Consider the following 56,845-nt stretch of genomic DNA (forward strand, 5'->3'; position numbering starts at 1 on the left):
GGCACCGCGCCTCCCGTCCGTCGTGTGGTCGGTGTGGGTCACCGCTCCGGTGGGACCTCGTCGGGGCGGATCCCGGAGGTCTGGATCGGACCGGTGAAGAGCGCCGCCCGGTCCGACTGGTCCGGGCTGAACAACGCCGAGGACGACGCCGTCGACGCGGTCCGGCGCTTCGGACCGGCCACCTCGTCGACCATGAGCACGCGCTGCACGGGCTGGGCGTCCGGGTGGGTGCGCTGGATCCAGGCGACGAGTTCCTCGCGGACGTAGCAGCGCAGGTCGAAGAGCGCCGGAGCGTCGTGCGCGGTGACGAGCACACGGACGTGGACGAACCCCTGCACGGCGTCGGTGACCTGCAGGACCTGCACGCGGCGGTCCCAGAGTTCGGTGCGCTCGAGGATCCGCTCCAGTTCGGCGCGCATCTCCCCCGGGCGGACCCGCCAGTCGAGGTCGAACTCGACCGCGCCGAGCAGCTCGCTGTTCGTGCGGGTCCAGTTCTCGAACGGGGTCGAGGTGAAGTACGTCGACGGGAGCACGAAGCGCCGGTCGTCCCAGAGGTGCACGACGACGTAGGTGAGGGTGATCTCCTCGATGCGCCCCCACTGCTGCTCCACCACCACGACGTCGTCCACCCGGATCGACCCCGAGAACGCCAGCTGCATGCCGGCGAACACGTTGCCGAGCGTGGACTGCGCCGCGAGGCCGGCGATCACGGAGATGAGCCCGGCCGAGGCGAGCACGCTCGCGCCCGCGGCCTCGACGCCGGGGAAGGTGAGGAGGATCGCGCCGAGACCGATGATGACGAGGACGGCGACGGTGAGCCGACGGAGCACGAGAACCTGGGTCCGGATCCGTCGGGCGACGCGGTTGTCGGGGACGTCGACCCGGTAGCGGTGCAGGCCGAGGCTCTCGAGGAAGATCGCGATCTCGCACGCGAGCCACGTGCCGACCCCGATCGTGACGACGAGGAATGCGTGGGAGACCTCGGCTCGCCACGGGTACAGGTGCGGCTGGTCGGGGACGCTCGACGCGAACGCGCCCCAGAGCAGCGCGACGAGCAGCACCGTGCGCGTCGGGTGCTTGGTGCGGCGCGAGAGCACCGCCGCCCACCGTTCCCGCCGCGCGAGCGTCCGGAACACGAGGTGCAGGACGAGTGCGGCGGCGGCGGTGATGAGCAGGGCGAACCCGATCGCGACGAGGAGTCGGAGGAGCATGTCCATCCCTCCATCGAAGCAACGGACGACGGACGTCGTTCAGGAGCGATGCGGAGCACGACGGCGTGTCGCCCGTCAGCACTGGGATCGAGCCACTCAGCGAACCGCTTCCACCGTCCGGGGGCAGCGGATTGTGTGTCGCCCTGGTTCCACGCGCCTGTAGCGTGTCGCGCATGACAGCGCAGAACGACACCGGGGTGGACCGCGCGCCCGCGAACGACTTCTCGCACGAGCAGGAGGGCTACCAGCACGGACTGAAGCCCCGGCAACTGCAGATGATCGCCATCGGCGGCGCGATCGGCACCGGACTCTTCCTCGGTGCCGGTGGCCGCCTGCACACGGCAGGACCGGCCCTCGCGGTCGTGTACCTCGTCGCGGGGATCTTCGCCTTCTTCATCCTCCGCGCGCTCGGCGAGCTCGTGCTCCACCGTCCGTCGTCCGGCTCGTTCATCTCCTACGCGCGGGAGTTCTACGGCGAGAAGTTCGCCTACGCCGCCGGGTGGATGTACTTCCTCAACTGGGCGATGACCTCGATCGTGGACACCACCGCGGTGGCGCTCTACCTGCACTACTGGGCCGGCCCACGCGCCGTGCCGCAGTGGGCGCTCGCGCTCGCGGCCCTGCTCGTCGTGCTCGCGGCGAACCTCGTCGCGGTGAAGGTCTTCGGTGAGCTCGAGTTCTGGTTCGCGATCATCAAGGTCGCGGCGCTCGTCGCCTTCCTCGTCGTCGCCCTCGTCTGGCTGGTGTTCGCGTTCCCCGTCGAGACCGGTGGCGAAGCGGTCCGGACCGGGTTCAGCATCTGGGCGGACCACGGTGGGCTCTTCCCGACCGGCCTGCTGCCCGCGGTGCTGGTCGTCCAGGGCGTGGTGTTCGCGTACGCCGCGATCGAGCTCGTCGGCACCGCGTCCGGCGAGACCCAGAACACCGAGAAGGTCATCCCGCGCGCGATCAACTCGGTGGTCCTCCGCATCGCGGTCTTCTACGTCGGGTCGGTCGTCCTGCTGTCCCTGCTGCTGCCGTACACGTCGTACAAGGACGGCGTCAGCCCCTTCGTGACGTTCTTCTCGTCCATCGGCAACCCGCAGGTCGGGCAGGTCGTCGGTTCGATCATGAACTTCGTCGTGCTCACCGCCGCGCTGTCGTCGCTCAACGCCGGCCTGTACTCCACCGGCCGCGCGCTGCACTCGATGGGCATGAACGGGTCGGCGCCGAAGTGGACCACGAAGATGTCCAAGGGCGGCGTGCCGTTCGCCGGCATCCTGCTCACCTCGGCCTTCACGCTCGTCGGCGTCATCCTCAACCTGTTCGTCCCCACCCAGGCGTTCGAGATCGCCCTGAACATCGCGAGTCTCGGGATCATCACCGCGTGGGGCACGATCATCCTCTGCCAGATGAAGCTGCGGTCGTGGGCGAAGCAGGGGCTCGCGAAGGAGCCGTCCTTCAAGCTGCCCGGGGCGCCGGTCACGTCGTGGCTCACCCTCGCGTTCCTCGCGACGGTGATCGTCCTGATGGCGATCGACTACCCGATCGGCACCTACACGATCGCGTCGCTCGTCATCGTCATCCCGCTGCTCATCGTCGGCTGGTTCGTGCAGCGCGACCGGATCCTGCGCATCGCCTCGCTCCGGTCCGGTGTGACCGGCCCGTACCCGATCACCGGGCGGGACCCGGCGAACCAGGTGCGTCGGGCCCCCGAGACGGACGGCGACGCGCGGGAGTGACCCCGCATCGGCGCGATCGTGCGCGGTCGCGCCGCCGCCTTCCCGGAGTGGGCGCTGTCGCTGCGCCGTGGTCGTTCCTCGGTGTTCCTGGCGTCTCGCCGCTCACACCCACCGTGGTGAGCACTCAGCGAGCAACGGGGTACCCCGCCGCCTCGAATGCTGCGATCAGCCGGTCCCGACGGAACGACCCGATCGCTGCGTGGCTCCGTCGCCGCTGACCGCCATCCCACCGGACACGAAGGAGGAACGGCACACGGCTCCGCCGCACTTCGATGACCTCGCGCCGTTCGATCACCGCGGAGGTGCCCAGGGCGCTGAGCCCGACGCCGCCGTCGAAGAAGTCGACCGCGCGAGGAAACGGCCAACTCGCACCGACTCCCGGAAGGGACACGGACCAGGGGCGGATGCGCCGGATTCGTTGTCCGAGCGTGTTCTGCATCACAGCACCGAACGGGCGAGCCAGAGCAGCGGTGCGACAGCACTGCAGACCGGCCCGAACACGAGGAACGCCGTGACGCTGCGCCGCGCTCTCGAGAGTCGTCGATCGTCCGGCGGGATGACCTGGCCGCGTCGGTCGCGTACCTCGAAGTGCGTGACCGTGGACCGATCGGTGGTGTAGCCCTGGGCGAGTTCGCGACGCGCCGTCCGGAACATCGCCCAGGCGGCACCGAAACCGGCAGCGAGGATCGGGAAGAACGTGACGAGGAAGACGATGCCCCAGGTGTTCGCCTCGGCCTTCGGTTCGCTCGGGTGGAACGCCGGCGCGGTGAACGGCACGGATGCCAGCACGCTGAGGAACGCGCCGAAGAGGGCGATCACCACGCGCTGCCAGAACCACACCGTCGGCCCGGGCACGAGTTGCCCCACCGGCAACCGAGCTGCGCGCGGCGCGGTCACCGGAGCTGTCCCGACCCGTCAGCCGCCGCCGACAGTGCCGGCAGCGGAGGGAGCGTGCCGTCGTACCAGTGCTGCCGATGGACGGCGGTCCAGTGGTCGAAGTCGTCCAGCTGCGAGAGCGCATCCCCGACGATCACGTACCGGCGCCGCTCACGCGCGCCGAACGCGGCGTTCACGATGCGAGCCACGCTGCGTCGACTGCGCTGTTCGGCGAGCGTGAGTACGACCTCTCCAGCGAGGACCACGAGCATGCTCGTGAACAGCAGCACGTTCGGCAGCATCGCTTCCCCGGTCGTCGGGAACCCCTGCACTCCGAACACGACGAGGAGGGCGCTCATGTACACGACGAGGAGCCATCTCGCCGAACGTCCGCACCGCACCGCTCGCACCCGAGCTGCATCCGCTTCCGGTCCGATCCGACGGGACCACGCGTCCGGGTCTCCGTAGGCGTACTCACCCCAGCCCACGAGCCGATCGGAGAGCCGGAGCAGCGGGGACGGCTGCGGATACCCCTCGGTCACATCGGCAATCATCTGCGAGTCGTCCCCCGCCCGCCATGAGGAACCGTTCACGATCGCCCTCCGGGCGACGGTGCGCTGTCCGCATAACGAGCCGGCGCCGTGAGCACGGACGTGCCGGTCCGGCGCCCGTCGGTACGATCGGCGAGTGCCGGACCCTTCTGTCGCCCCCATACTCGACCTGCAGCTGACCTGGCGCGGCACCTTCGGGCGCGTGCGGGTCTTCGGCGACCGGGTGGACGCGGAGACCAGCTTCGAGCGGGACGGGCTCACGTCGGTGCCGATGGAGCACGTGCAGGGCTGGCGCATCGAGCCGTGTGACTTCGACGCGGTGTGCGTCGAGTTCGTCACGCCGGACGACACCTACCGCGTGCTGCTGGACACCTCTGACGAGAAGCTCGCCGCGCTCGCGCTCCGCCGGGCCCTCGGGTCACCCCTGCCGTCCCGCTCCTGACGTCCCGACCGCGTCGAGCTCGGCGCGCTGCTCGGCCGTCAGGTGCACTCCCCCGACGGCGACGTTCTCGGCCAGGTGGCGAACGTCCGACGTGCCGGGGATGAGCAGGACCTCCGGGGCGTGCGCGAGCAACCAGGCGAGCCCGACCTGCGCGCCGGTGACGCCGAGGTCGGCCGCGATCCGCACCACCGTCGGTTCGTCGACGGCCTTCGGCATCCCGGGGAAGGCGCCGCCGAGCGGGAAGAACGGGACCCACGCGATGCCGTTCCGGACGCAGAGGTCGAGGAGCGCCTCGTGCTGACGGTCGACGAGGGAGTAGGCGTTCTGGACACAGACGATGCCGGCACCGAGGGCGCGCTCGAGCACCGGCCCGGACACGCCGCTCAGGCCGACGCCGCCGATGAGTCCCTCGTCGCGCATCGCCGTCATCTCGGCCAGCTGGTCGTCGAGGTCGACGAGATCGTCACCGGAGGCCAGCAGCCCGGGGCCGACGTCGGCGCGCCGGAGGTTGACGACGTCGATCCGCTCGCGGCCGAGGCCCCGCAGGTTCGCGTGGACCTGTTCGCGGAGCTGCGCGGGCCGCTGTGCGAGGACGAGGGGCACCGGCGCGTCGACCCGGACGGCACCGACCTTGCTGACGACCACGACGTCCTCCGACGCGCCGAACGCCCGCCGGATGACGTCGTTCGCGACGCCGTCGCCGTAGAACGCCGCGGTGTCGACGTGGTCCACACCGAGGTCGCGTGCGCGGCGCAGCAGCGCGACCCCGGCGTCGCGGTCGTCCGCGAAGTGCTCGAGGGCCATCGCGCCGTAGCCGATGCGGGCGACGGTCCTGCCGCCGAGGTCGTGTGCGCCACCCGGGCGCGCGGTGCTGTTCTCGTCCATGACGTCTCCGGTAGGGTCGATCTGAAGCGGAGGAACCTCCGCTTTCCCGATCATAACCGGAGGGCCCTCCGCTTTGTCCAGTGAGTCCGCAGCCACCGACGTCCATGCGCCGGTCCGACGGCCCCGCGCCGACGCCGCGCGCAACCGGGAACGCCTGGTCGCCGCCGCCCTGGACGCCTTCACGGCGACCGGCGTCGACACCTCCCTCGAGGGCATCGCCCGCGCAGCCGGGGTCGGCATCGGCACGCTCTACCGCAACTTCCCCACCCGGGAGGACCTGGTCGCGGCCGTCTACCGCGCTGAACTCGACGCGGCGCTCGACACCGTCGACGACCTGCTCACGTCGACCGGCGGCCGGTCCTCTGCAGCCGCGGCCCTCCGCGTGTTCGTCGGCCGCTACGCGGAGTTCGTCGCCACGAAGCGCGGCCTCGCCGAGACCGTCCGTGCCGGAGCACTCCAGGGCGCAGCCGAGGCTGCCGGTACGCGCCGCCGGGTGAACGACGCCGTCCAGCGCTTCCTGGACGCCGGCGCGGCCGACGGGTCACTGCGCAGCGACGTCCTCGCCGACGACGTCACGGCAGCCCTGGTCGGGATCCTGCTCTCCACCAGGGACACCGCGGACGCCGAGCAGACCGAACGCCTCCTCGACATCCTGGTGGCCGGCGTCGCCCGGCACCCGTAGCGACGGCGCGGTCGCTCAGCCCACCGGGTCGAGGGCGGCGACCACCGCGACGGCCGTCCGGACCAGCACGGCCGAGAGCTCGTCCGCCGCCCGGTCGTCGCCGGGCTGCACCTCGTCGAGCATCTCCTCGACGAACGCGACCCAGGACCGCAGGGCACTCCGCAGCAACGGACCGTCCTCGTGCCCCAGTTCGAGGAACACCGCGATCGCCCGGCGCGCGTTCTCGTCGCGGGCCTCGTCGATGAGCGCACGGACGTCCGCGTCGCCCGCCGAGGCGCCCCGGACGAGCGCGTGGAACGTCCCCCGGTGGTCCGCGACGAAGACGACGAACCGCCGGAGGGTGTCCTCGAGCCGGGCCAGCGGTGCGAGTTCCGGTCGGGGCTCGGTCGCGCGCAGCATCGCGTCCCGCGCCGTCCGCACGATGGCCTCGTGGAGGCCCTGCTTCGTCCCGAAGTAGTGGAAGAGCAGTCCGCGGGACACCCCGGCGTCCGCGGCCAGCCGGTCGATGGTGATGTCCTCGAGGGGTTCGTCGACCAGGGCCGCGACACCGAGCGCGACGAGTTGCGCGCGGCGTTCCTCCGAGCTCAGACGGGAGCGCTGGCGGTCATCGGGCACACCCGGAGCCTACCGAGGCGCGCTGCTCGACCCCCGAACGAGGCACTTTCCTGTTGACCAACAGTCAACAGCGGGGCTAGCGTGGTCCGCGGTCGGGACAGAGCGGTCCCGACACGAGGAGGAACGATGCAGTTCACCAAGCTCACCCGGTCGCACGCCGGCCGGATCACACTCGTCGCCGTGCCCGTCGGCATCGTCACGGCGATCGCGTTCGGCGGGGTCGCGCAGGGAGCGGTCCCGGTCTCGTTCTCGGTCTCCGGGCAGCAGTTCCAGATCAGCGCGGACAAGCTCGACGGGCAGCAGTTCTCGCAGTACGCCGGTGTCGCGAAGGACACGGCCGGCAACGACCGCCAGGTCGCGATCGCGAACATCGGCTCGGCCACGCTGGCGAACCTGTGCCAGTCCGTCACGACCGAGACGCCCATGGGCAAGGTGGGCGTCATGATCACCGCCGGTGGTGGCGGGACCCCCGCGTCGGCGAAGGACCTGCAGATCGGCATGACCGACCTCCGGGGCGACGCGGAGTTCCACGACATCCGGATCGGGGTGGACGCATCGACCGTGAAGGGCGATCAGAAGGGCAGCGCCGGTGACTTCGCGCAGGACGCCGACTCGCTGACGATCAACGGGGTCCAGCAGACGGCGTGGTCGACGACCGCGGGCACCTTCACCCTGACGGGCATGCACCTGCAGCTCACGGACGGCTCGAAGAGCTGCTTCTGATGAGCGCGCACGCCGTGGTCTCGACGTCGCCCTGGGCACGGTTCCGGGCGTGGGCACGCGTGCGCCCCTTCACCGGAGGGTTGCTCGTCGTGCTCGGCGGCATCGAGCTCTTCTTCTCGGGGCAGCTCGACGTCGGGAACATCCGCATCCAGTTCGGGATCGAGGGGCTGCAGGCGACGGTCATCCCCGTCGCCCTCGTCGCCCTGGGCGTGCTGGCGGTGTGCTCCCCCGCGCAGCGCCTGTTCTACGGCATCGTCGCGCTCGCGCTCGCCGTCTACTCGCTCATCGGCGTCAACCTCGGCGGCTTCGTGCTCGGGATGCTGCTCGCGTCGGTGGGCGGCATCCTCGTCGTCGCGTGGATGCCCCGGGCAGCGTCGGCCGAGCAATCGGGCGACGCCACCGCCGACGCCGAGGACGTCGCGTGAGGGTGCGCCACCGACGAGCGGCGTCCGTGGGCGCCGTCCTCGTCCTCGCCGGAGCCCTGACGCTCACGGGCGCGACGAGCGCATCGGCATCGGGCTTCTGCATCCCGATCCTCATGGACTGCTCGCAGCCGTCGTCGTCTCCGACACCGTCCGCGACGCCGACAGCGACACCCACACCGAACGCGTCCGCCCCGTCCGGGACGGACGCCACGACCCCGTCGTCGCCGGGCGTCGGCACGGGTTCGGGTCCCGACCCGACACCCGGCGACGGCGGTACCACCGACGGCCAGGAGCCCACGTCGGGCACCACGGCGGCGCCGGACCCGGCCTGGGGACCGGCGACGGCGGACGACACCACGGTGTTCACGCAGCCGTCCGCGCAGCTCAGCAGCTCGTCGATCGAGATCGGCGGGCTGTCCGGGCTCGCGCTCGTCCGCGTCCCGCTCGCCGACGGGTCGGAGATCACCGTCATCCGCCTCAGCGCCGACCGGGTCGCCATGGACGACTTCACGCTGGACGTGCGCGGGGAGTCGAACGGGACGTCGGCGGTGACGCGGGACTCGCGCATGGAGCTCCGCGGCCACGTCGAGGTCTACCTCGACTCGGTGACGGCGGAGCTGCCGGGCGGGAAGCACCTCACGCTCGGCGCCGACACCCCGCCTCCGGGCAGCGAGCTGCCGTCGACGTGGGCGCGCGTCGACCTGGGACTGGTCGGGGCCACCGCGGACGGGATCACGCACACCGGTTCGGACCTGCGGATCCGACCGGGCGCCGGCTGACGCAGCGCGGCCACGAGCGGGCCTGGAGGCGCGTGACCGGCCCGATCCGCGCCTCCAGGGACACGCGCCCGGGCCGGGAGGCGCGTCGTCGAGCCGACCCGTCCCTCCCGGCCGGCGGGTGGCGGGGTCGAGCCCGTCAGACCAGCAGGAGGATCCCCGCGACGACCGCGGCGAGCGCGATCGCGAAGGCGATGAGCAGCAGCACGAGGTGCACCGTGTAGAACGTCGTCGGCCTGCCCGACGCGTCCCGAGCTCGGGAGTCCTTCGCGACGCGCTGGAAGAAGCGCGGCCAGGTGACGACGTTGAAGACGGCACCGATGAACAGGACGACAGCTGCGAAGACGGTCACCCGTCGATCCTAGGCAACGCCGATCGGGGCGGATGGTGCTCGGCCGCCCCCAACGCGGCCGAGTCCCACCCCGATGGCCACATCATCTGTAGCACGTGCTACAGACCCTACACGGCGGACGCGGCGGCGTCGACCCGTCCGGCGCCCCGGCCGTCACGCAGCGTCGAGCGCAGCCTCGGCGTCCGCGAGCACCTGGCGCTCCTCGTCGCTCAGGACGCGGCGTGAGCGCCTCGCACCGTCGTTGATCTCCACGATGAGCCGACTGAGCTGCGTCGCCGGGTCGCCGGAGTCCGGGTAGGCGTTGTCGATGCCCACACGCTCGTGCAGGGGCGCCAGGCGACGGAGGGCGAGTTCGACGCGACGGCTCCGACGGCGCAGGGAGACCTGGTGGCCGATCACGAGCAGGAGCATCCCCGAGGAGACGCAGATCACCGCGCCGGGGGTCGTCACGTCGTACGGGAGCGCGAGCGCGTGCGTGACGTCGAGGTCACCGAGCACGTGCGCGAGGTCCATCACGACGACGACCACCATGCGCACCACCCCGAGGACCCCGCCGAGCACGAGGACCCAGAGCCCGACGAGGTCGGTGGTGGTCCGTGCCTCGCGCAGGCGGAGGACGCAGATGAGCCCCGTGGCGCCGAGCGTCACACCGAGGTACACCGTCTGGGCGATCGAGTACACGGTCGCGGCGGGGTGCCGGCCGGCGTCGAGCATGAACGTCGTCGTGGTCGAGGGCTTGTCGAGCACGACGAACGCCACGACCACCACCACGACGACGACCGCGCAGGTCACCACGATGGCGGTGCGGAGCCACGGCCGATCGGCTCCCACCGCCTTCGCGACGCCCCAGAGCAACGTGCTCGTCCCCGCGACCATGAGGCAGTCGCTCACCACCGTCACGAGGTTGAAGCCGCCGAACAGCGGGTCGAGCCAGAGGTACAGCGGGTCCACGTTCGTGACGATCGTCGCCGCGAAGAGCAGGAACGTGACCGCGAGGGTGCGGTCCTGGCCGCGCTGGAGCACGAACAGGGTCACCGTCCCTGCGATGAGCAGGAGCGCCTGGACGACGGAGACGGTCACCCGAAGACCCCGCGGAACGCGCTCGGCCGGTCGCGGTGCCCGCGGATCAGCCCGGCGAGACGGTCCGCGAAGACCTCGGCCTCGTGCTCGTACTCGTTCGAGAAGAGGCCGCGGGCCAGGGCGCGCTCGACCTTGTACTCCGGCAGGTCCGGGATGACGTCGCGGATGTACGCGGCCTGCGGGGCGTGGTCCTGGTGCTGGTGCAGGATGTGGCCCAGCTCGTGGCCGATGACGAAGGAACGGAAGGTGCGCGAGGGCGTCGGCGAGATCATGACGAGGTGCTGCCGTTCGAGCGTCGCGACGAAGCCGCACACGGGCTCAGCAGCGAGGAAGTCCTCTTCTCGGACCACGATGGGCTTGCCGACCACCGACGCCGCAGCTGCCACCGCCTGGTCGACGTCCGACCACCCCTCGGCGGCGCCGCGGGCCCAGAACTCCGCGACGAAGGGACCCGTCCGGCCGAGGCCGCCCGTCACGCGACGCTCCCCCGCTCGGATTCCTCCTCGAGTACCTCCGCGATGCGGCGCAGCGCCTCGGGCGACAGCTCACCGGGGAAGGTGCGGGCAGCGAACCCGCTCACCCGTGCCGAACGGAGCGACCGGACCAGTGCCAACTGCGCGTTGATGCGCTCCGGCACGTCGCTGTCCTCGAGCAGGAACCGGTCGTCGACCTCGAAGAAGCCCGCGAGCGTACGGAGGAGCTCGGTGTCCCGGTTGCGGCGTCCGTCGCCGGAGAGCATGTAGGTCCACTTGGCGCGCGAGAGCGAACCGCCCCGGGCGGCCACGTACTCCTCGATCGCGGCGAACGGGACCGGCGCACCACGCTGCGCTTCCTCGAAGTCGAGGAGCAGGTTGAGTCGGCGCGCCAGCTCGGCCGCGTCGAGGACGCCGCCCTTCGGACCCGCTGTCGCCATGTCGATCGGACTCCTCCCCAGCCGCACGTCGGTGCACGACATGCTAGCGCGGACGGGGTCGTCGTTACCCTCGGAGGATGTCCTCGCGCTTCCCGTCCACGATCGCCGCGACCGTGGAGCACGAGATCGTCGTCACGAAGTCGCGCTTCATCACCACCGTCGCGCCCGTGACGGGCGTCGAGGACGCCGAACGGGTCGTCGCCGAGGTCCGCCGACGTCGCTGGGACGCCCGGCACAACTGCACCGCCATGGTCACCGGAGTGCTCGGCGACCAGGCACGCTCCTCGGACGACGGCGAACCGTCGGGCACCGCCGGCGTCCCGATGCTCGAGGTCCTGCGCCGCCGCGGACTCACCGACGTCGTCGCCGTGGTCACGCGGTACTTCGGCGGGGTGAAGCTCGGTGCGGGCGGACTCGTCCGGGCGTACTCGACCTCGGTGTCCGAGGCGCTCGACCGCACGGCCCTCGTGCACCGGCGGGCACTGACCCGCGTGACCGTCGACGTCCCGCACGCCGACGCCGGTCGGATCGACAACGTCCTGCGCGATCGGGCTCGGCACCACGACGTGAGCCTCGGGGACACGTCGTACGGGACCGAGGTGACGTTCGAGCTCTGGGTCCCCGCCGACGGCATCGGGCCACTCCGCGCCGATCTCGCGGCGGTTTCCGCCGGAGCCCTCGAGCCGACGGTGGGCGAGGAACGCATCGTGGACGTGCCGTCGACCTGACGTGCCGGATCCGACGCTCGGACGCGGTCCGGGCGTGTCTCGCGTGCGAACGGCCGCCCGAGCGGGATCGACGAAGGCCCCGGCTGGATCAGCCGGGGCCTTGCTGGTGCGCCCCCTCGGACTTGAACCGAGAACCCACTGATTAAGAGTCAGTTGCTCTGCCAATTGAGCTAGAGGCGCATGGTGTGGAGTTGTCCGTTGCTCTCGCACTTCCGTGCTGCAACGGGAAACAACAATAGCATGGGTTTCGCGTGCTCTTGACCACTCGGAGCACCGGACTCGAACAGGAGCACCATGACCGACCGTCTCGCAGCCGGCGACACCGCCCCCGACTTCACCCTCCCCGACCAGGACGGCGTCGAGCACGCGCTCGCCGACCTCCGCGGGAAGAAGGTCATCGTGTACTTCTACCCGGCGGCGTCGACCCCGGGGTGCACGACCGAGGCGTGCGACTTCCGGGACAACATGTCCTCGCTGCAGGCCGCGGGCTACGAGGTGCTCGGCGTCTCGAAGGACGACCTGCCCGCACTCAAGGAGTTCCAGCACGAGCAGGCCCTCACCTTCCCGCTGCTGAGCGACCCGGACCTCGTGGTGCACAAGGCCTACGGCGCCTGGGGCGAGAAGAACAACTACGGCAAGATCGTCACCGGCACGATCCGCTCCACGATCGTCGTGGACGAGGACGGCACCGTGCAGCTCCCGCTGTACAACGTGAAGGCGACGGGGCACGTGGCGAGCCTGCGGAAGAAGCTCGGCCTGGTCTGATCCCCTCGTGACGGGAGGCGCGGTGCCAGCCGGCACCGCGCCTCCCGTCCGTCGGTCCGGCGGGTCGTCCGTCCGTCCGTCGGTCCGTCGGGTCTACTCGACCGGACGGGCGAGCGCCTCCGTCACCGGGCGGGACAGCGCCAGCGTGATGCCGACCAGGGCCGGGATGAGGAGCGCCCACCCGATGGCCGGCACCCGGAAGACCCCCTGGAACGCGCCGATCGCGAGCGCGCCCTGCAGGACCTGCCACACGATGATCCCCGAGCGCACCCACGGACGACGGTTGCGCAGCCCGACGAACAGTGCGCCGAGCCACAGCGCGGCGATGGCGGTGAGGACGGTCAGCGCGACGCCGGACGCGACGCTCGTGGCGGGAGCGACGATGAGTTCGACGATCAGGACCACCGTCAGGACGACGAGTGCGGCGAACTCGACGCCGACCACCACGAGGAGCCCGACGAGCGCCGGGGACCTCCGGGCGGGACGGTCGGACTCGGTCGGGGTGGTGTCGGGCACAGCATTCCTCCAGCGTCGGAACCCTTGATTTGGCCCTACCAGTATGGAACGATACTGGAGGTCGTTTGGACGGCACGATGTGGTGCGCGTCTCCCGTGGTTCGGCGCTCCTCCCCCGAGTGTCACATGGGCGTCAGACTCGCTTCCAGCGGATTCCTCCCCCACGGGTGTCCCCTCGTGCCTCGCGCACGCCAGCGTTCCGATCCCCGAGCCGCGGCCCCGGCCTGCCGTTCGAGCATCGATTTCAAGGAGCACCACACATGGACTGGCGTGACCAGGCAGCCTGCCTCACCGCGGACCCCGAGCTCTTCTTCCCCGTCGGGAACACCGGACCGGCCGTCGACCAGATCGAGAAGGCGAAGTCCGTCTGCGCTCGCTGCACCGTCACCGAGATGTGCCTGCAGTACGCGCTCGAGAACAACCAGGACTCCGGTGTCTGGGGCGGTCTGAGCGAGGACGAGCGTCGTGCGCTGAAGCGCCGCGCCGCCCGCGCTCGTCGCGCTTCCTGACGCAGCTGTACCGCTGACGCCCGCCGCCCTCCGGGGTGGCGGGCGTCGTCGTTTGCGGGGCGGGGGTGCGGGTGCGGTGCGGGTGCGCCGGGTCGAACCGCGAATCCGACGTTGAACCACCGAGCGCGGCAGGTTCGACGTCGGAAACGTGGTTCGACCCACCGGCCGTGCGTGCGGCCGACGCGACCGCCTGGAGGCGCGGTGCCGGTCCGGCGGGCGTGCGCCGCGCCTCCAGGCGGTCGTGTCCGGAGCGCGGTGTGGGCCGCTGCGTGGAACCACGATTCCGACGTCGAACCAGGAAGCGCGGCGGGTTCGACGTCGGAAACGTGGTTCGATCCGCCGGTCCGGCGGGCGGACGGGCGCAGCGCGCCGCGCGCTACGCGGCGGCGGTGAGCCAGCGGAACGGGATCGTGATCGTCACCTCGGTGCCGCTGCCGGTCAGGGTGTGCCAGTCGATCGTGCCGCCGAGCTCGCCCTGGATCAGCGTCCGGACGATCTGCGTCCCGAGGCCCGAGCCGACCTTGCCCTCCGGCAGACCCCGGCCGTTGTCGCGCACCTGGATGTCGAGGTGGTCGTCGAAGCGCTCCGCGACGATCTCCACCTCGCCGTCGCGGCCGTCCAAGCCGTGCTCGACCGCGTTCGTGACCAGCTCGGTCAGCCCGAGGGCCAGCGGCGTGGCGGCCTCGGACGGCAGCACGCCGAACTCCCCCGTCTTCTTCGGGCGGACGGTGGTGTTGTGCGACGCAGCGACCTCGGTGACGAGCTTGAGCACGGAGTCGAAGACCTCGTCGAAGTCGACGTTCTGGCTGAGGCCGGTCGACAGGGTGTCGTGCACGACGGCGATCGCCGCCACGCGCCGCATCGCGTTCTGCAGCGCCGTGCGGGCTTCCTCGGAGTGCGTCCGCCGCGCCTGGATGCGCAGCAGCGACGCCACGGTCTGCAGGTTGTTCTTCACGCGGTGGTGGATCTCGCGGATCGTGGCGTCCTTGGTGATGAGTTCGCGCTCCTGGTGCCGCATCTCGGTGACGTCACGGCAGAGCACGACGGCGCCGATCCGCTCGCCGTGGTCGCGGAGCGGGATCGACCGGAGCGACACGGTGACGCCCTTCGACTCGATGTCGGCTCGCCACGGCGCCCGCCCGGTCACGACCAGGGGCAGTGACTCGTCGACCTCGAGCTTTGCGCCGATGAGCTCGGTGGTGACCTCGGCGAGGGACTTCCGCTCGAGCTCACCCTCGAAGCCCATCCGGTTGAACGCACTGAGGCCGTTCGGGCTGGCGAACGTCACGATGCCGTTGGTGTCGAGGCGGAACAGGCCGTCGCTGGCACGCGGGGCACCGCGACGAGGACCCGCGGGCGCGCCGAGGTCCGGGAAGTCTCCCGTGGCGATCATGCCGAACAGGTCGTTCGCGCTCGCGGTGAAGTTGAGCTCCTGGCGGCTCGGCGTCCGCATCTCGTCCTGGTTGGAGTGCCGGGTGACGACGGCGATGGGCCGCTCGGTGGTCTCCGCGCTGTTCGCGTTGAGGCGTCGGAGGACCGGGATCGCCCGGACCCGGGTCGGGGTGTCCTCGTACCAGTCCGGTTCCGCGGAGTCGACGACCGTCGAGGTCACGAAGCTCTGGGTGACCTGGTCGCGCCATTCCTCGCGGATCTCCTGCCCGACGATGTCGCGGTAGAAGAGCGTCGCCGCCGAGCTGGGCCGGGCGTGCGCGACGGCCACGAACGAACCGTCCTCGGCCGTCGGCACCCACAGGACCATGTCGGCGAACGACAGGTCGGCGAGCAGCTGCCAGTCGCCGACGAGCAGGTGGAGCCACTCCACGTCGGCTTCGGAGGAACGGCCTTGTGCGAGGACGAGGTCACTGAGGGTCGACACCCAGCCAGTCTAGGTGCGGGGGTCTGTGGACAACGCCGCCTCTCCACAGCACACGTGCGCTGTCATATTTCTCATGTTGCACTCGCCATACGCTCAGCCCGATGAAAGGGGCAGGGGTGGCCGAGGAAGCACGCCGGATCGAAGACGACGAGGAGCGGCCAGCACCGCTCCCACGGTTGACCGCGGTCCCGCCGCCCACCGATGCACGCGACACGGCACGCGCGCTCGGCCTCTGCGTCGCGGAGATCCTCACCGGTGCACGCGAGGTCGACAGCATCGCCCGCTGGATCACCGACGAGGTCCACCGACACCTGCAGCAGCGCGCAGCACTCGCCGCACGGGCACGCCAGGTCGGCGGACGATCACGCGCACGCCCGCTGCTGCGCGTCGGGAGCGTGTTCGTGTGCACCCCGGCCGACGGGGTCGCCGAGGCGACCGTCGTGGTGCACACCCGCAGCCACGCCCGCGCCGTCGCCATGCGACTCGAGGAACGTCAGGGGCGTTGGCGCGCGACCGCGGTCGGCGTGCTCTGACGAGCGGACGGGAGGCNCACCGCGCCTCCCGTCCGGAAGCGGTCCGTCGAGCCGTCAGCCCTTCTTGGCCGCCTGGCGTCGCTCCGCGCGGTTGCTCGCGGCCGCCTGGCCGGAAGCAGTGGCGGCGTTGCCGAAGGAGGAGCCCTGCTCGGGGCCGGCAGCAGCCTCGGCTTCGGCCTGGGCCTTCTGCGCGCGCGCCGTGGCGGCCTGCTCGAGGCGACCGCGCTCGTCACGGACCTCGACCTCGCCGTCGATCGACGGAGCCGAGTACTCCAGACCCGAGACCTCGTCCTCGCTGAGCCCCTTCGCCTCGATGACGGCGTTCTCGCCGTCGGACTGGACCTGCACCTCGAGGTTGAAGAGGTAGCCGACCGACTCCTCGCGGATCTGGCCCATCATGCTCTGGAACAGGGCGTAGCCCTCGCGCTGGTACTCGACCAGCGGGTCGCGCTGCGCCATCGCGCGGAGGCCGATGCCGTCCTTCAGGTAGTCCATCTCGTAGAGGTGGTCCCGCCAGCGACGGTCGATCACGGAGAGGACGACGCGACGCTCGAGCTCGCGCATGGCCTCGTCGCCGAGGAGCTCCTCACGCTTGGAGTAGGCGAGCTGGGCGTCGGAGAGGATCTCGCGACCGAGGAACTCCCGCGTCGCCTTGCCCTTCGAGCCGGCCTCGGTGATGACCTCGTCGATGGAGATCGAGATCGGGAACAGGGTGCCGAGCTCCGTCCACATGGCGTCGAGGTCCCAGTCGTCCGGGGAGCCCTCACCGGTGTGGGTGTCGATCACGTCGTCGATCACGCTCTTGAGGAACGACTGCGCGCGGTCGTGGATGTCGTCGCCCTCGAGGATGTGCCGACGGTCGCTGTAGATCGCCTCGCGCTGCCGGTTCAGGACGTCGTCGTACTTGAGGACGTTCTTGCGGATCTCGGCGTTGCGGCCCTCGACCTGCGCCTGGGCGGACCGGATCGCACGACCGACGAGCTTGTTCTCGATCGCCAGGTCGTCCGGGACGTTCGACCGCCCCATCAGGCTCTCGGCGGCGCCCGAGTTGAACAGACGCATCAGGTCGTCGGTGAGCGACAGGTAGAACCGGCTCTCGCCCGGGTCGCCCTGACGGCCGGAACGACCGCGCAGCTGGTTGTCGATGCGGCGCGACTCGTGGCGCTCGGTGCCGAGGACGTAGAGGCCGCCGGCTTCGCGGACCTTGTCGCCCTCGGCCTCGACCTCGGCCTTGACGCGCGCGAACACGTCGTCCCACGCGGCCTCGTACTCCTCCGGGGTCTCCGTCGGGGACAGGCCCTTCGCGTGCATCTCCTGCACGGCGAGGAACTCCGAGTTGCCGCCGAGCATGATGTCGGTACCGCGGCCGGCCATGTTCGTCGCGACCGTCACCGCGCCGAGTCGACCGGCCTGGGCGACGATCGCGGCTTCACGGGCGTGGTTCTTGGCGTTGAGGACCTCGTGCTTGACGCCCTTCTTCGCGAGGAGCTTCGAGAGGTACTCGGACTTCTCGACGCTCGTCGTGCCGACCAGGACCGGCTGGCCCTTCTCGTGACGCTCGGCGATGTCCTCGGCGACCTGCTCGAACTTCGCCTTCTCGTTCTTGTAGACGAGGTCGGTCTGGTCGATGCGCTGCATCGGCTTGTTGGTCGGGATCGGGACGACGCCGAGCTTGTACGTCGACATGAACTCGGCCGCCTCGGTCTCGGCGGTTCCGGTCATGCCGGAGAGCTTCTGGTACAGGCGGAAGTAGTTCTGCAGCGTGACGGTCGCGAGCGTCTGGTTCTCGGCCTTGACCTCGACGCCCTCCTTCGCCTCGATCGCCTGGTGGATGCCCTCGTTGTAGCGACGGCCCATCAGGATGCGGCCGGTGTGCTCGTCGACGATGAGCACCTCGCCGTTCATCACGACGTAGTCCTTGTCGCGCTTGAACAGGGCGACGGCCTTGATCGAGTTGTTGAGGAACGAGATGAGCGGGGTGTTCGCCGACTCGTACAGGTTGTCGATGCCGAGGTAGTCCTCGACCTTCTCGATGCCGGGCTCGAGCACGCCGACGGTGCGCTTCTTCTCGTCGACCTCGTAGTCCTCGCCGGGGACGAGGCGCGTCGCGATCGAGGCGAACTCGGTGAACCAGCGGTTCGCCTCGCCGGAGGACGGGCCGGAGATGATGAGCGGCGTGCGGGCCTCGTCGATGAGGATCGAGTCGACCTCGTCCACGATCGCGAAGTAGTGCCCGCGCTGGACCATGTCGGAGGCCTGCCACGCCATGTTGTCGCGGAGGTAGTCGAAGCCGAACTCGTTGTTCGTGCCGTAGGTGATGTCGGCGGCGTACTGCTCGCGACGCTCGGCCGGCGACTGGTTCGCGATGATGCAGCCGGTCGTCATGCCGAGGGCACGGAAGACGCGGCCCATGAGCTCGGACTGGTACGACGCGAGGAAGTCATTGACGGTGATGACGTGCACGCCGCGCGACGGGATCGCGTTGAGGTACGCCGCGGTCGTCGCGACGAGGGTCTTGCCCTCACCGGTCTTCATCTCGGCGATGTTGCCGAGGTGCAGCGCCGCACCGCCCATGAGCTGGACGTCGAAGTGTCGCATGCCGAGGGTGCGCTTCGACGCTTCGCGCACGGCGGCGAAGGCCTCGGGCAGCAGGTCGTCGAGCGTCTCGCCGTTGGCGTAGCGTTCGCGGAGTTCCTTGGTCTCGTCCTGGAGCTCCTCGTCGGACAGACTCGCGAAGTCGTCCTCGAGGTCGTTGATGGCCGAGGCGTACGCCTTCAGCCGACGGAGGGTGCGCCCTTCGCCGATGCGGAGGACCTTCTCCAGCACGTTTGCCACGTGAGCTCCTTACGAGATCGTCACGCGCGACCTGCGCGATGCGAACAGCCAGTCATGCTAGCAACCCTTCACGGGCCTGCCGCTGGGAGTGGCGCGGGTGTGCGCGGCCCGCGAACGGACCGCGCACACGCTTCCGGGTGGGTGGGCGTCAGGCGATCGCCGCTGCCGGTTCGGCCTCCGTCGCCGCCGGGCGAGAGCCGGCAGCCTGGGAGTCGGCAGCCTCGGCGCCGGCAGCCTCGGCGTCGGCAGCCTCGGCGCCGGCGGCGGACGGGTCGTCGATCCCGATGACGCCGTAGTCCCAGCCCTTGCGCCGGTAGACCACGCTCGGGCGGTGCGTCTCCGCGTCGACGAACAGGTAGAAGTCGTGCCCGACGAGCTCCATGTAGTAGAGCGCATCGTCGACCGTCATCGGGGCGGCCTCGAACACCTTGTGGCGGATGACCACGGGGCTGTACTCCTCGTCCTCGTCGTCCTCCCTCGCGGGGTCGACGACCGGTACGGCGCCCGTCGCGACGTCCTCGATGAGCTTGCCGTCGGCGGGGACGACCCCCATCCGCTCGAACGCCGTGCCGGACGCCTCGGCCACCGAGGTCGGGCGGTGGCGTCCGCGGTGCACCTTGCGCCGGTCGCGTGCCCGGCGCAGGCGCTCCATGATGCGCGCGAACGCCAGGTCGAAGGCGGCGTACTTGTCCGACGCCGCGGATTCCGCCCGCACGAGGGGGCCGGGGCCGATGAGTGTCAGCTCGACGCGGTCCTCGCCCTGGGCACCGCCGGACTTCTCGTTGTGGCGGCTGATGCGCACCTCGAACGCGAGGGCGCGGTCGGCGAGCACGTCGATCTTCTCGGACTTCTGTTCGACGTAGGTGCGGAATCGGTCGGTGACCCCGATGTTCCGGCCCGTGATCGTCACGTCCATGTGGCGGCTCCCATCCAGACTCAGCGCGTCGCCTCCATCCGGCGATCCTGAACGCCTTGCCGCGAGGCTAGACCCGTCGGTCGCACCGCGTCACCCGATGTCGGTGAGTCGCCCGGACACCCACCGGACACCCAGCGGTCGTCGAGCGTTCACCGATGCGCCACGTCGGCGTCGCACCCCGGGGGCAGCTGCGGGGCCTCAGTCGTCCACGCTCGCGACGGCGACGCACCGGAACACCCGACCGCCGCCGACACGCACCGCCCGGACCGCTTCGGCCATCGTGACGCCGGTGGTCACGACGTCGTCCACGACCACGACGTCACGGTCCGCCACACCGGTGGCCCGGAGGCTGCCGACCGTCGCCTCGACCCGCTCGACCGCCGTGCGTTCCTTCTGGCCGCCGCGCGACGCGACACCCAGGACCGTTCCGCCCGCCCCACGACCGCCCGGCCCCGCCCGGCGCCGCACCCGCACGAGTGCGCGCGGGCGCCGCACTCCCCCGCGCGCCAGCAGCAGCACGACGGGGTCGAAGCCGCGACGACGTGCCCCCTGCCGGGACGGCGGCACCCGGAGCAGCACGGTCCCCGCAGGGGCTTCGGCGAGCGCCGCCCGGACGAGCGTGCCGAACCGCGACCCGAGCGGACGTGCGAGGTCGACGCGTCCCCGCAGCTTCAGCTCGAGGACCAGCGTGCGGACCAGCCCCGTGTACTCGAACGCCGCGTCGAGCCGGACGCCGGCGACGAGGCGGACGCGTCGGGGCGCCGCCTCGAGCGTGTGGCGGCAGGCCGGGCAGAGTGCGCGATCCGCCGCCCCGCACCCCGTGCAGGCGACGGGGAGGAACAGCCCGAGCACCGCGAGGGCGGCGTCCCGCCAGCGTCGATCCGTCGTCATGCCACGATCCTGGCGGCGACCAGCGGACCGGGGTGGGCCGGACCCGGTGTCGGTGGACGCGCCTCCCGGCTGGTGCAGCTGTGGAGGGGGCGTCGTCAGCGCTGCGTGCCGAGCACGTCGGCGGTGACGCCCGTGGTGTCCCAGCCGCCGCCGGTGGACTGGAGGACCGACCCGTCCGACATCCGGAGGAGCATCGAGCCGCCGCTGCCCCCGGCGATCGCCGTCGCGCTGCCGTCCGGCTTCGGGAGGGTGCTCGACTGCCCACCGATGGTGGACCGGACGACGTCCGGTCCGGACGGCGTCTGCGCGACCGAGGCCACGTCGGAGTCGCTGATCCAGGTGGCGCCGAGGGCGTCCCCGGTCGCTGCCTGCACCCGCACGGGCGGGCCGAACGCGGTGGGCGTGCGGTCGGATCCCCGGATGATCGCCATGACGTAGAGGGCCGGTCCGTCGCTGGTCGTGATGAGGGCGAGGGCGCGGGTGGAGTCGCGGGAGACCTGGAAGGAGACCAGCTGGCCGGACGGCAGGGTCGTGTTGACGCCGTGCGGGTCCCCGCCGAGGCCGTACGCGGTGACCTTCCGCGTGTTCTTCGCGGACGCGACCCAGACGAACCCGAGGTCGTCGATCGACGGCGACACGAGGCCGGCGGTCGCGTCGATGCGGAGGTGGTTCCGTCCGCGCACGACCGTCACGCCGTCGCCGTTCCCGACCGCGGCCGCCGTCCCGGAGGCCGACAGCGCGAAGGAGGTGGGGTTGAGCCGGGCGATCTCGTCGCCCATCCCGCCGCCGAGTTCGGCGACCTTCCCGCTCCCGAGCGCGGCGTACCCCACGGAGTCGCGGCGGTCGACGAGCGGGCGGGCGTCGACGTCGGGGTTCTGCTGCGCACCGGAGCCGCTGCCGTCCGGGACGGAGAACGTGGCGCCCTCGACGGTGATCTCGACCGACGAGACCGTGGCGACCGAGGCGAGGGACTTGCTGAGCTGTTCGCGCATCCGGACCTTGTCCTGGCTGCTCGCACGGAGGGCGTCGCTGGAGAGGTCGACGAGGGCGGTGCCGTTGTCCACGGTCACCGCGTTGAGGGAGAGCTGGGTGCCCTCCGGGAACGAGGACACGACGGACCCCTTGAGCCAGTCCGCCGGCCCGGCGAGCAGCGCGCTGGTGATCCGGGTGCTCGTCGAGGACCGGGCGAGGAACCAGCGCTCGTCGGGCACGAGGAACTTGTACGTGGGGTCGAAGAAGTAGAGCGCGTGCTGTTGGAACACCGACTCGAAGTTCACCGGCGACAGGATGATGCCGTCCGGTGCGTAGGCGATGCGCCACTCCCCGTCCTCGCGGGTGAACTGGAAGGTGAGCGTGGAGGAGGTCGGACGGACGGCCTGGGTGTACTCACCGTCGGAGTCGACGGTCGCGCTCGCCGTGAGCGTGTAGGTCAGCTCGCGTTCGCCGACGCGCTCGACCGCCGGGTTGCCCTGCCGGATCGTCACGCTGCGCCGCGGGTTCCACTTCTCGGCGAACCCGGAGGCCAGGAACTGCCGTGCGATCGAGTAGTCGTCCTGCGCACCGGTCCCCGCCGCGATGAAGCCGCGGAGGATCGCCGTCTGGTCGGCGCCGGCCACGGGCTTGTCCGGCCGGTAGTCGACGCCGGAGAGCGACTCGTCCTTGATGGTCTGGCCGGCGCGCACCGGACCGTCGGTGGGGATCGCGGCGCAGGCGGACACGGCGACCACGGTGACCGCGGCGAGCGCGACGGCGAGCACGTTCCGGAGGCGGGTGCGCATCAGTCCTGCTCCTCTCGGACGGCTCGGGGACCGTCGTAGGACTCGTCGAGCTCGGGCAGCGGGATCGCGGAGGTGGTCACGGCGACGCGTTCGTTCCGGGGCAGGGTGAGGACGAACGTGGACCCGGCTCCGGGTCGGGACCACACGTCGATCCGTCCGCCGTGCAGGTTGGCGTCGCCGAGGGAGATCGCCAGCCCGAGGCCGGTTCCGCCGATCGTCCGCTTGCGGCTCGGGTCGGCGCGCCAGAACCGGTCGAACACCCGGGCGGCGTCCTCGGGCGGCATGCCGATGCCCTGGTCGCGGACGGCGATCGCGACCGTGCGCGCGTCGCTGTCGACGACGACCTGCACGGGCTTGGCGTCGCCGTGCTCGATGGCGTTGCCGACGAGGTTGCGGAGGATGCGGCGGACGCGCTTGGCGTCGAGCTGCATGGTGGTGTGCCCGCCGGGTGTCGCGAGCTGCAGGTCGATGCCGGCCCGCTCCGCGAGCGGGCGGAACTCGTCGACGATGTCGGTCGCGAGTGCCGCCGGGATCACGGGTTCGGGGTCGAGCTGCACGGCCTGCGCGTCGAACCGGGAGATCTCGAGGAGGTCGGCGAGCAGCAGCTCGAAGCGCTCGATCTGGGCGTGCAGGAGCTCAGCGGAGCGTGCGACGGACGGTTCGAAGGCGTGCCGGGAGTCGTACAGCATGTCGCCGGCGAGCCGGATGGTGGTGAGGGGTGTCCGGAGTTCGTGCGAGACGTCGGACACGAACCGCTGCTGCACGCGGGACAGCTCGGCGAGCTGGGTGATCTGCCTGCTGACGGCGTCGGCCATGCCGTTGAAGCTCCGCGCGAGGGTGGCGATGTCGTCGTTGCCGCGCACCGGGATGCGTTCGTCGAGTCGGCCGGCGGCGATCTTCCGGCTGGTCTCGGCGGCGCCGCGGATCGGCACGACGACGAGCCGCACCACGAGCGAGGTCACGAGCGCGATGAGCACCATGAGCGCGACGCCGCCGATCGACAGGGTCTGGGACACGAAGTCGAGCGTCTGCTGGGCGTCGGAGAGGTCGTACACGAGGTAGAGCTCGTACTGCCCGGCGCTCGGGATCTGGAGCGTCGACCCGACGGCCAGTCCGGGCTGGCGGCGCCCGTGGTCCTCGAGCCGTACCGGCTGGAGGCTGAGCCTGCCGGTGTTCTTCCCGACCTCCTTGCGGAGCGCCTCGCTGATGGCGGCGTCGGGGAAGCCCGGGCTCGTGATCGTCTGGAGCCGCTGGATCCCCGACTGGTCCGGGCTGCGCTCCATCGCGATGCTCGTACCGCCCGGACTCGTCGTGTTCGACTGGATCGCGTCCTGCGCTTCGCTCTGCAGCGTCTCGAGCTCGGTCTGGTTGTTGTCCTCGCCCGCGGTCGCCGCGTCGAAGATGCCCTGCGCGACGATGGTGGCGCGGGCGGACTCGGCCTCGATCTGGTCGCGGCGCTGGGCGTAGACGTTGTTCGAGATGCTGATCATGACGGCGGTGCCGATGATCGCGATCGCGAGGCCGGTCGTGGTCACGGTGATCGCGACCGAGCGGAACATCAGCGAGCGTCGCCACAGGTACGCGACGGCACGCCACCCACGCCGCACGACGCGGCGCACACGACGGCGGAACCGGCCGAGCGGCGCGCGCCCCGGCGTCACCCGGCCGGACGGTGCGGCCGGCACGGTGCTCAGGCCCCTCCGGCCCGGTACCCGACACCGCGCACCGTGGTCACGATCTTCGGGTTGTCGGGGTCGTGCTCGATCTTCGCGCGGAGACGCTGCACGTGCACGTTCACCAGGCGGGTGTCGGCCTTGTAGTGGTACCCCCACACCTGTTCGAGCAGCATCTCGCGTGTGAAGACCTGGTTCGGCTTCTCGGAGAGCGCGCGGAGCAGGTCGAACTCGAGCGGCGTCAGCGCGATCACGGTGTCGCCGCGTCGCACCTCGTGCCCGGCGACGTCGACGGTGAGGTCGCCGACGTGCAGGACGCTCGCGTCGGCCGCGGTCGGACGGAGCCGGGTGCGGATCCGGGCGACGAGCTCCTTCGGGTTGAAGGGCTTCACCACGTAGTCGTCCGCGCCGTTCTCGAGGCCGGCGACCACGTCGGCGGTGTCGCCCTTGGCCGTGAGCATGATGATCGGCGTCCCGCTCTCGGCGCGGATCCGCTTGCAGACCTCGATGCCGTCGATGCCCGGGAGCATGACGTCGAGCAGCACCAGGTCGGGCTTCGTCCCGTGGAACGCGTCGATGGCGTCGTTGCCGTCGGCGCTGAACTCCGGCTCGTACCCTTCCGAGCGGAGGACGATGCCGATCATCTCGGCGAGGGCCTGATCGTCGTCGACGACGAGGATGCGCGGTGTCATGTGATGGGGACTCCGTGTGGCGTGCGGCGGTGCCCGGACGGCACCTGACCCCTCACGATAGCCGAGCCCCCGTCCGGCGGGGTTTTCCGACAGGATGGTGTCGACCACTGCTGCGTGGTCAGGACCACGAGGGGGCGGCGATGTCCGATTGGCAGGTACCCGGAGCGGCCGGCGGCCCGCAGGGTGGGGATGCACACGGGCCAGGAGGCGCGGAGCAGCCCGCTGCGCCGCGACCGTCGGCAGCGTGGCCGGGTCCTCCAGGGCCGGCGCCCGCGGGGTCGCGTCCCGTGATCCCGCTCCGGCCGCTCGGGCTCGGCGACGTGCTCGGTGGTGCGTTCACCGTCTTCCGGCGGAACGCCCGCGTGCTCCTGCTCTGGAGCGTGCTGCTCAGCGGCGTGCTCGGGCTGCTGTCCACCCTGGTCCGCACGTTCGGGCAACAGGCGCTCCAGTCGCGGATGATCTCGGCGTTCGACGCCGGCAGCGGATCCGACTCGGTCCTCGCCGGCTCGTTCACCCTCTGGGTCCTGCTCTCGACCGGCCTGCCCTTCCTGGCGACACTCGCGCGCGGGTTCCTCGTCGCGCCGGTCGCCGCTGACACGGGCCAGCGGGTCCTCGGGCGGCGGGCGACCTTCCGCGGGCTGTGGGCCCTGCTCGCCGGACGCCGCTGGTCGGTGGTCGCCTGGATCCTGCTGCAGCTCGCCGCGGGAGTGGTGGTCGCGAGCGTGTTCGTCCTCGTCCTGATCGGGCTCGTCGCCGCGTCGTCCCAGGACGGTTCCGGCCTCGGGACCGTCGTGGCCGTGGTCGTCGCGATGGTCCTCGGCTTCGTCGTGGTGCTCGTCTGGCTGGGCACGAAGTTCGCCTTCACGGTGCCGACGATCGCGCTCGAGGGACGGCCGGTGTTCGCCGCCGCCGCGCAGTCGTGGCGCCTCACGCGCGGCGCGTTCTGGCGGACGTTCGGCATCGTCCTCCTCGTGAACGTCGTGTTCGGGTTCGCGGTGTCGATCGCGTCGTTCCCGCTCACGATCGGCGCGGTGCTCCTGAGCGGCGTGTTCGACCCCCTCGGACAGACCGGCGCCGGGTCCGGTGCCGGTGCGGGCGGCGTGGTCGCGATCATCGTGGGGAGCCTCCTCGCGATGGCGGTGCAGTGCATCACCGACGTCCTGTCCGCCTCGATCCTGACCTTCCTCACGATCGACCGGCGGATCCGTACCGAGGCGCTCGACCAGCGCATCGCGTCCCACCTCGAGACGGGGACGCCGAGCGACCCGTTCGCGCCCGCGCCGCAGGTCGTGCGGCCGCCGTGGCCGGGGCAGCAGTGGCCGGGGCAGCAGCAGGCACCGTGGCCGGGGCAGCAGCAGGCACCCTGGCCCGCTGCGCCGCAGCGGCAGGCACCCTGGCCCGGTGCGCCGCAGCAGCAACCCGGAGCGGCGCAGCAGCCGCCGCCCGCGGAGTGGGGCGGCTCGCCCGGACGCTACCCGCCGGACGGCCGGGCATGAGCGTCGACCCCGACGAGGCCCGCCGCCTCCTCGAGCACGAACTGGAGCGGTCCGAGTACGACGGCGCCCACGTGACCTGGTGGGACCGTGCGTCCCGCGCCGTCCTCGACTGGCTCGGCTCGTTCCGGGCCGACGGTCTCGGATCGCCCACGGTCGCGCACACGCTCCTCGGGCTGGCCGTCGTCGTCCTCGTCGCGGTCGTCGTGCTCGTCGTCGTCGCCCGCGGCCTCCCCCGCCGACGTGCCCGGCTCGGCCGCCAGGACGTCGGCGGCGTGTTCGACGAGGACGACCTCCGGTCCGCCCGCGCGATCGCCGACGACGCCCGCGCCGCGTACCGCGCCGGCGACTGGGCCCGTGCGGTGCTCGACGGGTACCGGGCACTCGCCAGGGGCCTCGGCGAACGCGACCTCGTCCCCGACGTGCCCGGGGCGACCGCCCGCGCGATCGCAGGACGTGCAGGCGTCGTGTTCCCGGCCGAGGCCGAGCGCCTCGATCGCGCGGCGGCGACCTTCGACGACGTGCGCTACCTCGGCGGGGACGCCACCGAGGCCGACGCCCGGACCCTCCTCGACACCGAGCAGGCCGTCCGCGCCGCGCGACCCGCTCGACCGGCCGCGCCGGCGGTCCCCGCGTGAGCGCCGCGACCGCCCCGACGACGCCCGGCACCGCCGGTGCGCAGCGGACGAGCCGCGGATCCCGTGTCGGCTTCTGGGTCGCCATCGTGCTCGTCGGCGTGCTGCTCGCCGCGCTCACCGCCGTCGTCGAGGGATCGGACCGACCGGCGCCGGATGCACTCGACCCCACCTCCGCGACCGCGAGCGGCGCGAAGGCACTCGTCCGCGTGCTCGAGCAGCGCGGCACCGACGTCCGCGTCGTCGACCGCGCCGACCGGATCGCCGACGGCACCGTCTTCGTCGACGACGCCGATGGCGCGCTCGACCCCGCCGTGGCCGAGCAGCTCGCACGACGGGCGTCCCACGTCGTCCTCGTGACGACGACCCCGGCGACCCTCGAGGCGTTCGGCCTGCACGTCGAGGCGGCGGCCCAGGTCCCCGGCCACGACACCGTGTCCACCGCGTCCTGCGCCATCCCGGCCGCCGCGGACGCCCGACGGATCACGAGCACCGGCACCGGCTACCGGGTGCCGGACGGCGAGCACGCACCCGGCACCGACCTCTGCGCCCCGGCCGGCACCGGCGCCGAGCGCTCGTACGGGCTCGTCCGGACCGACACCCCGGCCGGGGACGTGACCCTCGTCGGCACCACCGATGCGTTCCGCAACGACACGATCACCACGGCGGGGAACGCCGCGCTCGCCCTCGGGCTGCTCGGCGGGGACCCGACGCTCACCTGGTACACGCCCACCCCCGGCACCGCCGACGCCGCTCCGACCCTCGGGTCGTTCGCGCCTCTGTGGGTCCCGGGAGCCCTGGCGCTGCTCGCCCTCGTGGCGGTGGCCGCCGGGGTGTGGCGCGGACGTCGCCTCGGGCCGCTCGTCGTCGAGCGGATGCCCGTCGTCGTGCGGGCGGCGGAGACCACCGAGGGCCGCGCCAGGCTCTCCGCCCGCACCAGGGACCGCACCCACGCGCTCGACACCCTCCGTGTCGCCGCGATCCGCCGGACCGCCCGCCGACTCGGACTCCCCCGGTCCGCGCACGTCGACGAGGTGGTCCGCGCCGCCGCGCGCGCGACGGGGATCCCGGACCGCCACGTCGGGTCGGTGCTCGTGGGCGGCCCCGTCCCGGACGACCGCGCACTCGTGACGGGTGCCGCAGCGCTCGACGAACTCGAGCGCGCCGTCCTCGCCGTCACCACCGGCGACCGACCGACCGACCACGACCGACGAGGAGCACGACCGTGACCGATCCCGCCACCACCCAGACCGAGCGGCCGCGCGCGGCCGGAGACCCGTTGCGCGACGCCTTCGGACGCCTGCGCTCCGAGGTCGGCAAGGCCGTCGTCGGACAGGAGGGCGCCGTCTCCGGGATGATCGTCGGCATCCTGGCCCAGGGGCACGTCCTCCTCGAGGGCGTTCCCGGCGTCGCGAAGACGCTCCTGGTGCGCAGCCTCGCGGCAGCGATGGCGCTCGACACCAAGCGCATCCAGTTCACGCCGGACCTCATGCCCGGCGACGTCACCGGGTCGCTCGTCCACGACCCCTCCACCGGCACGTTCCCGTTCCGAGAGGGGCCGGTCTTCACGAACGTGCTCCTCGCCGACGAGGTGAACCGGACGCCGCCCAAGACGCAGTCCGCGCTCCTCGAGGCCATGGAGGAACGCCAGGTCAGCGTCGACGGCGCCGCGCACCCGCTCCCCGACCCGTTCTTCGTCGCCGCGACGATGAACCCCATCGAATTCGAGGGCACCTACACGCTCCCCGAGGCCCAGCTCGACCGGTTCCTCATGAAGCTCACCCTCGACGTGCCACCGCGCGACGTCGAGTGGCAGGTGCTCCGACGCCACGCCGACGGGTTCGTCCCGCGGGACGTCCGCTCCGCCGGGGTCACCCCCGTGCTCGGCGTCGACGAGGTCCTCGCCGCACAGCGTGCCGTCCGCGGCGTCGGTGCACGTGACGACGTCCTCGCGTACGTCGTCGACCTCGCCCGGGCGACCCGGCAGGCACCGTCGGTGCGGGTCGGTGTCAGCCCCCGTGGCGCCACCGCCCTCCTCGCCGCCGCCAAGGCCTGGGCCTGGCTCACCGGGTACGACGCCATCACCCCGGACCACGTGCAGGCGATGCTCCTGCCGGTGTGGCGGCACCGCCTGCGGGTCGCGGCGGACGCCGAGCTCGAGGGCGTGGGCGCCGACGGGGTGCTGCAGCAGGTGCTCGAACAGGTCCGGGTGCCGATCTAGTGGCGATCTCCGGCAGGTTCGTCGCGCTGCTCGCCGTCGCGATCGTGCCCACCGTGCTGCTCGGCACGGCGTGGGCCGGTCTCGCGTGGGCGGGGGTCGTCCTGCTCGCCGCCGTCCTCGACGTGCTGCTCGCCGCCGACCTCCGCCACGTGCGCGTCGAACGGCGCATGCCCCGGCTCGCCCGACGCGACACGACCGCCGACGGCGTCCTCGTGCTCGTGAACGACGGACGTCGACCCGTCCGGGGGATCGTGCGGGACATGTGGGAGCCCTCCGCCGGCCACGCACCCCGGCGGCTCGAGATGCGGGTACCGGCAGGTGAACGACGGGTGGCCCGCGTGCGGTTCGCACCGTTCCGTCGCGGGCGCCGCACCACCGTCGGGGTGGCCGTCCGGGCGTTCGGACCGCTCGGTCTCGGCGCCCGCCAACGGGTGCTCGACGCCCCCGGCGAACTCGTCGTGACGCCTCCGTTCCGCTCCCGTCGGCACCTGCCGTCCCGACTCGCCAGGCTCCGGGAGCTCGACGGGGAGACCACGCTGCAGCTCCGCGGCCACGGCACCGAGTTCGACTCCCTGCGCGACTACGTCCGGGGCGACGACGTCCGCTCCATCGACTGGCGCGCCACGGCCCGACGGCAGGACCTCGTGGTGCGGACCTGGCGTCCGGAACGCGACCGCCGCGTGATCGTGGTCGTCGACGCCGGTCGAGCGGGAGCCGGACGCGTCGACGACGAACCGCGGCTCGACACCTTCATCGAGTCCGCGCTGCTCCTCGGCGCACTCGCCGCGGCGGCGGGCGACCGGGTGGACCTCGCGGTGCTCGACGACGCCGTCCGCGGCCGCGTGCACGGCGCGTCACGCAGCGACGTCGTCCAGCGGTTCGGTGAGACGCTCGCGCTCGCCGAGCCGGGTCTCGCGGCGACCGACTGGTCCGCGGTCCCGACCCTCGTCGACTCCATCACCACCGCGCGCGCACTCGTCGTGCTCGTGTCGAGCCTGGACTCGGTCGGCGCCTCGGGCGACCTGCTCGCCGTGCTCCCCCGTCTGGCTCGGCGACACGCCGTCGTCGTGACGAGCGTGGTGGACCCGATGGTCGAGCAGATGGCGAGCGGGTCCGTGGAGGCGACACCCCGCCCACCGGGCCCGCGGGGCGGACGCGTGCCGTCCCTCCCGGACCGCGCGGAGCGCAACGTGTACCGACGGGCCGCCGCGGAACGCACGCTGCTCGACGCCGACGGCGTCGCCGACGTCGCCCGGCGAGCCGGTGTGGAGGTCGTCCGGGCCGTGCCCGAGCAGGTGCCACCGCTCGTCGCGGACGCGTACATCCGGGCGAAGGCGACCGGGCGACTGTAGACGTCAGTCCGCGACGAGCGCGGAGGTCCCCCGCTCGAACTCGTCGAGGTCGCCGCGCTGCCCCGCCCGGTGCGCCCGGCCGCCGAGCACCCACTGGTACCAGAGCACCGCCGCGAGGGCGACCGTGCCGATCCCGATCTTCAGCGGCCACGGCCACTCCTGGCGGGTGACGGTCCCCTCGACGAGACCGGACAGCAGCAGCGTGAGCGTCAGCCCGACGGCGATGGTGATGAGCGCTCGACCGTCCTCGGCGAGGGCCTGCCCGCGGGTACGGGCCCCCGGAGCCACCCACGACCAGGAGATCATCAGACCGGCCGCAGCCGCGAGGAACACCGAGTAGAGCTCGAGCTGGCCGTGCGGGGCGATGTAGAGGAAGAAGTCGCCGAGCCGCCCCTGGCCGTGCATGATCGCCGCCGAGACGCCGAGCCCGATCGCGTTCTGCCCGATCGAGAACGGGACGAACAGCCCCGTGATGCCGAACGCGACCATCGAGGCGGCGATGTACGCGTTGTTCGTCCACACCTGCGCCGTGAACGCCCCGAGACCGTGGTCGGAGTAGTAGTCCTGGAAGTCCTGCGTCGCGTACCGGTGCAGCGCCTCGGGCGTGCCGAAGGTGTCCAGCGCGCCGGGCGTCGTGGTGATCCAGACCGCCACCACCGCCGCGATCGCGACGGTCGCTGCGGCCACCCAGAGGGTCACCCAGCGGATGCGGTACAGGGCGGCGGGGAGCTGCAGGACGAAGAACGACGTCACGGCCGTGACCGGGTCGACGGGTGTGCCGGTGAACCGAAGCCGTGCGCGGAAGAGCGTCAGCGAGAGCCGGTCGCCCACTGCCGTGCGCGGTGCGGCGCCGCGGATCCGGGCGAGGTCGGTGGCGCCCTCCTGGTACGCGGACACGAGTCGGTCGACGTCGGCGCCGGTGGCGTGACGGCTGCGGGCGAGGCGGTCGAGTTCCTGCCAGCGCTCGCGGTGCACCTCGGTGTAGGCGTCCAGGTCCACAGCGTCTCCCCCGCTCGTCCGCGCGCATCCGGGCGGTCGGCGACCGCGTCCGACAGAATGATCCCATGCCGAAGACCCGTGCGCCGCGTGACCTCGCCGACGGTCGGTTCGTCCGCGCGCTCGACGACGTCGGTGACGAACTCGTCGTCGGCGAGGCGGTCGCGCTCGACGTCCAGCCCGCCGGCATCGCGCTGCGACTCGCGGCGGCGCTGCTCGACGGCGTCTGCCTGCTCGCCCTGTACCTCATGCTCCTGCTCGGGATCTCCCGGGTGTGGCCGAGCGGCTTCGACGAGGCCTGGGCGGCCGCCGCCGAGATCGGGTCGCTGGTCGTCGTCCTGGTGCTCGTCCCGGCGGCGGTGGAGACCGTGACCCGTGGCAAGAGCGTCGGGCGGTACGCCACCGGGACCCGGGTCGTGCGGCTCGACGGCGGCGCGATCGGTTTCCGGCACGCGTTCACCCGCGCCCTCGTCGGCCTGTTCGAGCTCTGGACGACGTTCGGGTCGGTCGCGCTGCTCGTCGCGTTGTTCGGGTCACGGCCGCGGCGGCTCGGCGACCTCCTCGCGGGGACCTTCGTCCAGCACGAGCGGGCGACCCGGCAGCGGGAGCCGCAGGTCCTCATGCCCGCCGAACTCCAGGGGTGGGCGTCGATCGCCGATGTGTCGGCGCTGCCGCAGCGGCTCGAGAACCGACTCGGAGCGTTCTTCCGGGGAGCCGCCGACCTGCGCCCGGAACTCCGGGAGGCCACGGCCCGGACGCTCGCCGCCGCCGTCGCCGAGCACGCACACCCCGTGCCGGCCGTGCACCCCGAGCTGTTCCTCGCGGGTGTCGTGGTGCTCCGGCGGGAGCGGGACCTGCGGGCCATGCGTGCCCGGGCTGCGATGCTCGACCGCGCTGCGACGATCGCCACCGCCCGGCCGCCGGGCTTCCCGCGCTGACGCTCCGCCCGCCCGGCGACACCCGACCCGGCGACGCCAGCTGCGGCGACGCCAGCTGCGGCGACGCCGGCGCAGCGAGCGGTCGGACCGGACCCCTCAGTACCGGTAGTGCTCGGGCTTGTAGGGCCCCTCGACCGGGACGCCGATGTACGCCGCCTGCTCCGGGCGGAGCGTCGTGAGCCGGACCCCGAGCGCGTCGAGGTGCAGGCGCGCGACCTTCTCGTCGAGGTGCTTCGGCAGGACGTAGACGCCCGTCGGGTACTCGTCGCGCCGCGTGTGCAGCTCGATCTGCGCGAGCACCTGGTTCGTGAACGAGTTGCTCATCACGAAGGACGGGTGCCCGGTCGCGTTGCCGAGGTTCATGAGCCGACCCTCGGACAGCACCAGGATCGAACGGCCGGTCGGCAGTCGCCACTCGTGCACCTGCGGCTTGATCTCGACCTTCTCGACACCGGGCAGCGCCTCGAGCCCGGCCATGTCGATCTCGTTGTCGAAGTGCCCGACGTTCGCGACGATCGCGAGGTGCTTCAGCGCGAGCATCTCGTCGACGCCGACCACCCCGAGGTTGCCGGTGCAGGTGACGACCATGTCCACCTGGTCGGCGACGTCCGCGAGGCGGGCGACCTGGTACCCGTCCATCGCGGCCTGCAGCGCGCAGATCGGGTCGACCTCGGACACGATGACACGAGCGCCCTGCCCGCGGAGCGCCTCGGCAGCGCCCTTGCCGACGTCGCCGTAGCCGACGACGAAGGCCACCTTGCCGCCGATCAGGACGTCGGTGGCACGGTTCAGGCCGTCCGGCAGCGAGTGCCGGATGCCGTACTTGTTGTCGAACTTCGACTTCGTCACGGAGTCGTTGACGTTGATCGCCGGGAACTTCAGCTCGCCCGTGCGCGCCAGCTCGTACAGGCGGTGGACCCCCGTGGTGGTCTCCTCGGTGACGCCCTGGATGTCCGCCGCGATGCGCGTCCAGCGGTCGTCCGACTCCTGCAGGGAGGCCGCGACGGTGTCGAGCACGATCTTCCACTCGGTGCTCGCGTCGGCGCCGGCGTCCGGCACACGGCCAGCGGCTTCGGCGTCCGCACCGGTGTGGACGAGCATCGTGGCGTCGCCGCCGTCGTCGAGGATCAGGTTCGGCCCGGTCCACTCCGCACCCGCAGCTGCGGCCTCGGCCGACCAGTCGAAGATGCGGCTGGTGCACCACCAGTACTCTTCGAGCGTCTCGCCCTTCCAGGCGAACACCGGCACGCCGGCGGGCTCGTCCGGGGTGCCGTGCGGGCCGACCGCGATCGCCGCCGCGGCTTCGTCCTGCGTTGAGAAGATGTTGCAGCTCGCCCAGCGCACCTGCGCCCCGAGCGCGACGAGGGTCTCGATGAGGACGGCGGTCTGCACCGTCATGTGCAGCGATCCGGCGATGCGCGCGCCGGCGAGCGGCTGCGAGGGGCCGAACTCCTCGCGCAGCGACATCAGGCCCGGCATCTCGTTCTCGGCGAGGCGGATCTGGTGACGGCCCGCTTCGGCGAGGGAGAGGTCGGCGACGCGGAACGGTGCAGCGGTGGCTTCGGTGGGCATGCCCTCAGTCTCCCATGTCGCGCGACGCCGGGCGTCGGTCGACGTCCGAGACGTGGGTCGTTCGTCCCGGTCGGCGCCTGTGGAGGGGAGGCCGGCCGTCAGTCGACGTCGCGGCGGAGCGGCTCGCGCCGCACCACCTGCCACCCACGCGGCACGCGCAGGATCGCGGCGTGCCGTGCGCACAGGTCGTAGCCGTGCGGCTCCACGCGCGTGGAGAGGGGTCCGACGACGACCATGGAGTCGGCGTAGTCGTACGTCAGGGTCGCCGCGGCACTCGCGCCGCAGGCGACCTTGCTGCAGATCCGGACGTCCATACCGCCACGACCCTATCGGAGCGGACGCCGTTCCCCGCGCGCGTACGATGTCAGGATGCGCCGAAGGACCCGCCTCGTCACCCCGGTCGACCGAGCCCGCGGCCGCTCCCGGCACGGTCGCGGCGGCCGGTCGAGCGTCACCGGCCCCGACCTGGCGCCGATCACCACACGCGCCGAGACCTTCGACCGGATCGTCGGTGACACCGCGCACTACCTGCTGGGCCTCTGGCCGGACGAGCTCGAGGGCGTCGTCTTCCAGGTGGCGGACATGCCGACGGACCCGACGCTCCCCGACCACATGCCGCGGTGGCGTGTCGATCGTGACCGCCGCCGGGTGACGGTCTTCCGCATCCCGGTCGAGCGGGTCACGCGCAGCCCCGAGAAGGACGACACCGACAAGCGGGTGATCATCGAGACCGCGGTGTTCCGAGCGGTCGGCGAGCTCATCGACAAGGACCCGTGGGACCTCGCCCCCGACCGCTACCGGCACTGGTGACCCGGCGCTCCTGACCGGCCGGGCGCCGGGCGCAGATCAGGGGTAGACGCGGACCGGGGTGGAGACCTCCGTCGCGGCGCGCACCGGGAACCCGGCGATGCCGTCGGCGCCCGAGTAGGTCACCCCGGCGACGAGCCCCTTCGTGCCGGTGAGGCGCACCTCCTGCGAGACGGGGACCGTCACGGTCCGTGTCGCACCGGCGATGACCTGCACCTGCTGCGGCGCGTCGTTCGAACGGATGGTGACCTCGGCGTCCTTCCGCGTCGGGTTCACGATCGTCAGGCGTTGGGCGTCACCCGGGGCGACGGCCGTGATCGTGGAGCCGCCCAGCGCCTCGGCTGAGGCGAACCAGCCGAGGTCGGTGCGCCCGTCCGCGGTGGGGGTCGTCGTGCGGGCACCCGCGACGATGGGCTGGGTGGACGTCACGGTGAAGGAGTACCGACCGTCCGGGAAGTCGTCGAGGGCGACGTCCGTGACCACGCCGGGCTCCGCCGTGGCGTTGACGGTCGAGCCGCCGCCGTCGTCGGTGGTGATGCCGAGGGTGACGCGGGCGGCCTCGGTGCCGGGCACGAAGAGCCGGACGATCGGGGCGGCGTCGGCGGTGTCGTCCCCGCGCTGCGCTGCCTCCGCGCCCTTGAGGACGACGCCGGGGATGATCTGCGTCGTCGACGGCTCCGCCCCGCCGGAGACGATGTCGAACCCTCCGGGGGTGAGGGTGCGGACGACGGACTCCTGCATGTGGGCGACGATCTGGCCGCCCGAGGACTCGACGTGCACCACGGTGGAGCCCTGGTCCGACACGAGCCCGGACAGCGGGACGACCTTCTGCGTGTTCGGGGCCACGACGATGCCGGTCGTGCCGGGAGCGCTGACCGCGCCGGACGCGTCGTAGATCGACAGGTCGACGGTGGCGTTCACGTCGGTCGGGTTCGACAGCGTGATGAGGCTGGTGCGCCCGGTCTCGGTCGATCCGCCGACGAGCCACGTCGACTGGCTCGGGTCGTCGCACGAGGCCGCGCCGACACCGACGACGTCACCGCTCGAGACGTCCTGGTAGCTGCTGCCGGCCACCTGCGGGGTGGTCCTGCCCGCAGGGGCGGTCAGGAGGCGCGGATCGCTCCCGCCCGTCGACGACGCTTCGAGCCCGGACCGGACGACCGTCGATCCGGTGGTCGCGGCCGCCACGGTCGCGGACCCCACCGTGCTCGCCTTCGTCGCGTCGTTGCCGGCGTCGTCGGAGAGCCGGAGCGCGCTGCCGGCGCAAACGCGCTGGGCGTCCGCCGGCACGGGCGTCACCGTCTTGCCGGCGGGCTCCCCGGGCGCGGCGTCCGTGCCGATCGCGTGGGCCGCGGTCACGGCGCCGGCGGCGACGACCACGGCGACGGCGGTGGCGGTCCCGCGGACGACCCAGCGGCGGACGGAGCCGGGGTTGGTACTCATTCGTCGCGCTCCTCGTCGAAGGTGGTGGCGGGTTCCTCGGCCTCGATGACGTTCGAGGTGGCACGGCGTCGGCGCGGTGCCGTCGGCACGGCCAACAGTGCCGCGGCGCCGAAGACCACGCCGAGGACGACGAGGTAGAGCACGTGGGTGGCGTGCGCGGCTGCCGATCCCGTGGAGGTCCGGTCGACCTCGCCGTCGTAGTGGAAGAGCTGCCCGCTGGTCGTCTCGCCGATGCTCGTGAAGAGCGCGCTCTGCCCGATGGCCCCGGCGGCCCGGTCGTGCACGGCCTGGGCGGCTGGGTCGCGCCCGGCGTCGTCGAGCAGGACGAAGCTCACGCCGAGCTGCCGGAGCGCCGGTCGTGGGTCGTACCCGCTGCGGCTCGCGAGGTTGCCGGCGAGGGTGGCGAGCTGTGCGCCCGACCTGCTGAGCGTCAGCGCGGTGGAGTCCAGCGTCGACTGGTCGTCGAGCGTCGACCCCTGCCCGCGTTCGAGCGACACCGCGAGCGATCCGTCGTCCTGCGGCTGCACGACGAGCGTCCCGACGTCGGGGTTCGCCTGCGCCTCGGCGTTCACGTAGGCGCTGAGGACCCGACCGGAGGTGGGCTGGATCACGGCGTTGCCGAGGTAGAACGCGCCGAACGCGGGGGCGACCGCGACGCCCGCGAACACGGTCGCGACGAGACCGGCGACCGGTGCCAGGCGCGGCAGCACGTCGATGCCGATGCACGCTGCCGCGACGACCGCGAGCCAGTACACGGAGAGGCCGCTGCCGGGCCAGATGATCGTGGTGGTCGAACCGACGCCGGTGACCGTCACGTGGGTCGCGGCGAACGCGGTCGCGTACCCGAGCAGGGCGACGACGAGCGCCGCACCGGCAACGGCCCACCGGTGTCCGAGGACGGCGCCGATCGCGGCGGCCGCGATCGGGACGGCGAGCACCGCCATGATGATCGGGAGGATCGTGGTGACGACCGACAGGCCGGCCGTGGTCGGCAGCCAGCCGCTCCAGTCCGGCACGGGCTGACCGATCGCGAGCTGGAGCGCGGACGGTGCGCGGGTCGCCGACGGCACCCCCGGGTCGGCGAACACCGCGAGGAGGTTGCCGCGCGCGGCCTGGGCGAGCACGAGCGGCAGGAAGAGCACGGCGGCCGGCACCGGGATGAACACCCGTCGGTGGGCCCGGCGCCACCCGACGACGAGGGACGCGACCCAGCCGACGAGCAGGACCGGCAGCAGCGACGGCGCCGAGGCGGCCACGACGGCGAACAGCAGGGAGGCGCCGGACGCCCACGCCCAGGAGCGGTGCGCCTCGAGCACGGCGAGGAACAGCCACGGCAGCAGCACGTGCGCGATCACCGCGCCCAGGTGCCCGGTGGTGACGGCTCCGACGAGCGTCGGCGCGATCGTGTACAGCGTGGCGCCGATCACCGGGACCCACGTGCGGGTGGTGACCTTGCGCACGGCGAACCACGCACCGAGTGCGGCCAGTGGGAACGCCACGAGCACGACGAGGACGACCGAGGTCGACGGTGACCAGAACGTGATCGAGCCGAGCACTGCCAGGACCGCCGCGAACGGGTCGGACGGGCCGGTGAACCCGGTGCCGATCGAGTGCCAGCCGTACCCGACGTTCTGCCAGAGCCGGGCGACGTCGGTGCTCAGCGGGAGGAGTCCCCCGCCGGTGAGCGCCGGGGACCCGAGGAGCGGGAACAGCGTGATGACGCTGAGGACGGCCGCCGCGAGGACGACCCAGATGCCACCGTCACCGAGGAACGACGCGCGCGCGATCGGCGCGTCCTCGACGCGGGCCAGTTCGACGTCCCGGGAGGTGGTACGCCGCTCGTGCACCCGTCGCCAGCTCACCCGGAGCGGCTCCACGGCCGCCCAGCCGAGCTTCTTGTGCCGCGCGAGCTGTCGGCGCGCACGGCCGGTCCCGCCGCTGAACGCGACCGCGAAGGCGGCGGCGAGTTCTCCGCCGACCGCGGCCGGGTGCTTCGCGACGAGGTGTCCGATCGCTCGACCGATCGCGAACGGGACGAGCGTGAGCCAGTGGATCCACAGCACGCCGAGCGGCGCGTAGGTCATGCGCCGGTGCAGCTGTGCCTGGCGGTGCATCCGGACACGGCGCCCCTCGGAGACGCGCTTGCGCCCGAACTCCTCGATCGGGCCGGCGCTCGTGACCCGCGCTTCCGGGACGACCGCGACGCGGTGCCCGGCGAGTCGGACGCGGACGCAGAAGTCGAGCGCGGCGTCGACGTTCGGCAGTGCGGGGTCGAACCCGCCGAGTTCGTTCCACACCGATCGCCGCACGAGCATCCCGCCGGCGGCGACGGCCATCACGTCGGTGTGCCGGTCGTGCTGGCCCTGGTCGAGCTCGTCCTGCACCAGGACCAGGGATCGGCCGAAGCGCGTCATGCTCTCCCCGAAGGCGCGGATGCGCGAGGGGTCGTCGACGTCGACGAGCTTCGGCCCGGCGACGACGACGCTCGGGGCGATCTCGACGGCGGTGAGGAGTTCTGCGAGCGCGGTGGGCGCGGGGGCGTTGTCGTGCCCGAGCAGCCAGAGCCACTCGTCCACCGGTTCGTCCGCGACGGAGGTCGGCGCCTCGCGCTCACCGCGCGCGACCGCTTCGCCGAACGGGCGACCGGCCGGCAGGCGCAGCAGTTCCGCGGACCCGCCGAAGGACAGGTCCGCGGTCGATCCGTCGGTCGATCCGACGTCGACGACGACGAGGTTCTCGGGGTGGCGGGTCTGGGCGGCGAGGGCGTCCAGGGTCCGGTCGAGGTGGTCCGCCCCGTTGGCGGCGACGAGGATCGCGGTGACTCTGGGCTGCATGACGGCGTCACTCTACGGTCTGGAGGCGCGGCTCGGCCTGCGCACGGCGGCGCGCCGTGAGACTGTGGGGAACGCTAGGCGCGCTTGCGGAGCTTCCGTCGCTCGCGTTCGGACAGGCCGCCCCAGATGCCGAACCGCTCGTCGTTCTCGAGCGCGTACTCGAGGCACTGCGACCGGACCTCGCACGAGGTGCAGATCTTCTTCGCCTCACGCGTGGAACCGCCCTTCTCGGGGAAGAACGCCTCGGGGTCGGTCTGCGCGCACAGCGAGTCCGCCTGCCAGGCGAGCGGGTTCTCCTCGTCCTCGTTGTCCGGACGACGGACGCCGGGGACACCGAGGGACACAGGGTCGACGTGCCAGTCCTCCGGCACTCCGGCGTGGAAGTCGGAACCGTTCACCTTGATCACCCCTGACGTCTCGATAACGGGACCACAACGATCGCTGTCGTTGCCTGTAATTACAGCGGTGTCATTCGCCGGAGTCAAGTCGGGGATCATAGAAGCCCCTGACCGTTTCGGCGTGTCATGTCCCCCGTACGGGCGTGTCGCGTTCGGTCTGTCCGGGATTCGGGGGACAAGTGCGGCCCGCTCCGGCTGACCCGGCCGACCGGCCCGACCGGTGCCGTCGGACCCCAGGTCAGCCGATCCGTCGACGCGCCTCCCACGCACTCGTGACCATCTCGTCGAGCGTGTGCCGCATCGCCCACTCGAGGTCCCGCGACGCCGCCTCGCCGGTCGCGACGATCCGGGCGGGGTCACCGGCTCGGCGCGGCGCGATCTCCGGCTCGAACGCGATCCCGGTGCCCTTCGCCATGGCGTCCATGATCTGCCGGACGCTCACCCCGTCGCCGCTGCCCAGGTTGTAGGCCCGCTGGAGCGGCTCCCCCGCCTCGAGCTTCCGGGCGGCGACGGCGTGCGAGTGTGCCAGGTCCGCGACGTGGACGTAGTCGCGCACGCACGTGCCGTCCGGCGTGTCGTAGTCGTCACCGTTGATCCGCGGGGTGCGGCCGGCGAGCAGGGCGTCGAAGACGAGCGGGAAGAGGTTGTGCGGGCTCGCGTCGTAGAGGTCCGGTTCGCCGGACCCGACGACGTTGAAGTACCGCAACGACGTGGTGGTGAACCCGCGAGCGACCTCCATGTCGCGCAGCAGCCACTCGCCGATGAGCTTCGACTCGCCGTACGGCGACTCGGGTGCCTTCGGGGTGTCCTCGACCACGGTGTCGACGTCCGGGGTGCCGTACACGGCGGCGCTCGAGGAGAACACCGCCTTCGTCACGCCGGCGTCCGCCATCGCCCGCAGCAGCGTCGCCATGCCGGTGACGTTCTGCTCGTAGGTGTGCAGCGGCCGTTCGACCGAGACTCCGGCGTACTTGAACCCGGCGACGTGCACGACACCCGTGACCTCGTGCTCGCGCAGGGTCTTCGCGACGAGGTCGCCGTCGAGGATGGTCCCCTCGACGAACGGGACGTCGTCGGGCACGAAGGCCCGGAACCCGCTCGAGAGGTCGTCGAACGCGACGGTGTCGATGCCCGCGGCGCCGAGCGCCCGGACGACGTGGGACCCGATGTACCCGGCACCGCCGGTGACCAGCCAACTCATGTCCGCAACGCTAGCGGAACCGGCGCGGCAGCCCGCCACCGGGCTGCGGGCTCAGGCGCCGGTGGCGACGAAGACGGTGGACGCCAGGCCGCTGCCGCCGTCGGCCTCGACCGTGACGTCGCCCTCGTCCGGCGTGATGTAGCAGGACTCGCCCTGGCGCAGCAGGGTCGCGGACGTCGCCCCGACGAGCGTCACCGCGCCCGCGGTGCAGATCGCGATCGACGGACCGTGCAGCGGGAGGACGCCGCCCGAGCCCGTCCCGACCGGACGGCCGTCCCCGGTGACGCGCAGGAGGGCGAAGCCGACGCCGTCGGGAGCGAACCGTTCCACGCCGGTGTCCACGGGCTCCGGCGCGAGCAACGGCGCCGGGTACGCGGTGAAGTCGAGGACGCGCAGGAGCTCGGCGACGTCGACGTGCTTCGGGGTGAGGCCGCCGCGCAGGACGTTGTCGGACGGCGCCATGAGCTCGATGCCGAGGCCGTCGAGGTATGCATGGATGTTCCCGGCCGGGAGGTACATCGCTTCCCCCGCTGCGAGGGTGACGCGGTGCATGAGCAGCGAGACCACGATGCCGGGGTCACCCGGGTAGCTCGTCGCCAGGTCGCGGACCGTGGCCGTGTTCGGCGTCTGCGCGTCGTCCGGCAGCGCGGCCGCGAGGTCGCTCACGGCCTGGACGACCGCGAGCGCCGAGGAGTCCGCCGTCTCGAGCCACCGGACGGTGTCCTCGAGCCCGTGCTGCAGGTGCACGACGAGCGGACCGAGCCGACCCGAGCCGCCGTCGAGCGTCCGGACCTCGGCGAGGGTCTCGGCCACCGGACGGAACCCGCTCAGCGCCTCGAACCGCTCGCTCAGCGCCACGACCAGCTCCGGCTTCGGGAACGGGTCCTTGTAGTTGCGTGCCGGGTCGTCGATCGGGACGCCCGCCGCTTCCTCGCGCTCGAAGCCCTCGCGTGCCTGCTCCGGCGTGGGGTGCGCCTGCAGCGACAACGGTGCGGCGGCGGCGAGGACCTTCAGCAGGAACGGCAGCCCCGTGCGGTCGGGACCGAGCGCGGTCTGCGGCTCGGCGTCGATCCAGTCGCGGAGGGTGTCCGCTCCGCCCACCATGGCGGGGTTGACCACGACGCTCGGGCTGCCGGGGTGCGCGCCGAGCCACAGCTCTGCCTGGGGAGCACCCGTGACGGTGCGGCCGAGGAGCTCCGGGATCGCGGTGACCGACCCCCAGGCGTAGTCGCGGGGCGTGTTCGTGATGCCGAGGAACATGCGCCCGAGCATATCGGCGGCCGCCGTGGACTCTCCGCGATGGCCAGCAGCACGGTGGAGATGCCCACACGACGCTCCCTCCGCTCCTCGTCCCCGCGGACGACCGACCCGACCCGGTGGGACATCCAGGGGCTCCGCGCCTTCGCCGTGCTCGCCGTCGTCCTCTACCACCTGTGGCCGAACCGGCTGCCGGGCGGGTTCATCGGTGTGGACGTCTTCTTCGTGGTGTCCGGCTTCCTGATCACGGGACACCTGCTCCGCGAGGTCGTCGCGACCGGCCGGATCGGGCTCGCCGGCTTCTGGTCGCGCCGGGCGAAGCGGTTGCTGCCCGGCGCCTTCCTCACGATCCTCGCCACCGGCACGGCCGTCCTGCTCTGGGTGCCGAGCGCGCTCTGGGGCCAGTACGGCCGCGAACTCATCGCCTCCACCGTCTACGTCCAGAACTGGCAGCTCGCCTCGGACTCGGTGGACTACCTGGCGCAGGGCAACCAGCCGTCACCGTTCCAGCACTTCTGGTCGCTGTCGGTCGAGGAGCAGTTCTACATCGCCCTGCCGCTGCTCCTGCTCGGTGCGCTCTGGCTGGCCCGCCGTGCGCGTCGTGGACGGGTCTCGCCCGTCACCGTGGCGCAGGTGCTGCTCGGGAGCGTCGTCGTGCTCTCCCTGGTCTGGAGCATCGTGCAGACCCACACCGCCCCGGGCATCGCGTACTTCTCCACGGCCACCCGCGCCTGGGAGTTCGCCCTCGGCGGTCTCGCCGCGACGATCCCGCTCTCGGCGCCCCGCACCGCCCCGGCCCGCACGGTCCGCGTCGTCGGCGCCTGGCTCGGCGTCGCCGCGCTCGTGGTGTCGCTCTTCCTCATCACGGGTTCCACGCCCTTCCCGGGCATCGCGGCGGCGCTGCCCGTCGCGGGCGCCGGGCTCGTCGTCCTCTTCGGTGGGCACTCCGGTCTGCAGCGGGTCGGACGGTTCGCCCCGATCGGCTTCGTCGGCCGGATCTCGTACGCCGTCTACCTCTGGCACTGGCCGGCGGTCGTCATCGTGCCGATCGCGCTCCGCCACGAGCTCACGACGAAGGACAAGCTCGCGATCCTGGTCGGGGCGGTCGTCGTCGCGTCCGTCACCACGCTGCTCATCGAGGAGCCGCTCCGCTTCTCGAAGTGGGTCAAGGCCCTGCGGCCGCGCCGGGTCGCCCTCTACGGTGCCCTCGCGACCGTCCTCGTCACCGGGCTCGGCGCCGCGTCCCTCACCGCCCTGCACGTGCAGCAGGTGCAGGCGGCGCAGTTCGCCGACCACCTGCGGACCGGCGACGTCGAGTGCTTCGGCGCCGCAGCCGCGATCTCGTCGGCACACCCCTGCGTCAACCCGCGGCTCGCCGACGTCCGGGTACCGGCAGCGTCGATCGCGGCAGCCGACGACTCGAACCGGCCGGCGTGCTGGTCGAACATCACGGACGACCTCAACATGTGCGAGCTCGGTCCGAAGACCGGGTACACGAAGCACCTCGTCGCGATCGGCGACTCGCACAACAACGTCTTCGTGGACGCCTACGAGAAGATCGCGGAACAACGGAACTGGCGCATCGACGTGGCCGGGCACGCCGGGTGCTACCTGACGACGGCGCAGCAGAGCGCGAACAGCGATGAGCTCCAGCAGATCTGCGACCGGTGGAAGCAGAAGGCCATGCAGTACCTCCGGTCCGAGCCGGGCCTCGACGGGCTGATCGTGACGCACTCCAACGGCAACACCCCGGTGATCGCCTCGGACGGCCGCTCCGCGGCGGACACGGTCGTCGACGGCATGGTGGACGCCTGGAAGGTGGCCGCCGACCGGGGCATCCCGGTGATCGCGATCCGCGACAACCCGAACGCCCGGCGCGACGTCGTTGCGTGCGTGGGGCAGATGTCCGGGCCGACCACGAACGTCTGCGACTCGGACCGGGCGGGCGCGCTCAAGGACTTCGACGGCAGCGAGCAGGCCGTCGCCCGGATGGACGGCCGAGCGCGGCTGATCGACTTCACGTCGGACTACTGCACCGCGCAGACGTGCCCCGCGGTCATCGGCGGTGTGCTGGTCTACCGCGACCGCACGCACCTGACGAACACCTTCGCGATGACCCTCGAGCCGAAGCTCAGCGCCGGGATCGCCGACGCGCTGCGGGACCTGGCCCGGTGACGCGGGACGACGCGGCGACGCCGGGTAGCCTGGCACCGTGACGAACACCTGGCCGCTGTCGCGAGGGACCGTACCCGAGCGCGAGGCGTTCGCCTTCGGTACGGCGATGCTGTTCGTCCTCTTCGCCGGCGACGCGGTGCCGAACACCTTGACCTGGGTCGGTGCCGGCATCCTGTGGGCGCTCCTGGCCGTCTGGGGTGCGACGATCCTGGTGCGGGCCCGCCCTCCGATCACCCGGACGCCCCGGTCCCTCTGGTTGTTCCTGGCCTGGTGCCTGGTCTCCCTGGTCTGGTCGCACTGGCGACCGGCGACCCTGGCGAGCATCACCGTGCAGGTGATCTGCGCCGCGATGGCGTTCGCGGTCGCCTCGACGCTGACGTGGCGACGGATCCTCGACGCCGTCAGCCTGGCGATGCGCGGCGTGCTCATGCTCTCGCTCGTCTTCGAGGCCGTGGTCGCCGTCGTCGTCCGCCACCCGATCGCTCCGATCTGGACCCACTACGGCGACCGGCGGATCCCCGACGCGTTCTACTTCTCGCGAGCCGAGCTCTTCACGGGCGGCCGGATCCAGGGCCTCCCCGGCAACGCCAACCTGCTCGCGATGGTCGCCCTCCTCGCCGCGATCGCCGTCGCCCTGCAGTTCGCCGAGGGTCGTATGGGCCGCAACCGCACGATCGGCTGGCTCGTCGTCGCCGTGCTCGTGCTCGCGCTCACCCGGTCGTCCACCGTGCTCGCCGCCGCACTCGTCGTCGCGGTGGCGCTCCTGGTCGCGCTCTGGATCCGCCGCGTGCCGACCGAGCACCGGACCCCGCGCTACCTGTTCCTGGCGGCGGGCGTCGTCGTCGTCGGGTTCGGGACCTTCCTCGCCCGGAGTCCGCTCTCCGAACTGCTCGGCAAGGGCTCCGACGCCACGGGGCGCGGCGTGATCTGGGAGCGGGTCCTCGGCCTCGTCGACCAGCACCCCGTCGTCGGTTGGGGGTGGATCGGCTACTGGTGGCCGTCCATCCCGACGCTCGCCGACCTCGCGCACCGGAAGGGCGTCACGTACCTCCAGGCGCACGACGCCTTCCTCGACGTGTGGATGCAGACCGGGATCATCGGACTCGTGCTGTTCGCGCTGTACGTCGTGACGACGCTGAGCCGCTCGTGGTCCTCCGCCACCCGGATCGGCTACGACCACGCCCATGCACCCCGGTCGTTCGACCCGGTGTCGCTGCTGCCGCTCCTGGTCGTCGTCGCGCTGCTCGTGCAGTCCGTGGCCGAGTCACGGTTGCTCTACCAGGGGAACTGGGTGCTCTTCGCCCTGATCGCGATCAAGTCGCGGATCGTCCTCGTCGGCGAGGAACCCCGTTCGGCCGGGGACGGGCCACGGACGCCGCCCGCCCGCCGGGAGTTCCGCGCACCCGTGGTCCGCTGACCCCGTCCGACGCCTCAGCGGCTCCCGCCGGCGGGGAGCAGCCGGGTGCAGGGGACGTCCACGCCCCACGGTGCCGTCCGCACGTCGACCGACCGTGACCGGTCTCCCCCGCACGCCGCGACGGCAGCGGGGATCTGCTCGGCCCAGACCGGACCGTCGCTGCGACGTGTCGGGCCCGGGACCGCACCCGCGACCGCCACCACGACGACGAGCGCGACCACGCACCAGCCGGTGACGGCCCCGGTGAGCCGCGCCGCGCCTCCCGGCCGGACGCGACGACGGACCGCGGGCGACCACCCGGCCGACCTGACGAGCACACCCGCCGCGACCAGCACCGCCGCCAGCAGCAGGAGCCCGGACGCGGCCGCGTACCGCAGCGGTCCGACCGTGGCGAGCGCCGCGACGGGGTGGGCCCAGCCGCGGTCCGCTCCCCCGTTCGCGGTCAACGCCGCCCACCAGACGCCGAGGGAACCGAGCGTGAGGGCGATGGTCACGGTGCGCGCACGCCACGCCCCGACGACGACGGCCGCGACGAGCACGAGCAGCACGAGCACTGCCGGCACCGCGACGACCGCCCAGCCGCGGTCGAGCACGGCACGGACGACGGCGCCGACGTCCGGGTCCCACAGGCCGGCGAACGGCTGCAGGAGCCAGCCCGCGGCGACGTCCGCGACCGGCGGGGTGCCGGGTCGTGCCGTCCGCTGGTCGGTGAGCGCGACGACGACCTGGGCCGTCCCGGCGGCGAGGGCGACGACCGTCACGGGCAGTGCCCGTGGCCAGGCGCGGGCACCCGACGTGTCCCGGAGCGGCACCCACGCGAGGACCAGGAGCGGGAGGAACGCGACGCTCTGGAGCTCGGTGAGCACCACGAACACGGTGAGGGCCGCGACGGCGCCGGACGCCCACCAGGTCCGGGAGCGGTGGGCGAACAGCCAGGGCGCCGTGAACAGCATGAACCAGTGCAGGTTCGCGGCGTTCCCGCTGATCTCGTGCGGCGCGAGCGGGAGGAACGCCGGCGACGCGGCGAGGAGCACGCGGACCGGCACGACCGGCACCACCTCGCGCGCGAGGAGGAACACCGCCGCGGCCAGGACACCGACGACCAGGCACGCCGCGCCGGAGAGCACCAGCGCGTAGTCCGCGACCGGCAGCGCCCAGCCGAGGTCGACGAGCAGTCGCGGGACGAGGTGCAGGTAGCCCGCGTAGGGGTGCAGCAACGAGTCGACCGGGCCGAGCGACATCCGCTCGCGGAGGAACAGTCCGCCGTCCTCGGCCCAGACCGTGCCGCGGGTCACCGGTCCGAGCCGCCACCAGGCGAGCGTCGCGGTCGCGAGGCCGAGGACCACGGCGGCACCGACGCCGACGAGCAGACGACGGGTCGGGTGCGGCGGTCGGTCCATCGAGCGCTGACGTTAGTCGGTCCATCGCGGATACGCGATAGGGACGGTCCGCGATACCCGCGCTCGGAGGTCCGTACGCCAAGATGGACGGGTGACGGACGGACGGCTGACGAAGCGCGTGCTCGCACGCCGCTACCTGTCCGCCTGGATCGGGTTCTCGGCGGGCGGTCGGTTCAGCCAGGCCCTCGCGACCGTGGTCCTCCTGTTCGCGTTCGGTCAACCCACGGTGCGGGTGCTCGTCGGGTCCGCCGGCACCTGGGCCGTCCTCATCACGCTCGTCGTGCTCGCCGGCCTGAGCCTGCTCGGGCAGCGGTACCGGATCGAGTGGCACGGCGTCCTCCCGCTCTCGCTCCTGGCGTTCGTCGGCTACTGCGCGCTGAGCGTGCTCTGGAGCGAGTACTCCTGGGTGGCCCTCCGCGGCTTCGTCGCCACCGTCTGCTTCGCCGGGCTCGGGCTCTACCTGGCGCTCGGCCGTGACCTCGTGCAGGTGATCCGCGCCGCCGGTGACGCCTTCCGCATCCTGCTCGTCACGGCGCTCGCCCTCGAGGTGCTGTCCGGCCTCGTCCTCGACGTCCCGTTCCCCGCGTTCCGGATCCAGGGCAACATCGCCGAGGGCGGTCCGATCCAGGGCATCGGCGGCACCCGGAACTTCATGGGGTTCATCGCGGCGATGGCCCTCGTCACCTTCGTCGTCGAGTTCCTCACCCGCTCGGTGACGATGTGGCGTGCGATCGGCTCGACCGCCCTCGCCGTCATCACGCTCATGCTCGTGCAGTCCCCGATCACCGGTCTCGCGATGATCGCCCTCGCCGTCACCGCGCTGGCGCTGTGGTCCCTGCGGCACGCGCGACCGCCGACCCGGCCGGTCGTCAACGCCGTGCTCGGGGTGGTCGTGCTCCTGATGCTCGGCGTCGGCGTGCTCGCGCGCCACCGCATCCTCGCCGAGATCGGCGCGGCCGGCGGGACGGCGACCCGTCTGGACCTCTGGGCGCAGCTCCGGGTGTTCATCGGACAGTTCCCGATCCAGGGTTGGGGGTGGGTCGGGACCTGGCCGCACGAGGCCGTGGTGCCGTACGTCACCTTCGTCGATCCGGCCGGACAGCGCTTCACGTCCGGGCTCAACGCCTTCATCGACGCGTGGCTGCAGATCGGCCTCGCGGGGACGATCCTGCTCGGGATCACCGCCCTCCTGGCGTTCGCGAGGGCTTGGGTCACCGCCACGACGTTCCCCGGTGTGGCCTACGTCTGGCCCGCAGCGGTGCTCGTGCTGCTGGGGGTGACGAGCACGGCCGAGAGCTACCTGCTCCACGGCGCCGGGCTCATGGTGTTCGTGGCCGTGCTGGTGATCGCCGCGCGGCGGCGGTCGTGGCGCCGCCACCTCCCCCGGACCTGACGAAGGGCCGGGCGGCGCGGTGCGGCGCCGACGGGCAGGGCACGAGCGCGGACGGCGGCGCCGACAGGGCGGTACGGTCAGCGCCCGTGCCGTGCCCGGGCAGGCGCGGTCAGCGCCCGTGCTCTGCCCGGGCAGGCGCGGTCAGCGCCCGTCGACGAGGACGCAGGGGATCAGCGCGTCCCACTTGGGGAGGCCCGGCGCTGCTCGGACCACCGCCGTGCCGTCCGGGTTCGCCTCGCACGCCGGCCGCTGTTGCTGCACCTGCGTCGACCACGCCGGGACGCCTGGGTCGTCGCGCCGCGTACCGGTGTGCACGTTGAGCACGGCCGCGGCCACCACGAGCAGGACCAGCAGCCACCCGAGCGCCGGGAAGACGATGCGCCCGCGCCCGATGAACACGTCGGCCGCGACGACGACGCCCGCGATGAGGATCGCCGAGGCAGCGGCCGCGTACCGGTACGGGTTGATCGACGCGAACGTCAACCAGTTCGTCATGACGTGGTTCAGGAGGAGCGCCGCGAACCAGACGACCAGGGGCGAGACCGCGAGGGCGGCCAGGATCCACCGCGCACCGCCGGACGCACGCACGAAGGCCAGCACCAGCACCGCGTAGAGCACGACCGCGGGGACGACGACGATCCACCAGCCCTGGTCCTCCACGGCGAGACCGATCGCGCGCACGTCCGCGTCCCAGCTGCCCGCGACCGGCTGGGCGGCGAAGCCCGCGAACAGGTCGCTGAGCCCCCCGACGCTCCCCCCGGACCCGGGCGGGGTCCTGGGGTAGAGCACCGTCGTCAGGAGCTGCGCGCCGGCCCCGACGATGCCCGCGACCAGGGGCGGCAGCGACCGGAGGCTGCGGACGTGCCGGAGGAAGAGCGGCAGGAACATCGCTGCCTGGATCTCGGTGAGGGTGATCAGGAGGGCGATGACCGTGAGGACGGCCGAGGACCACCACGAGCGCGGCTTGGTCAGGAACACCCACGGCGCGAGCATCAGCAGGAACCAGTGGAGGTTCGCGGTGTTGCCACCGATCTCGACGGGGACGAGCGGCGTCAGCGCGGGCACGACCGCCAGCAGCGCTCGGAGCGGCGCGCTCCGGACGACGTCCCGGGCGAGGACGAACACCGCGGCTCCCACCAGGCCGACGACCGCGCAGGACATCGCGCTCACCGCGACCGCGTACGACTCGATCGGGAAGAACCGCACCGCCAGGTCGACGACGATCCGCGGCACGAGGTGGAGGTACCCCTCGTAGGGGTGGAGCAACGACGGTACCTCGCCGAGCTGGAGTCGCTCGTTGAGGAACCGGCCGGAGTCCTCCGCCCAGGCGGTCCCGCGCGTCTTCGGTCCGAGCCGGTACCAGAGCAGTGCGGTCGACACGATCGCGACGACGACTGCGCCCACCCAGGTGACCAGGAAACCGGTCCGGGTGGACCGGGAGGCGTCGGATCCGTCGGTCGTCGGCGTCGTGTTCGTCGCCGTCGTGCTCGTCGCGGTCGCGCTCGTCATCGTGGTCCTCGTCCCAGCAGGCGTCGCGCGCGTCGGGCCAGGCCCCACTGCGTGACCCGGAGCATGGCCTCGGCGACGATGCCGCGGCTCATCTTCGAGACCCCGTGCTCGCGGTCGCGGAAGGTGATCGGGACCTCGACGACGGCGCCGCCGAGGTCGTGCACGCGGAGGGTCATGTCGATCTGGAAGCAGTAGCCCTTCGAGTCGATCGTCCCGAGGTCCATCCGGGCGATCGCGTCGGCCCGGTAGACCCGGAAGCCCGCGGTGACGTCCCGCACGTCGAGGCCGAGCATGACGCGGGCGTACGCGTTGCCCCCGCGGCTGAGCACCTCGCGGCTGCGCGGCCAGTCGACGACGGCGCCGCCGGCGGTCCACCGCGACCCGATGGCGAGCATCACGTCGTCCCGAGGATCCGCGGAGACCACGGCGTCGATCATCGCGGGCAGGCGGTCCGCCGGGTGCGAACCGTCCGCGTCCATCTCGACGAGGAGGTCGTAGCCGCGCTCCAGACCCCACCGGAACCCCGCGACGTACGCCGTACCGAGTCCGCCCTTGCCGCTCCGTCGGAGCAGGTGGACGCGCGGGTCCTTCGCCGCGATCGCCTCGACGATGTCACCGGTGCCGTCCGGGCTGCCGTCGTCGACGACCAGGAGGTGCGCCTCGGGGAGGGCTGCTTGCAGTCCCGCCGTGATCGGGGCGATGTTCTCCGCTTCGTCGTACGTGGGGATGATGACGAGGACGCGCGGCGCCGTTTCGATGCTCATTGCCTTCTTCCGCCCCCGGCGGTCGGACCGACGACGGTGCTCAAGCCTAGAGGACCGTCCGCGGGTCGGGCTGCGGCTCGCCGTGACCCGAGACGGTCTCGCCTCCGGTGGTCTCCCCCGACCGGTCGTCGAGTGCCGGAGGGGCGGAGACCACGTGGGTGGGCCGACGGTCGGCGAACGCGGCGTCGTCGGACGCCGGGTCGGCGGCGTCGTCGAGCGCCGGGTCGGCGGCGTCGTCGAGCGCCGGGTCGGCGCCGACGACGGTGACCACCGGCGGCGTGCGGAGCGCCGAGAGGGTCAGCGCGACGGCGACCACGAGCAGGAGCAGGGTGCCCCCGGCGACGAGGGCGAACCCCTCACGGCCGATCGGGGTGAGGTGCGTGAGCGTCCGCAGGCCGTTCCACGTGACCTTGAGGTGGAACTCCTCGTAGTAGCCGCGGTACGCGACCGACCACCCGTACAGCGTCATGAGCGCCGACACCACGACGACCGTCCGTCCGAGCCGTCGGCGGTCCTGCTCCACGCGGACGAAGCGACGCCACGCGATCGCGCTGAGCACCGCGAGCGCTCCGATGAGGACGAAGTAGTACCGGCCCTGGATCCCGCCGATCGTCGTCGTGCGGAGGTACGTCGACCAGTTGTTCTGCAGGCCCGCGGCGAGCGTGAACAGCGGGAGGACGGCGAGCAGCCACGCGTTCCGCCGCGATCCCCGGCGGAACCCCCAGACGAGGACGACGCCGATCGCGACCACGCTCAGCGTGGCGATGACGATCGGGCTCGACGGGAACGCCAGGAGCCCGTACTGGCCCCAGAACGAGTTGGTGACGCGGTTCCACTCGGTGTTCACGAACCCGCCGACGTCCGGACCCTCGCCGGGCGGGAACGCCTTCGTCTGGATCGACTGCGGCAGCCCGGCCGGCTGCAGGGTGTGGAAGACGAGCACGTTCCGCACCCACCACCACGACGTGGTCACGACGGGCACGACGAGCACGACCGCTCCGCGCAGCCAACGGCTCCACCCGGAGCCGGCGACGATCACGGCGATCACCGCGAAGGGCACGAGGGGCAGGGCGGTGGCCTTGAACGCGACGGCGGCCGAGGTGGCGAGGGCGAGCGCCACGAGGGTGACGATCCCCCGGTCGCCGGTCAGCACACGGCACACCAGCCACACGACGACCGCACCGAGGATGATCACCGGCGTGTCGTTGGTGGCGGACGAGCCGATGAAGCCGACCTGCGGGATGAGCAGGAGCGAGGCTGCGGCGACGAGCGCGGTGCGGGGCGAGCGCGTGAGGCGACGGACGGCTGCCCAGACGACCAGCGGCAGTGTGCCGAGGATCGCCACGTTCATCAGTCGCAGTGCGAACAGGTCGACGTCCCAGCGCTGGTGCATGTACCCGATGAGGTGCAGCAGCCCGGCCGCCATGGCGTACCAGGTCGGCGGGTGCTGGGTCATCTGGTTGGTGGAGCCGTTGCCCGGCGCGGCAGCGAGCAGCGCCTCGAGCGTCGGCCGGTCCGTCTGCAGGAAGGACATCCCCTCGGCCTGGGCGGCACGGGTCGCCGACAGCAGCCGCAGGTGTGCGGGGTCCGGCCAGCCGTGCCCCATCGCCAACTGGACCGCAGCGTCCCAGTGAGCGATCTCGTCCGGCGAGCCGAACACCGGCTGGAGCGACGCCCAGACGACCAGGACGGCCACGAAGGCCAGGACGATCGCGGTGATGGCCAGGCGTTCCCGGCCGGACGCGCGGGTCAGGGTGCTGCCGTGTCTGTGCATAGAGGAAGGATCTTACGGTGCCGGTGGCTCACCGCACCGTGATCGACGTGCACCCGAGCGTGGTGTTCGGGCCGCCGTTCGGGTCGATGCCGTAGGCACAGACCTTGTGCGCGCCCTTCGCTGCGGCGATCGTCGCGCCGTACCCGGCGTTCGGGCCGGCCGCCGGGTACACCTTCGCGACGTCCGCTCGTGCCTGTCCGGTCTTCAGCGCCGTCCCCGCACTGTCGACGTAGACGTGCACCGAGATCGGTGCGCTCGTCGTGTCCGGGTCGTAGGCCCATCCGCGGACCGTGACGCCGCCGGTGACCGCGGTGACCGAGTCCAGCCGGCCGACCGGCGAACTGCCGACCTCGACGGTCCGGCAGCCGAGCGTCGGGTTGCCCGAGCCCGCTCCGGTGTTGATCGCGTAGACGCAGACCTGGTGCTCGCCGGGCTCGGCCGAGATCGTGGTCTGGTAGCCGTGGGCGGCGCCGTACGCCGGGTAGGCGGAGGCGATGTCCGGCCGCGAGACGTTGGCGGCGATCCGGCGGCCGACCCCGTCGACGTAGACGTCCACGTTGATCGGCGACGCGGTGTCGCCGTCGATCGCCCAGCCCGTGACGGAGATGCCTCCGGTCACGGCGGTGACCGCGTCGACCCGGCCGTCCGGCACGGACGCCACCGAACGGACCGTGGCGCACGAGGCGAGCCGCGTGTCGTGACCGTTCCCGACGTTCACCGCGGTGATGCAGACACTGTGGGCGCCGCTCGCCGCCGGGATGACCGCCTCGTAACCGTGCGCGGAACCGGCCGACGGGTACGCCTTCCCGACGTCCGTGCGGACCTGGTCGGCGGTGAGCCGGGTCGTCTTGCCGTCGATCGCGACGTCCACGGTGAGGGCGCTCTTCGGCTGGTCGGGGTCGAATGTCCACCCGCGGACCTTGATGCCGCCGATGACGGCACCGACCTCGTCCACACGCCCCTGCGGCGAGGCCTTCGTGACCGTGACGGTCTGGCAGCCGATGCTCGTGTTGCGGGTGCCGTCCACGCTGATCGCCGCGGCACACACCTGGTGCGACCCCGGGCTCGCGTTGATCGTCAGGTCGAACCCGTGGGCGTCGCCGTACCCGGGGTACGCCTTGCCGACGTCGGTCCGGGTCGCGTTCGCCGTGTAGCCGGCACCGGTGGAGTCGACGAAGACGTGCACCCGCGTCGAGGCCGCCGTGGTCGGGTCGATCGCCCAGCCGCGCACGTGCACGGCGTCCCCGGCGTCCTGCGCCGAGTCCAGCTTGCCGATCGGCTTCGCGGACGCGGTGGGCGAGCCGAACCAGTCGCTGTAGAGCCGCCAGAAGTTCCGGTTGCCGTACGCCGAGCAGCTGTCACCGGTGCCGTAGAGGTTGTTCAGCGCAGCCTGGTTCGGCGTGTACGGGGTGTAGTAGTACAGCGCGGCGGTCGCCTTGTTCGACACGTACACGGTCTTCGTGCCGCAGTTGGGGTTGACGTCCGTCGCCTGGTACTGAATCTGGTGGTTGCTCCCCGGAGCGAACCACGTGAAGTAGTTGGTCGTGCCAGCGGGGTTCCCGTAGCGCTTCCACTGCCAGGAAGACCAGTAGATCTGGTTGCCGACTCCGGCGTAGGCCGGGTCACACTTGCCCTGCGCATTGTCCGGGCATGAATAGCCCATGGCGCGTTCGAGGCGCGCCGCAGATGGATTCTGCGCCGTCGCACCGTTCACGAGGGTCTGCTCTTTCTGCAGCGTGATGAGCGTGACCTTGGGACTGATACCGCACGCGGCGCCGACGCGCGCGATGATCTGCGCGGCGGTCAACGACGACCCGCCGGTGACCGCGTTGCACATGGCGTCCTTGCCGCGGCTGTTCATGGAGTAGCGCCCGACGTTGAGACACGAACTCGACTTGCAGGTGCCGATCTGGGAGTTCAGGAACGACTGGATCTGCGACTCGGACATCGACGTCCCGTCGTAGAAGTTCGCGTCCGTGATGATGTTGCCCGGCTGGAAGGACGATCCGCTGAGCGCCGAGGCGCTGTCCTGGGACGCCGAGGGACCGGCGATCTGCAGACCGATCAACACACTCGCGACGGCGAGCACGCTCGAGGCGATGGCGAGGAGCTTTTTCACGTCGGGGGCCTTCCCTGGGGGCATCGACGGGCGAGAGGCACGCGCGAACGCCCGGTTGTGAGCGGCCCGATCCGGCTGATCCTGATCCCAGCCGAGTCACACGTGTCACGTCAGGTTACCTCGATCACAGTGATCACACAGCCCCCAGTCCTTCCCCCGAACGGGAGGCACGGTGCAGGACCGCGGCGGACTCGCGGTCCACACGTGGTGCGCGAGCGCCGGGGACGCCTGTGGACGCGCTCAGTCTCCACCGGTCATGGCCGATTCCACCACGCGACGCGCGGCGGCCGGCACACGATCCGCGCGCCGGGCGCGACGCGCGTGCCGGAAGACGGCAGGCGCCTCCCGGACGAGTCGCGCCCACTGTCGAGGCGTGAGCTGCGCCGACGACGGGCGGGCGACGTCCAGCACCGCGCGCAGGGCGGTCCGGAGGACCACGCGCGCCGCGAGCGCGGTGGACCCGTTGCGCAGGACGACCGCCATCCGGTTGCGCATGCTCTGGTACCGCACCAACGGGGAGTCACTGCCGGAGCTGGCGGCGTGCCGGTGGACGACCACGGCGTCGGGCGCGTGCCGGATGTCCCACCCGGCGAGCCGGAGACGCCACGAGACGTCGAGGTCCTCGTAGTACATGAAGAGGGACGGGTCGAACCCGCCGACGTCGGCCAGGGCGTCCCTGCGGAGGAACACGGCGCCGCCGGAGAACCCGAACAGGGGCGACGGCTCCGGAGCGTCCTGCAGCGGACGGAGCCAGTCGCGGTCCCGGCCGTTGCCGGAGCGGTCCACCACGACCCCGGTGCCGTTGACGAGCGTGCGACCCGCCGGGTCCCGACGCCAGCGCCGACCGTCCGCCCCCACCAGGTCGTCGGCGGACGCCTGACCTGCCGGCGCGGGGACGAAGCCGCCCTCGAGCACGACCGTCGCCGCGACCGCCGCGGTGCGTGGTGCGCCGGCACGGAGGACGGCGAGCCCGCGGTCGAGGAACCCGTGGTCGGCGACCGCGTCGTTGTTGAGGAGGACGATCACCGCACCCGACGCCGCGGCGATGCCGGCGGTGACCCCTCCGGCGAACCCGGCGTTCGTCCGCTCGGCGACGAGCACCACCGAGGGCAGGTCCGACCGGTACGCGGCGAGGGTCTCGTCGTCGGCCTCGTTGACGACGAGCACGACCTCGACCGCGGCGTCGACGCGCTGGGAACGGATCGAGTCGACCGCACGGCGGGTGAGCTCGGGCTGGTGCCAATCCACGACGATGACTGAGACGTCCACGGCCCCAGTCTCCCAGTCCGACGCCGCCCAGGGCCCCGCGGGACCGCCGGGTATAGTGGTGCCGCCCTCCGGCCCGGCGGTCCGAGGGCGCCACCGCCAGCCGACGTATGGAGTCTGTTCCGTGTCCACTTTCGCGCCCCGCGTGTCCGTCGTCGTCATCAACTTCCGGGGCACGGACGACACGCTCGAGTGCATCGCGCGACTCAGCGAGGTCGACTGGCCGGCGGACCGCCTCGAGATCGTCGTCGTCGAGAACGGCTCCGGCGACGACAGCGAGGCACGGCTGCGGGCGGCGCTCGGTGACCAGAAGAACGTCCGGATCATCGTCTCGGAGGAGAACCTCGGCTTCACCGGCGGGAGCAACCTCGGTGCGCGTGAGGCCACCGGCGACGTGGTCGCGTTCCTCAACAACGACGCCAAGCCCGACGTGAACTGGGTGAAGGAAGGGGTCGCCGGGTTCGCCCCGAGCCCGCGCGTGGCCGCCGTGGCCAGCAAGGTCCTCGACTGGGAGGGCAAGACGATCGACTTCGTCGAGTCCGGACTCAGCTGGTTCGGCATGGGCTACAAGAACCACATCGCCGAGCTCGACGACGGCCGCTTCGACGAGCCGCAGGACCTCCTGTTCGGCACCGGGTCGGCGCTCTTCGTCCGCCGCGACGTCTTCCTCGAGGTCGGCGGCTTCGATGAGGGCCTGTTCATGTTCTACGACGACGTGGACCTCGGCTGGCGACTCAACCTGCTCGGCTACCGCGTCCGGTTCGCGCCGCGCTCGATCGTCTACCACAAGCACCACGGCTCGATGAAGTCGTTCGGCGACCACCGCGAGATGTACCTGCTCGAGCGGAACGCCCTGCACCTCCTCTACAAGAACCTCTCCGACGAGAACCTCGGCACCTTCCTCCCCGCGGCGCTGGC

Annotated in this window: 52 protein-coding genes and 1 tRNA gene (1 of these 53 only partly in view); 21 read left to right on the forward strand and 32 right to left on the reverse strand. The window is 72.0% G+C overall.

Features of this window, described 5'->3' with window-relative positions:
• Positions 1-38: 38 nt before the first annotated feature.
• Positions 39-1,217: a mechanosensitive ion channel family protein gene (locus ACTJKO_RS08510; protein WP_440687657.1), complete on the reverse strand. Its 1,179-nt coding sequence runs from the start codon at positions 1,215-1,217 to the stop codon at positions 39-41.
• 167 nt (positions 1,218-1,384) lie between these two features.
• Between ACTJKO_RS08510 and ACTJKO_RS08515 the strand changes: the two genes are divergently transcribed.
• The gene (locus ACTJKO_RS08515; protein WP_440687659.1) at positions 1,385-2,932 is read left to right on the forward strand and encodes an amino acid permease; all 1,548 of its coding nucleotides are present in this window, start codon (positions 1,385-1,387) and stop codon (positions 2,930-2,932) included.
• A gap of 438 nt (positions 2,933-3,370) precedes the next feature.
• Here ACTJKO_RS08515 and ACTJKO_RS08520 read toward each other — a convergent pair whose 3' ends face one another.
• Complete coding sequence (locus ACTJKO_RS08520) at positions 3,371-3,787, reverse strand: hypothetical protein (protein WP_440687661.1); 417 nt, start codon at positions 3,785-3,787, stop codon at positions 3,371-3,373.
• 38 nt (positions 3,788-3,825) lie between these two features.
• Positions 3,826-4,167 (reverse strand): hypothetical protein, encoded by a 342-nt coding sequence (locus tag ACTJKO_RS08525; RefSeq protein ID WP_440687663.1) that lies wholly within the window; start codon positions 4,165-4,167, stop codon positions 3,826-3,828.
• 328 nt (positions 4,168-4,495) lie between these two features.
• Between ACTJKO_RS08525 and ACTJKO_RS08530 the strand changes: the two genes are divergently transcribed.
• Positions 4,496-4,801 (forward strand): hypothetical protein, encoded by a 306-nt coding sequence (locus ACTJKO_RS08530; protein WP_440687665.1) that lies wholly within the window; start codon positions 4,496-4,498, stop codon positions 4,799-4,801.
• Here the strand turns inward: ACTJKO_RS08530 and ACTJKO_RS08535 are convergent.
• On the reverse strand, positions 4,778-5,686 hold the full coding sequence (locus ACTJKO_RS08535; protein ID WP_440687667.1) for an aldo/keto reductase: 909 nt from the start codon (positions 5,684-5,686) through the stop codon (positions 4,778-4,780). The genes ACTJKO_RS08530 and ACTJKO_RS08535 overlap by 24 nt on opposite strands.
• Before the next feature lie 73 nt (positions 5,687-5,759).
• Here ACTJKO_RS08535 and ACTJKO_RS08540 point away from each other — a divergent pair, with 73 nt between their 5' ends.
• Positions 5,760-6,368: a TetR/AcrR family transcriptional regulator gene (locus ACTJKO_RS08540; RefSeq protein WP_440687669.1), complete on the forward strand. Its 609-nt coding sequence runs from the start codon at positions 5,760-5,762 to the stop codon at positions 6,366-6,368.
• Positions 6,369-6,383: 15 nt separating this feature from the next.
• On the opposite strand, the gene ACTJKO_RS08545 is transcribed toward ACTJKO_RS08540, so the two are convergent.
• The gene (locus tag ACTJKO_RS08545) at positions 6,384-6,983 is read right to left on the reverse strand and encodes a TetR/AcrR family transcriptional regulator (RefSeq protein WP_440687671.1); all 600 of its coding nucleotides are present in this window, start codon (positions 6,981-6,983) and stop codon (positions 6,384-6,386) included.
• Positions 6,984-7,109: 126 nt separating this feature from the next.
• On the opposite strand from ACTJKO_RS08545, the gene ACTJKO_RS08550 reads away from it, so the two are divergent.
• Genes ACTJKO_RS08550 through ACTJKO_RS08560 form a run of 3 tightly spaced genes read left to right on the forward strand, consistent with a single transcriptional unit; the run spans position 7,110 to position 8,910 of the window.
• Entirely contained in the window at positions 7,110-7,706 is a 597-nt protein-coding gene (locus ACTJKO_RS08550; RefSeq protein WP_440687673.1) for a DUF6230 family protein, read from the forward strand.
• Entirely contained in the window at positions 7,706-8,131 is a 426-nt protein-coding gene (locus ACTJKO_RS08555; protein ID WP_440687675.1) for a DUF6114 domain-containing protein, read from the forward strand. Before ACTJKO_RS08550 ends, ACTJKO_RS08555 begins: the two co-directional genes overlap by 1 nt.
• A gap of 26 nt (positions 8,132-8,157) precedes the next feature.
• Entirely contained in the window at positions 8,158-8,910 is a 753-nt protein-coding gene (locus ACTJKO_RS08560) for a hypothetical protein (protein ID WP_440687677.1), read from the forward strand.
• A 136-nt stretch (positions 8,911-9,046) separates the two neighbouring features.
• Here the strand turns inward: ACTJKO_RS08560 and ACTJKO_RS08565 are convergent, their stop codons facing one another.
• The 4 genes from ACTJKO_RS08565 to ACTJKO_RS08580 all read right to left on the reverse strand — a co-directional run bounded on the left by ACTJKO_RS08565 (position 9,047) and on the right by ACTJKO_RS08580 (position 11,252).
• Positions 9,047-9,259: an SCO4848 family membrane protein gene (locus ACTJKO_RS08565; protein WP_440687679.1), complete on the reverse strand. Its 213-nt coding sequence runs from the start codon at positions 9,257-9,259 to the stop codon at positions 9,047-9,049.
• A gap of 153 nt (positions 9,260-9,412) precedes the next feature.
• Positions 9,413-10,339 (reverse strand): hypothetical protein, encoded by a 927-nt coding sequence (locus ACTJKO_RS08570; RefSeq protein ID WP_440687681.1) that lies wholly within the window; start codon positions 10,337-10,339, stop codon positions 9,413-9,415.
• On the reverse strand, positions 10,336-10,815 hold the full coding sequence (locus ACTJKO_RS08575; protein ID WP_440687683.1) for an ImmA/IrrE family metallo-endopeptidase: 480 nt from the start codon (positions 10,813-10,815) through the stop codon (positions 10,336-10,338). Before ACTJKO_RS08575 ends, ACTJKO_RS08570 begins: the two co-directional genes overlap by 4 nt.
• Complete coding sequence (locus ACTJKO_RS08580) at positions 10,812-11,252, reverse strand: hypothetical protein (protein ID WP_440687685.1); 441 nt, start codon at positions 11,250-11,252, stop codon at positions 10,812-10,814. The genes ACTJKO_RS08575 and ACTJKO_RS08580 overlap by 4 nt, the downstream gene beginning before the upstream one ends.
• Before the next feature lie 77 nt (positions 11,253-11,329).
• Here ACTJKO_RS08580 and ACTJKO_RS08585 point away from each other — a divergent pair, with 77 nt between their 5' ends.
• Positions 11,330-11,980 (forward strand): YigZ family protein, encoded by a 651-nt coding sequence (locus ACTJKO_RS08585; protein ID WP_440687687.1) that lies wholly within the window; start codon positions 11,330-11,332, stop codon positions 11,978-11,980.
• A 104-nt stretch (positions 11,981-12,084) separates the two neighbouring features.
• On the opposite strand, the gene ACTJKO_RS08590 is transcribed toward ACTJKO_RS08585, so the two are convergent.
• Positions 12,085-12,160: transfer RNA gene (locus tag ACTJKO_RS08590), tRNA-Lys, on the reverse strand.
• A gap of 114 nt (positions 12,161-12,274) precedes the next feature.
• Here ACTJKO_RS08590 and bcp point away from each other — a divergent pair.
• Positions 12,275-12,745 carry a thioredoxin-dependent thiol peroxidase gene (bcp, locus tag ACTJKO_RS08595; protein WP_440687689.1) on the forward strand — a complete coding sequence of 157 codons (471 nt, stop codon included), beginning with the start codon at positions 12,275-12,277 and terminating at the stop codon, positions 12,743-12,745.
• 93 nt (positions 12,746-12,838) lie between these two features.
• Here bcp and ACTJKO_RS08600 read toward each other — a convergent pair whose 3' ends face one another.
• The gene (locus tag ACTJKO_RS08600) at positions 12,839-13,261 is read right to left on the reverse strand and encodes a hypothetical protein (RefSeq protein WP_440687691.1); all 423 of its coding nucleotides are present in this window, start codon (positions 13,259-13,261) and stop codon (positions 12,839-12,841) included.
• A gap of 259 nt (positions 13,262-13,520) precedes the next feature.
• Here ACTJKO_RS08600 and ACTJKO_RS08605 point away from each other — a divergent pair, with 259 nt between their 5' ends.
• Positions 13,521-13,769 carry a WhiB family transcriptional regulator gene (locus tag ACTJKO_RS08605; protein ID WP_022904217.1) on the forward strand — a complete coding sequence of 83 codons (249 nt, stop codon included), beginning with the start codon at positions 13,521-13,523 and terminating at the stop codon, positions 13,767-13,769.
• Positions 13,770-14,145: 376 nt separating this feature from the next.
• On the opposite strand, the gene ACTJKO_RS08610 is transcribed toward ACTJKO_RS08605, so the two are convergent.
• Positions 14,146-15,645, reverse strand: a complete 1,500-nt coding sequence (locus ACTJKO_RS08610; RefSeq protein WP_440687693.1) for a sensor histidine kinase — start codon at positions 15,643-15,645, stop codon at positions 14,146-14,148.
• Positions 15,646-15,746: 101 nt separating this feature from the next.
• On the opposite strand from ACTJKO_RS08610, the gene ACTJKO_RS08615 reads away from it, so the two are divergent.
• Positions 15,747-16,178 carry an Rv3235 family protein gene (locus tag ACTJKO_RS08615; protein WP_440687695.1) on the forward strand — a complete coding sequence of 144 codons (432 nt, stop codon included), beginning with the start codon at positions 15,747-15,749 and terminating at the stop codon, positions 16,176-16,178.
• A 54-nt stretch (positions 16,179-16,232) separates the two neighbouring features.
• Here ACTJKO_RS08615 and secA read toward each other — a convergent pair whose 3' ends face one another.
• The 6 genes from secA to mtrA form a co-directional block, all read right to left on the reverse strand.
• Positions 16,233-19,013, reverse strand: a complete 2,781-nt coding sequence (secA, locus tag ACTJKO_RS08620; RefSeq protein ID WP_440687697.1) for a preprotein translocase subunit SecA — start codon at positions 19,011-19,013, stop codon at positions 16,233-16,235.
• Between the two features lie 148 nt (positions 19,014-19,161).
• Positions 19,162-19,929: a ribosome hibernation-promoting factor, HPF/YfiA family gene (gene hpf / locus ACTJKO_RS08625; protein WP_440687699.1), complete on the reverse strand. Its 768-nt coding sequence runs from the start codon at positions 19,927-19,929 to the stop codon at positions 19,162-19,164.
• A gap of 198 nt (positions 19,930-20,127) precedes the next feature.
• The gene (locus ACTJKO_RS08630) at positions 20,128-20,820 is read right to left on the reverse strand and encodes a phosphoribosyltransferase family protein (protein ID WP_440687701.1); all 693 of its coding nucleotides are present in this window, start codon (positions 20,818-20,820) and stop codon (positions 20,128-20,130) included.
• Between the two features lie 95 nt (positions 20,821-20,915).
• Positions 20,916-22,598, reverse strand: a complete 1,683-nt coding sequence (locus ACTJKO_RS08635) for a GerMN domain-containing protein (protein WP_440687703.1) — start codon at positions 22,596-22,598, stop codon at positions 20,916-20,918.
• Positions 22,598-24,283 carry an MtrAB system histidine kinase MtrB gene (gene mtrB / locus ACTJKO_RS08640; protein ID WP_440687705.1) on the reverse strand — a complete coding sequence of 562 codons (1,686 nt, stop codon included), beginning with the start codon at positions 24,281-24,283 and terminating at the stop codon, positions 22,598-22,600. The genes ACTJKO_RS08635 and mtrB overlap by 1 nt, the downstream gene beginning before the upstream one ends.
• Before the next feature lie 5 nt (positions 24,284-24,288).
• A complete protein-coding gene (gene mtrA / locus ACTJKO_RS08645; RefSeq protein WP_440687707.1) occupies positions 24,289-24,963 on the reverse strand; it encodes an MtrAB system response regulator MtrA in 675 nt (224 codons plus the stop codon).
• Positions 24,964-25,250: 287 nt separating this feature from the next.
• Between mtrA and ACTJKO_RS08650 the strand changes: the two genes are divergently transcribed.
• From ACTJKO_RS08650 to ACTJKO_RS08670, 5 genes are read left to right on the forward strand one after another with little or no spacing between them, the layout of a single operon-like run.
• Positions 25,251-26,459 (forward strand): glycerophosphoryl diester phosphodiesterase membrane domain-containing protein, encoded by a 1,209-nt coding sequence (locus ACTJKO_RS08650; RefSeq protein ID WP_440687709.1) that lies wholly within the window; start codon positions 25,251-25,253, stop codon positions 26,457-26,459.
• On the forward strand, positions 26,456-27,094 hold the full coding sequence (locus tag ACTJKO_RS08655; RefSeq protein WP_440687711.1) for a DUF4129 domain-containing protein: 639 nt from the start codon (positions 26,456-26,458) through the stop codon (positions 27,092-27,094). Before ACTJKO_RS08650 ends, ACTJKO_RS08655 begins: the two co-directional genes overlap by 4 nt.
• Positions 27,091-28,320, forward strand: a complete 1,230-nt coding sequence (locus ACTJKO_RS08660; RefSeq protein ID WP_440687713.1) for a DUF4350 domain-containing protein — start codon at positions 27,091-27,093, stop codon at positions 28,318-28,320. Before ACTJKO_RS08655 ends, ACTJKO_RS08660 begins: the two co-directional genes overlap by 4 nt.
• Positions 28,317-29,312: an AAA family ATPase gene (locus ACTJKO_RS08665; RefSeq protein WP_440687715.1), complete on the forward strand. Its 996-nt coding sequence runs from the start codon at positions 28,317-28,319 to the stop codon at positions 29,310-29,312. The genes ACTJKO_RS08660 and ACTJKO_RS08665 overlap by 4 nt, the downstream gene beginning before the upstream one ends.
• Complete coding sequence (locus ACTJKO_RS08670) at positions 29,312-30,664, forward strand: DUF58 domain-containing protein (RefSeq protein WP_440687717.1); 1,353 nt, start codon at positions 29,312-29,314, stop codon at positions 30,662-30,664. Before ACTJKO_RS08665 ends, ACTJKO_RS08670 begins: the two co-directional genes overlap by 1 nt.
• Positions 30,665-30,667: 3 nt before the next feature.
• On the opposite strand, the gene ACTJKO_RS08675 is transcribed toward ACTJKO_RS08670, so the two are convergent.
• Entirely contained in the window at positions 30,668-31,663 is a 996-nt protein-coding gene (locus ACTJKO_RS08675) for a stage II sporulation protein M (RefSeq protein WP_440687719.1), read from the reverse strand.
• A 65-nt stretch (positions 31,664-31,728) separates the two neighbouring features.
• Here ACTJKO_RS08675 and ACTJKO_RS08680 point away from each other — a divergent pair, with 65 nt between their 5' ends.
• Complete coding sequence (locus tag ACTJKO_RS08680; protein ID WP_440687721.1) at positions 31,729-32,598, forward strand: RDD family protein; 870 nt, start codon at positions 31,729-31,731, stop codon at positions 32,596-32,598.
• A 96-nt stretch (positions 32,599-32,694) separates the two neighbouring features.
• On the opposite strand, the gene ahcY is transcribed toward ACTJKO_RS08680, so the two are convergent.
• Positions 32,695-34,170, reverse strand: a complete 1,476-nt coding sequence (gene ahcY, locus ACTJKO_RS08685) for an adenosylhomocysteinase (protein WP_440687723.1) — start codon at positions 34,168-34,170, stop codon at positions 32,695-32,697.
• Between the two features lie 98 nt (positions 34,171-34,268).
• Positions 34,269-34,484: a DUF3499 family protein gene (locus tag ACTJKO_RS08690; RefSeq protein WP_175351468.1), complete on the reverse strand. Its 216-nt coding sequence runs from the start codon at positions 34,482-34,484 to the stop codon at positions 34,269-34,271.
• A gap of 55 nt (positions 34,485-34,539) precedes the next feature.
• Between ACTJKO_RS08690 and ACTJKO_RS08695 the strand changes: the two genes are divergently transcribed.
• Positions 34,540-34,980, forward strand: a complete 441-nt coding sequence (locus ACTJKO_RS08695; protein WP_440687725.1) for a hypothetical protein — start codon at positions 34,540-34,542, stop codon at positions 34,978-34,980.
• Between the two features lie 36 nt (positions 34,981-35,016).
• Here ACTJKO_RS08695 and ACTJKO_RS08700 read toward each other — a convergent pair whose 3' ends face one another.
• From ACTJKO_RS08700 to manA, 5 genes are all read right to left on the reverse strand, one after another.
• Positions 35,017-36,420, reverse strand: coding sequence for a DUF5719 family protein (locus ACTJKO_RS08700; RefSeq protein WP_440687727.1), 1,404 nt, complete (start codon positions 36,418-36,420; stop codon positions 35,017-35,019).
• Positions 36,417-39,254, reverse strand: coding sequence for a glycosyltransferase (locus tag ACTJKO_RS08705; RefSeq protein ID WP_440687729.1), 2,838 nt, complete (start codon positions 39,252-39,254; stop codon positions 36,417-36,419). The genes ACTJKO_RS08700 and ACTJKO_RS08705 overlap by 4 nt, the downstream gene beginning before the upstream one ends.
• Positions 39,255-39,328: 74 nt before the next feature.
• On the reverse strand, positions 39,329-39,661 hold the full coding sequence (locus ACTJKO_RS08710; protein ID WP_440687731.1) for a WhiB family transcriptional regulator: 333 nt from the start codon (positions 39,659-39,661) through the stop codon (positions 39,329-39,331).
• 229 nt (positions 39,662-39,890) lie between these two features.
• Complete coding sequence (gene galE / locus ACTJKO_RS08715) at positions 39,891-40,853, reverse strand: UDP-glucose 4-epimerase GalE (protein WP_440687733.1); 963 nt, start codon at positions 40,851-40,853, stop codon at positions 39,891-39,893.
• 51 nt (positions 40,854-40,904) lie between these two features.
• On the reverse strand, positions 40,905-42,113 hold the full coding sequence (manA, locus tag ACTJKO_RS08720; protein ID WP_440687735.1) for a mannose-6-phosphate isomerase, class I: 1,209 nt from the start codon (positions 42,111-42,113) through the stop codon (positions 40,905-40,907).
• 39 nt (positions 42,114-42,152) lie between these two features.
• Here manA and ACTJKO_RS08725 point away from each other — a divergent pair, with 39 nt between their 5' ends.
• Positions 42,153-44,285, forward strand: a complete 2,133-nt coding sequence (locus ACTJKO_RS08725) for an acyltransferase family protein (protein WP_440687736.1) — start codon at positions 42,153-42,155, stop codon at positions 44,283-44,285.
• Positions 44,286-44,322: 37 nt separating this feature from the next.
• Positions 44,323-45,702 carry an O-antigen ligase family protein gene (locus ACTJKO_RS08730; protein WP_440687738.1) on the forward strand — a complete coding sequence of 460 codons (1,380 nt, stop codon included), beginning with the start codon at positions 44,323-44,325 and terminating at the stop codon, positions 45,700-45,702.
• Positions 45,703-45,716: 14 nt separating this feature from the next.
• On the opposite strand, the gene ACTJKO_RS08735 is transcribed toward ACTJKO_RS08730, so the two are convergent.
• On the reverse strand, positions 45,717-47,102 hold the full coding sequence (locus tag ACTJKO_RS08735; protein ID WP_440687740.1) for a hypothetical protein: 1,386 nt from the start codon (positions 47,100-47,102) through the stop codon (positions 45,717-45,719).
• A gap of 91 nt (positions 47,103-47,193) precedes the next feature.
• Here ACTJKO_RS08735 and ACTJKO_RS08740 point away from each other — a divergent pair, with 91 nt between their 5' ends.
• Positions 47,194-48,495, forward strand: a complete 1,302-nt coding sequence (locus tag ACTJKO_RS08740; RefSeq protein WP_440687742.1) for an exopolysaccharide production protein — start codon at positions 47,194-47,196, stop codon at positions 48,493-48,495.
• Between the two features lie 141 nt (positions 48,496-48,636).
• On the opposite strand, the gene ACTJKO_RS08745 is transcribed toward ACTJKO_RS08740, so the two are convergent.
• The 5 genes from ACTJKO_RS08745 to ACTJKO_RS08765 form a co-directional block, all read right to left on the reverse strand.
• Positions 48,637-50,004, reverse strand: a complete 1,368-nt coding sequence (locus tag ACTJKO_RS08745; protein ID WP_440687744.1) for a hypothetical protein — start codon at positions 50,002-50,004, stop codon at positions 48,637-48,639.
• Positions 50,001-50,768 (reverse strand): polyprenol monophosphomannose synthase, encoded by a 768-nt coding sequence (locus tag ACTJKO_RS08750; RefSeq protein WP_440687746.1) that lies wholly within the window; start codon positions 50,766-50,768, stop codon positions 50,001-50,003. Before ACTJKO_RS08750 ends, ACTJKO_RS08745 begins: the two co-directional genes overlap by 4 nt.
• Positions 50,769-50,814: 46 nt before the next feature.
• Positions 50,815-52,542 (reverse strand): glycosyltransferase family 39 protein, encoded by a 1,728-nt coding sequence (locus ACTJKO_RS08755; RefSeq protein WP_440687748.1) that lies wholly within the window; start codon positions 52,540-52,542, stop codon positions 50,815-50,817.
• Between the two features lie 28 nt (positions 52,543-52,570).
• Positions 52,571-54,661, reverse strand: coding sequence for a hypothetical protein (locus tag ACTJKO_RS08760; RefSeq protein WP_440687750.1), 2,091 nt, complete (start codon positions 54,659-54,661; stop codon positions 52,571-52,573).
• A 240-nt stretch (positions 54,662-54,901) separates the two neighbouring features.
• Complete coding sequence (locus tag ACTJKO_RS08765; protein ID WP_440687752.1) at positions 54,902-55,930, reverse strand: glycosyltransferase family 2 protein; 1,029 nt, start codon at positions 55,928-55,930, stop codon at positions 54,902-54,904.
• Between the two features lie 121 nt (positions 55,931-56,051).
• Between ACTJKO_RS08765 and ACTJKO_RS08770 the strand changes: the two genes are divergently transcribed.
• A protein-coding gene (locus ACTJKO_RS08770; protein ID WP_440687754.1) for a glycosyltransferase crosses the window boundary here: on the forward strand, positions 56,052-56,845 show its start. 1,774 nt of this gene lie beyond the right edge of the window; 794 of the gene's 2,568 nt are visible here — the first part of the coding sequence; it begins with the start codon at positions 56,052-56,054; its stop codon lies off the right edge, out of view.

This window comes from Curtobacterium sp. 22159 (assembly GCF_052045775.1).
In the GTDB taxonomy this organism is placed as follows: domain Bacteria; phylum Actinomycetota; class Actinomycetes; order Actinomycetales; family Microbacteriaceae; genus Curtobacterium.

Excerpts from the sequence above, each read along its gene's own strand:
- ACTJKO_RS08515 (WP_440687659.1), top strand. The coding sequence starts at position 1,385 with ATGACAGCGCAGAACGACACCGGGGTGGACCGCGCGCCCGCGAACGAC.
- ACTJKO_RS08700 (WP_440687727.1), bottom strand. The coding sequence starts at position 36,420 with ATGAGTACCAACCCCGGCTCCGTCCGCCGCTGGGTCGTCCGCGGGACC.
- ACTJKO_RS08680 (WP_440687721.1), top strand. The coding sequence starts at position 31,729 with ATGCCGAAGACCCGTGCGCCGCGTGACCTCGCCGACGGTCGGTTCGTC.
- ACTJKO_RS08735 (WP_440687740.1), bottom strand. The coding sequence starts at position 47,102 with ATGGACCGACCGCCGCACCCGACCCGTCGTCTGCTCGTCGGCGTCGGT.
- ACTJKO_RS08525 (WP_440687663.1), bottom strand. The coding sequence starts at position 4,167 with ATGAGCGCCCTCCTCGTCGTGTTCGGAGTGCAGGGGTTCCCGACGACC.
- ACTJKO_RS08750 (WP_440687746.1), bottom strand. The coding sequence starts at position 50,768 with ATGAGCATCGAAACGGCGCCGCGCGTCCTCGTCATCATCCCCACGTAC.
- ACTJKO_RS08655 (WP_440687711.1), top strand. The coding sequence starts at position 26,456 with ATGAGCGTCGACCCCGACGAGGCCCGCCGCCTCCTCGAGCACGAACTG.
- hpf (WP_440687699.1), bottom strand. The coding sequence starts at position 19,929 with ATGGACGTGACGATCACGGGCCGGAACATCGGGGTCACCGACCGATTC.
- ACTJKO_RS08630 (WP_440687701.1), bottom strand. The coding sequence starts at position 20,820 with ATGACGACGGATCGACGCTGGCGGGACGCCGCCCTCGCGGTGCTCGGG.
- ACTJKO_RS08615 (WP_440687695.1), top strand. The coding sequence starts at position 15,747 with ATGAAAGGGGCAGGGGTGGCCGAGGAAGCACGCCGGATCGAAGACGAC.
- ACTJKO_RS08755 (WP_440687748.1), bottom strand. The coding sequence starts at position 52,542 with ATGCACAGACACGGCAGCACCCTGACCCGCGCGTCCGGCCGGGAACGC.
- ACTJKO_RS08555 (WP_440687675.1), top strand. The coding sequence starts at position 7,706 with ATGAGCGCGCACGCCGTGGTCTCGACGTCGCCCTGGGCACGGTTCCGG.
- ACTJKO_RS08745 (WP_440687744.1), bottom strand. The coding sequence starts at position 50,004 with ATGACGAGCGCGACCGCGACGAGCACGACGGCGACGAACACGACGCCG.
- ahcY (WP_440687723.1), bottom strand. The coding sequence starts at position 34,170 with ATGCCCACCGAAGCCACCGCTGCACCGTTCCGCGTCGCCGACCTCTCC.
- ACTJKO_RS08725 (WP_440687736.1), top strand. The coding sequence starts at position 42,153 with ATGGCCAGCAGCACGGTGGAGATGCCCACACGACGCTCCCTCCGCTCC.
- ACTJKO_RS08705 (WP_440687729.1), bottom strand. The coding sequence starts at position 39,254 with ATGCAGCCCAGAGTCACCGCGATCCTCGTCGCCGCCAACGGGGCGGAC.
- ACTJKO_RS08550 (WP_440687673.1), top strand. The coding sequence starts at position 7,110 with ATGCAGTTCACCAAGCTCACCCGGTCGCACGCCGGCCGGATCACACTC.
- ACTJKO_RS08585 (WP_440687687.1), top strand. The coding sequence starts at position 11,330 with ATGTCCTCGCGCTTCCCGTCCACGATCGCCGCGACCGTGGAGCACGAG.
- ACTJKO_RS08605 (WP_022904217.1), top strand. The coding sequence starts at position 13,521 with ATGGACTGGCGTGACCAGGCAGCCTGCCTCACCGCGGACCCCGAGCTC.
- mtrA (WP_440687707.1), bottom strand. The coding sequence starts at position 24,963 with ATGACACCGCGCATCCTCGTCGTCGACGACGATCAGGCCCTCGCCGAG.
- ACTJKO_RS08690 (WP_175351468.1), bottom strand. The coding sequence starts at position 34,484 with ATGGACGTCCGGATCTGCAGCAAGGTCGCCTGCGGCGCGAGTGCCGCG.
- galE (WP_440687733.1), bottom strand. The coding sequence starts at position 40,853 with ATGAGTTGGCTGGTCACCGGCGGTGCCGGGTACATCGGGTCCCACGTC.
- manA (WP_440687735.1), bottom strand. The coding sequence starts at position 42,113 with ATGTTCCTCGGCATCACGAACACGCCCCGCGACTACGCCTGGGGGTCG.
- ACTJKO_RS08635 (WP_440687703.1), bottom strand. The coding sequence starts at position 22,598 with ATGCGCACCCGCCTCCGGAACGTGCTCGCCGTCGCGCTCGCCGCGGTC.
- bcp (WP_440687689.1), top strand. The coding sequence starts at position 12,275 with ATGACCGACCGTCTCGCAGCCGGCGACACCGCCCCCGACTTCACCCTC.
- ACTJKO_RS08695 (WP_440687725.1), top strand. The coding sequence starts at position 34,540 with ATGCGCCGAAGGACCCGCCTCGTCACCCCGGTCGACCGAGCCCGCGGC.
- ACTJKO_RS08535 (WP_440687667.1), bottom strand. The coding sequence starts at position 5,686 with ATGGACGAGAACAGCACCGCGCGCCCGGGTGGCGCACACGACCTCGGC.
- ACTJKO_RS08580 (WP_440687685.1), bottom strand. The coding sequence starts at position 11,252 with ATGGCGACAGCGGGTCCGAAGGGCGGCGTCCTCGACGCGGCCGAGCTG.
- ACTJKO_RS08510 (WP_440687657.1), bottom strand. The coding sequence starts at position 1,217 with ATGGACATGCTCCTCCGACTCCTCGTCGCGATCGGGTTCGCCCTGCTC.